The 57,671-nt window shown below is 59.9% G+C and carries 47 protein-coding genes and 1 tRNA gene (1 of these 48 running past the window's edge); 15 read left to right on the forward strand and 33 right to left on the reverse strand.

Going from position 1 to position 57,671, the window contains the following annotated elements; translation table 11 throughout:
• Positions 1 to 10: 10 nt before the first annotated feature.
• Together rbp and QEP12_RS13640 are read right to left on the reverse strand one after the other, a co-directional pair.
• A complete protein-coding gene (gene rbp / locus QEP12_RS13635) occupies positions 11 to 358 on the reverse strand; it encodes an RNA-binding regulator (protein ID WP_284214591.1) in 348 nt (115 codons plus the stop codon).
• A gap of 110 nt (positions 359 to 468) precedes the next feature.
• Entirely contained in the window at positions 469 to 705 is a 237-nt protein-coding gene (locus QEP12_RS13640) for a hypothetical protein (protein WP_284214592.1), read from the reverse strand.
• A gap of 711 nt (positions 706 to 1,416) precedes the next feature.
• Here QEP12_RS13640 and QEP12_RS13645 point away from each other — a divergent pair.
• Positions 1,417 to 1,809 (forward strand): hypothetical protein, encoded by a 393-nt coding sequence (locus QEP12_RS13645; RefSeq protein WP_284214593.1) that lies wholly within the window; start codon positions 1,417 to 1,419, stop codon positions 1,807 to 1,809.
• Positions 1,810 to 1,932: 123 nt separating this feature from the next.
• On the opposite strand, the gene QEP12_RS13650 is transcribed toward QEP12_RS13645, so the two are convergent.
• Positions 1,933 to 4,404, reverse strand: coding sequence for a cation-translocating P-type ATPase (locus tag QEP12_RS13650; protein ID WP_284214594.1), 2,472 nt, complete (start codon positions 4,402 to 4,404; stop codon positions 1,933 to 1,935).
• A gap of 198 nt (positions 4,405 to 4,602) precedes the next feature.
• Here QEP12_RS13650 and QEP12_RS13655 point away from each other — a divergent pair.
• A tRNA-Ser gene (locus QEP12_RS13655) sits at positions 4,603 to 4,702 on the forward strand.
• Between the two features lie 820 nt (positions 4,703 to 5,522).
• On the opposite strand, the gene QEP12_RS13660 is transcribed toward QEP12_RS13655, so the two are convergent.
• From QEP12_RS13660 to QEP12_RS13725, 14 genes are all read right to left on the reverse strand, one after another.
• Positions 5,523 to 5,666: a hypothetical protein gene (locus QEP12_RS13660; RefSeq protein ID WP_174863827.1), complete on the reverse strand. Its 144-nt coding sequence runs from the start codon at positions 5,664 to 5,666 to the stop codon at positions 5,523 to 5,525.
• Between the two features lie 257 nt (positions 5,667 to 5,923).
• The gene (locus QEP12_RS13665) at positions 5,924 to 6,904 is read right to left on the reverse strand and encodes a Bug family tripartite tricarboxylate transporter substrate binding protein (RefSeq protein WP_219164463.1); all 981 of its coding nucleotides are present in this window, start codon (positions 6,902 to 6,904) and stop codon (positions 5,924 to 5,926) included.
• 338 nt (positions 6,905 to 7,242) lie between these two features.
• Positions 7,243 to 8,001, reverse strand: a complete 759-nt coding sequence (locus tag QEP12_RS13670) for an SDR family NAD(P)-dependent oxidoreductase (RefSeq protein ID WP_284214595.1) — start codon at positions 7,999 to 8,001, stop codon at positions 7,243 to 7,245.
• A 254-nt stretch (positions 8,002 to 8,255) separates the two neighbouring features.
• Positions 8,256 to 8,957: an ABC transporter ATP-binding protein gene (locus QEP12_RS13675; protein WP_219164747.1), complete on the reverse strand. Its 702-nt coding sequence runs from the start codon at positions 8,955 to 8,957 to the stop codon at positions 8,256 to 8,258.
• Positions 8,958 to 8,974: 17 nt separating this feature from the next.
• Complete coding sequence (gene livG, locus QEP12_RS13680) at positions 8,975 to 9,745, reverse strand: high-affinity branched-chain amino acid ABC transporter ATP-binding protein LivG (protein ID WP_284214596.1); 771 nt, start codon at positions 9,743 to 9,745, stop codon at positions 8,975 to 8,977.
• A 39-nt stretch (positions 9,746 to 9,784) separates the two neighbouring features.
• Positions 9,785 to 11,032 carry a high-affinity branched-chain amino acid ABC transporter permease LivM gene (locus tag QEP12_RS13685; RefSeq protein ID WP_284214597.1) on the reverse strand — a complete coding sequence of 416 codons (1,248 nt, stop codon included), beginning with the start codon at positions 11,030 to 11,032 and terminating at the stop codon, positions 9,785 to 9,787.
• On the reverse strand, positions 11,032 to 11,958 hold the full coding sequence (gene livH, locus QEP12_RS13690; protein WP_174863390.1) for a high-affinity branched-chain amino acid ABC transporter permease LivH: 927 nt from the start codon (positions 11,956 to 11,958) through the stop codon (positions 11,032 to 11,034). Before livH ends, QEP12_RS13685 begins: the two co-directional genes overlap by 1 nt.
• Before the next feature lie 108 nt (positions 11,959 to 12,066).
• A complete protein-coding gene (locus tag QEP12_RS13695) occupies positions 12,067 to 13,191 on the reverse strand; it encodes a high-affinity branched-chain amino acid ABC transporter substrate-binding protein (RefSeq protein ID WP_174863391.1) in 1,125 nt (374 codons plus the stop codon).
• 254 nt (positions 13,192 to 13,445) lie between these two features.
• Positions 13,446 to 14,045: an RluA family pseudouridine synthase gene (locus QEP12_RS13700; RefSeq protein WP_348521128.1), complete on the reverse strand. Its 600-nt coding sequence runs from the start codon at positions 14,043 to 14,045 to the stop codon at positions 13,446 to 13,448.
• A 56-nt stretch (positions 14,046 to 14,101) separates the two neighbouring features.
• Positions 14,102 to 16,297: a PAS domain-containing hybrid sensor histidine kinase/response regulator gene (locus QEP12_RS13705; protein ID WP_423107366.1), complete on the reverse strand. Its 2,196-nt coding sequence runs from the start codon at positions 16,295 to 16,297 to the stop codon at positions 14,102 to 14,104.
• Between the two features lie 85 nt (positions 16,298 to 16,382).
• On the reverse strand, positions 16,383 to 19,253 hold the full coding sequence (gene gcvP, locus QEP12_RS13710; RefSeq protein ID WP_284214598.1) for an aminomethyl-transferring glycine dehydrogenase: 2,871 nt from the start codon (positions 19,251 to 19,253) through the stop codon (positions 16,383 to 16,385).
• Between the two features lie 175 nt (positions 19,254 to 19,428).
• Positions 19,429 to 19,803, reverse strand: a complete 375-nt coding sequence (gene gcvH / locus QEP12_RS13715) for a glycine cleavage system protein GcvH (RefSeq protein ID WP_174863605.1) — start codon at positions 19,801 to 19,803, stop codon at positions 19,429 to 19,431.
• Between the two features lie 129 nt (positions 19,804 to 19,932).
• A complete protein-coding gene (gene gcvT / locus QEP12_RS13720; protein ID WP_219164470.1) occupies positions 19,933 to 21,072 on the reverse strand; it encodes a glycine cleavage system aminomethyltransferase GcvT in 1,140 nt (379 codons plus the stop codon).
• A 271-nt stretch (positions 21,073 to 21,343) separates the two neighbouring features.
• Positions 21,344 to 21,670, reverse strand: a complete 327-nt coding sequence (locus tag QEP12_RS13725) for a hypothetical protein (RefSeq protein ID WP_257469250.1) — start codon at positions 21,668 to 21,670, stop codon at positions 21,344 to 21,346.
• A gap of 195 nt (positions 21,671 to 21,865) precedes the next feature.
• Between QEP12_RS13725 and QEP12_RS13730 the strand changes: the two genes are divergently transcribed.
• From QEP12_RS13730 to pntB, 10 genes are all read left to right on the forward strand, one after another.
• A complete protein-coding gene (locus tag QEP12_RS13730) occupies positions 21,866 to 22,651 on the forward strand; it encodes an SDR family oxidoreductase (RefSeq protein WP_219164471.1) in 786 nt (261 codons plus the stop codon).
• A 118-nt stretch (positions 22,652 to 22,769) separates the two neighbouring features.
• The gene (locus QEP12_RS13735) at positions 22,770 to 23,210 is read left to right on the forward strand and encodes a PaaI family thioesterase (RefSeq protein ID WP_174863603.1); all 441 of its coding nucleotides are present in this window, start codon (positions 22,770 to 22,772) and stop codon (positions 23,208 to 23,210) included.
• A gap of 102 nt (positions 23,211 to 23,312) precedes the next feature.
• Positions 23,313 to 24,329, forward strand: coding sequence for an NADP-dependent oxidoreductase (locus QEP12_RS13740; protein WP_174863602.1), 1,017 nt, complete (start codon positions 23,313 to 23,315; stop codon positions 24,327 to 24,329).
• Between the two features lie 69 nt (positions 24,330 to 24,398).
• Positions 24,399 to 25,319 (forward strand): SDR family oxidoreductase, encoded by a 921-nt coding sequence (locus tag QEP12_RS13745; RefSeq protein ID WP_174863601.1) that lies wholly within the window; start codon positions 24,399 to 24,401, stop codon positions 25,317 to 25,319.
• 296 nt (positions 25,320 to 25,615) lie between these two features.
• Positions 25,616 to 26,896 (forward strand): efflux RND transporter periplasmic adaptor subunit, encoded by a 1,281-nt coding sequence (locus QEP12_RS13750; RefSeq protein WP_284214599.1) that lies wholly within the window; start codon positions 25,616 to 25,618, stop codon positions 26,894 to 26,896.
• 18 nt (positions 26,897 to 26,914) lie between these two features.
• The gene (locus QEP12_RS13755) at positions 26,915 to 30,082 is read left to right on the forward strand and encodes an efflux RND transporter permease subunit (RefSeq protein ID WP_284214600.1); all 3,168 of its coding nucleotides are present in this window, start codon (positions 26,915 to 26,917) and stop codon (positions 30,080 to 30,082) included.
• On the forward strand, positions 30,079 to 31,551 hold the full coding sequence (locus tag QEP12_RS13760) for an efflux transporter outer membrane subunit (protein ID WP_284214601.1): 1,473 nt from the start codon (positions 30,079 to 30,081) through the stop codon (positions 31,549 to 31,551). The genes QEP12_RS13755 and QEP12_RS13760 overlap by 4 nt, the downstream gene beginning before the upstream one ends.
• Before the next feature lie 324 nt (positions 31,552 to 31,875).
• Positions 31,876 to 32,331: an Lrp/AsnC family transcriptional regulator gene (locus tag QEP12_RS13765; protein WP_219164478.1), complete on the forward strand. Its 456-nt coding sequence runs from the start codon at positions 31,876 to 31,878 to the stop codon at positions 32,329 to 32,331.
• A gap of 545 nt (positions 32,332 to 32,876) precedes the next feature.
• Positions 32,877 to 34,484 (forward strand): Re/Si-specific NAD(P)(+) transhydrogenase subunit alpha, encoded by a 1,608-nt coding sequence (locus QEP12_RS13770; RefSeq protein WP_284214602.1) that lies wholly within the window; start codon positions 32,877 to 32,879, stop codon positions 34,482 to 34,484.
• A gap of 23 nt (positions 34,485 to 34,507) precedes the next feature.
• On the forward strand, positions 34,508 to 35,923 hold the full coding sequence (pntB, locus tag QEP12_RS13775; RefSeq protein ID WP_284214603.1) for a Re/Si-specific NAD(P)(+) transhydrogenase subunit beta: 1,416 nt from the start codon (positions 34,508 to 34,510) through the stop codon (positions 35,921 to 35,923).
• A gap of 455 nt (positions 35,924 to 36,378) precedes the next feature.
• On the opposite strand, the gene QEP12_RS13780 is transcribed toward pntB, so the two are convergent.
• The 6 genes from QEP12_RS13780 to QEP12_RS13805 all read right to left on the reverse strand — a co-directional run bounded on the left by QEP12_RS13780 (position 36,379) and on the right by QEP12_RS13805 (position 45,403).
• A complete protein-coding gene (locus tag QEP12_RS13780) occupies positions 36,379 to 37,791 on the reverse strand; it encodes an amino acid permease (RefSeq protein WP_343034191.1) in 1,413 nt (470 codons plus the stop codon).
• Between the two features lie 253 nt (positions 37,792 to 38,044).
• A complete protein-coding gene (locus QEP12_RS13785; protein ID WP_174863268.1) occupies positions 38,045 to 39,172 on the reverse strand; it encodes an ABC transporter permease in 1,128 nt (375 codons plus the stop codon).
• Between the two features lie 33 nt (positions 39,173 to 39,205).
• Positions 39,206 to 42,022, reverse strand: a complete 2,817-nt coding sequence (gene rbbA, locus QEP12_RS13790) for a ribosome-associated ATPase/putative transporter RbbA (RefSeq protein ID WP_284214604.1) — start codon at positions 42,020 to 42,022, stop codon at positions 39,206 to 39,208.
• 4 nt (positions 42,023 to 42,026) lie between these two features.
• The gene (locus tag QEP12_RS13795) at positions 42,027 to 43,103 is read right to left on the reverse strand and encodes an HlyD family secretion protein (protein ID WP_284214605.1); all 1,077 of its coding nucleotides are present in this window, start codon (positions 43,101 to 43,103) and stop codon (positions 42,027 to 42,029) included.
• Positions 43,104 to 43,117: 14 nt separating this feature from the next.
• Positions 43,118 to 44,527, reverse strand: coding sequence for an efflux transporter outer membrane subunit (locus tag QEP12_RS13800; RefSeq protein ID WP_219164486.1), 1,410 nt, complete (start codon positions 44,525 to 44,527; stop codon positions 43,118 to 43,120).
• Between the two features lie 249 nt (positions 44,528 to 44,776).
• Positions 44,777 to 45,403 carry a TetR/AcrR family transcriptional regulator gene (locus QEP12_RS13805; protein ID WP_284214606.1) on the reverse strand — a complete coding sequence of 209 codons (627 nt, stop codon included), beginning with the start codon at positions 45,401 to 45,403 and terminating at the stop codon, positions 44,777 to 44,779.
• A 209-nt stretch (positions 45,404 to 45,612) separates the two neighbouring features.
• Here QEP12_RS13805 and QEP12_RS13810 point away from each other — a divergent pair, with 209 nt between their 5' ends.
• Positions 45,613 to 46,320: a hypothetical protein gene (locus QEP12_RS13810; protein WP_284214607.1), complete on the forward strand. Its 708-nt coding sequence runs from the start codon at positions 45,613 to 45,615 to the stop codon at positions 46,318 to 46,320.
• A 28-nt stretch (positions 46,321 to 46,348) separates the two neighbouring features.
• Here the strand turns inward: QEP12_RS13810 and QEP12_RS13815 are convergent, their stop codons facing one another.
• The 9 genes from QEP12_RS13815 to QEP12_RS13855 form a co-directional block, all read right to left on the reverse strand.
• Entirely contained in the window at positions 46,349 to 47,416 is a 1,068-nt protein-coding gene (locus tag QEP12_RS13815; protein WP_284214608.1) for an NAD(P)/FAD-dependent oxidoreductase, read from the reverse strand.
• 92 nt (positions 47,417 to 47,508) lie between these two features.
• Entirely contained in the window at positions 47,509 to 47,838 is a 330-nt protein-coding gene (fdxA, locus tag QEP12_RS13820) for a ferredoxin FdxA (protein ID WP_042416602.1), read from the reverse strand.
• Positions 47,839 to 47,953: 115 nt separating this feature from the next.
• Positions 47,954 to 49,333 (reverse strand): sulfate adenylyltransferase subunit 1, encoded by a 1,380-nt coding sequence (locus QEP12_RS13825; RefSeq protein ID WP_284214610.1) that lies wholly within the window; start codon positions 49,331 to 49,333, stop codon positions 47,954 to 47,956.
• 160 nt (positions 49,334 to 49,493) lie between these two features.
• Positions 49,494 to 50,426, reverse strand: coding sequence for a sulfate adenylyltransferase subunit CysD (gene cysD, locus QEP12_RS13830; protein WP_284214611.1), 933 nt, complete (start codon positions 50,424 to 50,426; stop codon positions 49,494 to 49,496).
• A gap of 64 nt (positions 50,427 to 50,490) precedes the next feature.
• Positions 50,491 to 51,126: a phosphoadenosine phosphosulfate reductase domain-containing protein gene (locus QEP12_RS13835; protein WP_174862589.1), complete on the reverse strand. Its 636-nt coding sequence runs from the start codon at positions 51,124 to 51,126 to the stop codon at positions 50,491 to 50,493.
• Complete coding sequence (locus QEP12_RS13840) at positions 51,123 to 51,515, reverse strand: DUF934 domain-containing protein (protein WP_043386892.1); 393 nt, start codon at positions 51,513 to 51,515, stop codon at positions 51,123 to 51,125. The genes QEP12_RS13835 and QEP12_RS13840 overlap by 4 nt, the downstream gene beginning before the upstream one ends.
• Positions 51,516 to 51,541: 26 nt before the next feature.
• The gene (locus tag QEP12_RS13845; RefSeq protein ID WP_284214612.1) at positions 51,542 to 53,335 is read right to left on the reverse strand and encodes a nitrite/sulfite reductase; all 1,794 of its coding nucleotides are present in this window, start codon (positions 53,333 to 53,335) and stop codon (positions 51,542 to 51,544) included.
• 313 nt (positions 53,336 to 53,648) lie between these two features.
• Complete coding sequence (locus QEP12_RS13850; RefSeq protein WP_174862587.1) at positions 53,649 to 54,017, reverse strand: hypothetical protein; 369 nt, start codon at positions 54,015 to 54,017, stop codon at positions 53,649 to 53,651.
• Between the two features lie 112 nt (positions 54,018 to 54,129).
• Positions 54,130 to 54,624, reverse strand: coding sequence for an Lrp/AsnC family transcriptional regulator (locus QEP12_RS13855; RefSeq protein WP_284214634.1), 495 nt, complete (start codon positions 54,622 to 54,624; stop codon positions 54,130 to 54,132).
• A 131-nt stretch (positions 54,625 to 54,755) separates the two neighbouring features.
• Between QEP12_RS13855 and ocd the strand changes: the two genes are divergently transcribed.
• Together ocd and rocF are read left to right on the forward strand one after the other, a co-directional pair.
• The gene (ocd, locus tag QEP12_RS13860) at positions 54,756 to 55,874 is read left to right on the forward strand and encodes an ornithine cyclodeaminase (RefSeq protein ID WP_284214613.1); all 1,119 of its coding nucleotides are present in this window, start codon (positions 54,756 to 54,758) and stop codon (positions 55,872 to 55,874) included.
• Entirely contained in the window at positions 55,875 to 56,867 is a 993-nt protein-coding gene (rocF, locus tag QEP12_RS13865; protein WP_284214614.1) for an arginase, read from the forward strand.
• A gap of 201 nt (positions 56,868 to 57,068) precedes the next feature.
• Here rocF and mnmC1 read toward each other — a convergent pair whose 3' ends face one another.
• A protein-coding gene (gene mnmC1, locus QEP12_RS13870) for an FAD-dependent 5-carboxymethylaminomethyl-2-thiouridine(34) oxidoreductase MnmC1 (RefSeq protein WP_284214615.1) crosses the window boundary here: on the reverse strand, positions 57,069 to 57,671 show its final stretch. Its footprint extends 1,248 nt past the window's final position; 603 of the gene's 1,851 nt are visible here — the last part of the coding sequence; its start codon lies beyond the right edge, outside the window; its stop codon occupies positions 57,069 to 57,071.

The following is a 57,671-nucleotide window of genomic DNA, read 5'->3' on the forward strand; positions in this document are numbered from 1 at the left end:
CCTGTAGGGCTTAGTAGCGGTTACCGCCGTAGCCACCACCGTTGCCGCCGCCGTTATTACCGCGATAGCCTCCACCACCGTTGTTGCTGCGGTAGCTGCCGCCACCTTCTTCGCGAGGACGTGCGACGTTGACGTTCAGGTTACGGCCACCCATGGGTTGCTCGTGCAGACCTTCGATGGCAGCTTGCGCTTCTTCAGCTGTGGACATTTCGACAAAGCCGAAGCCCTTGGAACGGCCTGAGTCACGTTCCATCATGACTTGTGCGGAGACCACATTACCGAATGGAGAAAATTGCTGTTGCAGATCGTTGTCGCGCACAGAATAAGAAAGATTGCCAACGTAAAGTTTGGTTGTCATGGTGTAAATCAGTGAAGTTGAGAGTGATCCCGGTATGTGACCAGGCATCAAAAATATGCAAAGCGCCCGATTGAGGGCTGGCTTTTGGGTATGCGAGGCTGACCTGCTGGTTAAGCAGGTATGACAGGCAGTTGCAGATAGCTTTTACCTTGCTCAATGGCAAAGCAGATGGCTGCAGCAGAGGTAAGAAACAGGGGAATGAAGCGAAAGACTCTGTCGTGGGAAGAAGAGCCTTTGCCGCTGCGAATGGAAAGAGTCGCGGTGTAAGAGCCGCTGGCGGTCATTTCGGCGGTAGGCGTGAGTGCGTAGCGGCCGATGATTTGAGAGGAGGAGAGAGAGTGGTTCAAGCGGAACGCGCTGCGTCAAGCAGTCGCGTAAAAATTTGGCTCAAAAGCAAGCCGCTTATACGTTTTGGGGTGCGTAAAGTCTGAGGCCAGACTATCAATGGCAGTCTGGTTATTTTTAATGACAATCAGAAGTCATTAAATGCAAAAATTGAAAATCGTCTGATGCGATGATGGTTGTGTTTGCATTCACAACGCTTGCGCTAGATTCGCATGCACTGTTGCGTATCAGCAAAGTTCGGCAAGTATAACAGCACTTTCTTAGAAGTGCGCTGCCTATTTTTCTTTTAATCGTAAAAATTCGCAGCATCCTGAGTTTGGGATGTTGAATTTCCGATAGTTTTTAAAGACTACAAATCTTTCGCAAGACCCTAATCCCTTTGCCTTGGCTACTTGCTTGCTGTAGCACCTCAGACGGAACATCTGAAAAAACCGTCAGAAACGGTAGATCTTCGATTGGTTTTTTAGGCTTTTTTAGTGCAAGTGAAGCGATGGGCGAGACTCGTCACCACGGCCACAAATTCTTTCAGATTGCAATCAATTCTTGAATCCACATGAGGCGAAGAACATCTCTAGCGACGCAAGCACTACGAAGAGTAAGATCGTTTTTGCCAAGGCATTAGGAACCCATACCAATCTTTGCCTGGCGCTAGTTAGGCATAGTCCTGGTGTGTGGATGTTGTATCACCTGAATCGTTTTTAATGGGTTTGAAAATGAGCGATGAAATTGATACCGACATGATCGAAGAGGCGTTGATCGTTATCGATCAGGCTTGCGTAGAGTTCAAAAAAACCGTTTTTATGCGTGCCACTAGGGAGATGGACTGGCAGGCGAGGCACAAGGCGGATGATGTCATCGTCTGCTTTGATGCGGTTAAATATTCAGGACACCGACGCACTAAAGATTTGATGCTTGTGGAGCTGGATCAGCTTTGCCAAAAGCTAGATCAGATGATTGGGTGGTCTTGTGTCAACAGGCCCTTCGACACTGCTGCATATGAGCACATTTTCGGCATTGCTCAACTGGCACAGGGTGCGGTGTATTCAGCCCTAGGAATCTACAAACCTGCTCCACAGCTCTTTCCGCGTATTGGTTTAAAGACTTAGAGATACATAGAGAAAAAGCACCCGAAGGTGCTTTTTCTCTATCCCGGAGCGACTTCCTGCCGTTTCCAGATATTTCGTCCCGTCGTTGCCTTGCATGGTAATTTCGACGACAGCCGCGACTTTTTATCTCGTTAGCTGATGCCTCAGCCTTGAAGATACGACCATGCTTAGCAGCATGGACGCCAAAAACGCCAAGGTCACTAGCATCCAGTCTGAAGCATGCAAAGGCTGAAGATTCAGCAAATGGCTGAGTCCAGGTAACTGAATGCCCAGCACGAGTGATAGCAGCGTTCCAAATACCAACCAACGTGCTGCTGCGCGACGCAATCTGGTCAGTCCGCTGGTGATGCCTGCACTGGAAACCAGTAATACAGCGATAGCCATCGCACGTGCATGCTCCACGGTTTTCTCTGTACCGAGTGCATACAGGTAGCTCCACACTATTGCAACACTCGCTAATCCACCTGCCAGAACAATCCACCACCAGACTTCGGTTGAGAAAAAGTGTGTTGCACGCTGGCGCTGTACTGGGGCCAGTGGCCCACTTGAGGGCAGGTCCTGGAAGGCCATCATTGCTGTTGGATGAATCACCAGTTCAAGCCATACGATATGCAGCGGCAAGAAAAGCAAGGGGAGGCCCATGAGTGGAATAGCGGCAGCGCCAATCACAAGCGGTAGATGCACCAGAAGAAGATAGACAAAGGCGAGGCGAAGGTTCTGAAAAAGTTGCCGTCCCTCTGCCACCGCATCGACAATAGTTCTGAAATTGTCATCCAGCAAAACGACAGGTGCGACCTCTCTCGCACTGCGCGTACCGCGCTCTCCCATCGCTACGCCAATATCTGCTTGGCGCAGAGCAGGAACATCGTTGACACCATCACCCGTAACTGCAACCAACTCACCTTGAGCCTGGAACGCTTGCACCAACGCCAACTTCTGTGTCGGCGTTGCTCGCGCAACCACGTCAATTGCACGGCATGAAGCAATGACTGAGGCAGGATCATCTTCTGATGTCAACGTAATCACTTGGGGCGATCCTCCACCCAAGCCAATCGAACGTGCAATAGCAGTAGCTGTTGCAGGATGGTCTCCTGTGACCATGATGACGTGCATCCCAGCGACCATGCAATCAGCAACCGCCTCTCGTACGCCCTCACGAACCGGATCTTCAAAGGCCAATAAACCTGCAAACTGAAAGCCTTGCTCCGGCTCTAGAGTCAATGTGGCCCCTGCGGGCATAGTTTTCCAGGCAAAACCGATGACCTTGCGCCCAGACATGGCGTGTTGATTCACCGCATCCAGCCAATGGCTGCGCTCAAGCTCAGGTAACTCGCAGATCGCAAGTATGGTTTCAGGAGCGCCTTTGGTATACGCAGCAAGGCCAGCAGCATCTTTTGACCAAATCGCCGTCTCACGACGCCGCGCCTCCGTGAATGGAAATTCAGCCACCCTGCCTGACGAGGAGGTGGTGCCAAAAGCTTTAAATAAAGCTTGGTCGAGTGGATCGCCACTGTCTTGTCGTGCAGCAAAGGTTGCTACCTGTAATAGGCCGTGGTTATCGAGCCCTGGCGCAGGCATGTAATGGGACAACACCAGTGCGCCCTCGGTGATGGTGCCTGTCTTGTCCGACAAGATACAGGTGACACGGCCAATATTCTCCACAGCGACTGCGCGGCGCACCAGTGCATTCTTTTTGGCCAGTCGAAAAACCCCGACGCCCAGAAAAAATGTATAGATAACAGGAAACTCCTCGGGAATCGCAGCGATGGCTAAGGTCACAGCACTTAGCAAAGCATCAATCCATCCATGACCTTGCCACAACCTGATCGCTGCTAGCACCACACATCCAACGAGTGCCACAGCAAGCAAGATGGCAACCAGTTGAGCGATAGCTTTTTGCAAGGGTGTCGACTCGTGGCTGCCTTCGGCCACTGTACGAACGATTTCTCCATAGCGCGTATCACCGCCAGTCCAAATAATGCGCAGCCATGCTGTTCCCGTCAGTAAACGGGTCCCCGCAGCTCCCCAGTTTTCCTCTGTGGTTGCTGTTGCTACTGCCTCTGGTGCATCAACGATGTGCTTGGAGACCGGCAAGGACTCTCCGGTCAAAGTCGATTCATCAACTTGAAGCCCGGTGCCCTTCACCAGCAAGCCATCTGCAGGAAAGTATTCCCCAGATACGACCTCCACCAAATCACCGGGAACCAGTTGCTGCGCTGGAATGAGCTGCCACTTGCCATCCCTTAACGCACGTGCAGAACTTGCCAATCGGCTTGCTAAGCCTGCTGATGACGCTGTTGTTCGCAAATGCAGATAGGCATCCATTCCCAGCAGCGGCAGCATGGCTAGCAGCATGGTCAGTGCCTCGGTGAATTGCCCGAGGAGTCCAAACAAACCTGCCGTAAACGCCAAGAACCACAGCATTGGATCGCGCACGGTATCGCGTGCAATGCTCCACCAACTACTGCTCGCCTGAGGAACGATGTCGTTAAAACCCAAAGCATTACGCTGTGCCTCCACCTGCGCCGTGGTAAGCCCAGACGTGGGAGTATCTAAAGGTGGAAGCTGTTCAGCGGAAGGGCGGCGATACATCATCGGGCCATTATTGGCCCCGCTCAGGATTCAAACAACGCTGTTTATGACGCCAAAAGCTACACGTCTCAAAAACAACGCCTCACTGTTGCCGGCGGCAAGGCAGAGAAGGGTGGTCACGAGCATGTGGACCTGTCTAAATAGAAGCCAAAAAGGTGGGAATAAAGCCTGCAGAACCGCATGAGGCAATAACCTCTGGGTGTGCCTTTATTCCCAAAAAGTGCCGGAAAGCCGCATAAATGCTCATTCGTGGGTTGGACTTTTAATCCGTTGGTCGCGAGTTCGAATCTTGCAGGGCCCGCAAAGATTACAGCTCCATGGAGCAATGCCCGGGGCTTTTTTTGGGGGGGTGTTGCGCGGGGTTTTGCCCATCAAAACGGATCTTTACACCGATGCCAAAGCGGTGATGGTGTTGCAGCGCTTTGAACTGCTTTGGGTGCAAGACCAACGCGCGCAATGAGTACAGTCATTGCTCTAAGCTTGAGACAGCGCTTGCTGGTAAGCGTATTCAACATGCGACGCATGCCGCGTGACTGGCAGTCAAGAGCCCTTTAAAAACTAAACCCGCTTTCGCGGGTTTTTTGTTTAGCGACCCCAGGTCTTGGGTTGATACGTCTCGAAGCTCGTACCGTTGCAGATGCGGTAGTTCTCTGGCAAAGACTCCCGCTTATGTACTTGAACTGTCACGCCCTCAGGCATTACGGTTTTAACTTCTGCCTTCACAGGTTGCTTCCACGTTTTTTTCGTAGAGGCGCCGTTACTGGTGGTGGCGCTAGATTTTTGTGGGGGCACGGGGCACTTCTCCATAGTCATGAACAATCGGGGCGTAGCCCAGTGTGCCATTGAAATGGCTTTTAGTGAAATTTGACGTGTTAATTCTGTAAAAAGAAGAATTAAGAGCGTGTTTTTCTAAAAATCCATCTAAAAGTCGGTCACAGTTCTACGCAAAGCACGTATTGCTAGGAGGGCCTCGTCCTTTATGCAGCCAAACGGTAGCCGCTGCGATGTAACTTCAAGGGCGAGGCTCATCTGGCCGCAGGTGATCGCTTAGCCTAGTGGATGGCGGGCCCTCGTAAAAAAACCGCCTTAGCGGCGGTTAGGTTGGTTCCCTTTGAAATGCGTTAGAACGCATCTACGCTGTACTCGCCTTGCGGGGCTTCTTGGGTGAGCAAGCGAATGACCTCTTCAGGGGCGCGAGGCTCGGGTTGTGGAGCGGCTTCATTTTGCGAGGACTTGAGCTCGATAACGGAGTGGAAGAAAGTCATAGTGGTTTCCTTTCAGGGCGTTAAGGGTTCAGCGTCTCTATCTAACGTCTTCTGTCTGCAAATGGTTGACAAATTTTGTGAATTCTGTGTGACAGCGAAAAATTATTGCTAATACTCGGTGTGGCTATGCGCATAGGGTAGCGGTACTAGATAGCTGCGCAGCACGCAAAAAAGCCCAGCTCGTTAGAGCTGGGCTTGGGGTGTTGAATGCGGAATTGGCCGCTAGCGCTTATTTGGTAAGCGTAGCGTGCTATCTATTACTGAATGCTTGCGCCAGAGGCTTCTACCACCGCCTTGGCGTTGGTGAAATCTGCGCGGTACATTTTGTCGAACTCGCCCAAGCTCATGGCCTTGGGTTCTGCACCTTGGGCCAAGATGGCTTCTTGCACTTCTTTGCTTGCCAGCAGTTTGTTGACTTCGGCATTCATCTTAGCGGCGATGTCTGTGGGGGTGCCAGCAGGCATGAACAGGCCATACCACGTGCTGACGTCAAAGCCCTTCATGCCTTGTTCTTGCATGGTGGGTACGTCGGGCAAAGAGGTGGAGCGTTTGGCCGAGGTGACCGCCAAGGGGCGCAATTTGCCGGCTTTGATCTGGCCAATCGCCGAAGGAATGGATGACACCAGCAGATCCACGTTGCCTGCGATGGCGTCCATCAATGCGGGGTTGGAGCCTTTGTAAGGCACGTGGGTCAGCTCAATACCGGCGGCTTTTTCAAACATGTGACCAGCAATGTGAATGCTGGTGCCATTGCCGGGGGAGCCGTAGGTCACTCGTGTGGGATTGGCTTTGGCGGCTGCCACCACGTCTGCAATGCTCTTGTAAGGAGAGTTCACGCTGGTGGCGATGATGACTGGGGTGTAGGCCACGTGCGCCACAGGGGTCAAATCTTTGACAGGGTTCCAGGGCAGGTTTTTGTAGAGGTAGGGGCCCAGGATCAGGTTGTCTTTTTGGCCCATCACCATGTCGTAACCGGTAGCGGGGGCTTTGACTGCTTCGGTGATGCCAATGGTGCCGCCTGCGCCGGCTTTGTTCTCAGGAACGATCGTCCATTTGGTGGCTTCTGTGAGTTTGTTGGCCACGACGCGCGACAAGATGTCAGTACCGCCACCAGGAGGAAATGGAATCACCAAGCGGATGGGTTTGCTGGGATAGTCGCTGGCAGCTTGTGCCCAAGCGGGGGCTGCAACACCTGCTGCCAAAGCCAATGTGGTGCAGGTGATCAGTTTGCGGTACATGAAGGTCTCCAAAAACACAGACATCTAAAACGGCGGAAGGGTTCTGCCATCGCCATGCAGAACGTGCAACCGCTATCGAGCAAATTTGTGGGCCCATCGATGGTGCAAGGGTGCGCACCACCAGGCTGGAGTACCTGTATGAACCACGTTTGCGCACAGCCCGCAGGGGTTGCCTGCGGGTTGATCACGGGCTGCAGTTACCGATCGGGTAGCGCAGCGCTGTGTGGCCCACGCGGCACAAACAGGTTCTTGATATGGGCTGATATTAGCGCTGGAATGCTTGGCAGGAGGGCAAACTCCGCAAAAAAACATTCCGTTTGGGCATTAGCTCAGCGCGTTCAGGCTTGGCGCGCATCGGCCAGCACAGGGTTGCCAAAATCTGCGCGCTCTAGCCAGGCGAGGACGCGTGCAGCGGCCTCCTGCGGTGAGGTGAGGTTGCCTTCACGCTTGAGGTTGGCAAAGCGGTTGACATCGGGGAAGGCCGCTTCACTGGCGCTGCGCAGTTGCAGCTGCATATCGGTGTCGATGACGCCAGGTGCGAGGGAGCAGATTTGGGCGCCGTTGGGCTTGGCGGCTTCATCCAGTGCCACCGAAACGGAGAAGTTGTCCATGCCGGCTTTGGCTGCGCAATACGTGGCCTGTGAGGCAATGGCACGGCGGCCCAAGCCTGACGAGACGTTGAGCACCTGGCGTGGAATGTTCCAGCCTTCGGTGGCTTGCAAGAAGGCAGAAGTCAGCAGCATGGGCGCTTCCAGGCCCACACGCAGGGCCTGGCTGATGGCGTTCCAGTCGCTGTGCGACAACGGTGCAATCGGCGGGATCACGCCGGCGTTGTTGATCAGCACGACGCGGCTATAACTTTCAGCGTGGAGCACGCCCAGCCATTGCAGCAGTTGCTGGGCAGCAAGTTGGGGCTGGGCCAGGTCTTGCTGCCACTGGGTGAGGGTGGCGCCGTGGGCCTGCGCTGTGGTGTCTAAATCAGTATTGCGCTGGCGGGCGATGGTGAGCAGGTGGTGGCCTTGTTTCAGAATCTGGCGCGCCATGGCCAGACCCATGCCCCGCGAGCCGCCGGTGAGGATGTAGAGCTGAGGTTTCATACGTCTTATGTTACTGGCGGCGCGTACCCTTGTGCAGGGGGGAGAAGCGGGGGCAATGCATAAAAAAAGAGCTAGTAGCGCTTGCCAAATCTAGGTTTCAGTGCGTTTTATGCCTGAAGCCCAATCCGATCAAGCGCTAGTAGCTCCTTTTTTGATGGCGTGAACTGCGTCTACAACGCTGCCCCAGCGATCTGGCTGAGGCGGAGGCGCTGCTTGACGCCGCTTGAGATTGCAGCCAGCCCCCGCCTTTGGCATCAACCGCCGAGGTAAGCTTTGCGCACCGCGTCGTTCTTGAGCAAATTGGCCCCCGTGTCTTCCAGCACCAGTTTGCCGGTTTCCAGCACGTAGCCGCGGTCTGCAATTTGCAGGGCGCGGTTGGCATTTTGTTCAACCAGGAACACCGTCACGCCTTCGCTGCGGATGGTCTGGATGATCTCAAAAATCTGCGCAATGATCAGCGGCGCCAAGCCCAGCGTGGGCTCATCCATCAGCAACAAACGGGGTTTGGACATCAGGGCACGGCCAATGGCCAGCATTTGCTGCTCGCCGCCCGACATGGTGCCCGCGCGCTGGTGGGCGCGCTCTTTGAGGCGGGGGAACAGGTGAAACACGTGTTCAATGCCCGCTTCAATGGCTGGCTTGTTCAGAAAGAAACCGCCCATTTGCAGGTTCTCCACAACGGTGAGGTCGGGGAAAATGCGGCGCCCTTCGGGTGATATGGCAATCCCGCGCTGCATGATGTGGTGCGTGGACAGGTTGGTGATGTCCTCGCCCTCAAAATGGATGGAGCCGCTGGTGGCGCGAGGGTTGCCGCAGACAGTCATCAGCAATGAGGTTTTGCCCGCGCCGTTGGAGCCAATCAGGCTGACGATTTCGCCTTGGTTAACGTGCAAAGACACCTGATTGACCGCGCAGATAGAGCCGTAATGGGTGCTGATATGCGCCAGCTGTAGCATAGGGGTGGAGGTGGTCATCAAGCTTCTCCCAGGTAGGCCTTGATGACCCGCTCATTGTTTCTGACTTCTTCGGGGGTGCCATGGGCAATCGGCTTGCCGTATTCCATGACGGTGATGCGCTCAGACACGCCCATCACCAGACCCATATCGTGCTCAATCAGCAAAATGGCCACGCCATACTGGTCGCGCAATTGGCGAATCAGGTTTTGCAGATCGATTTTTTCCTGCGGGTTCAAGCCGGCCGCAGGCTCATCGAGCATCAGCACCTTGGGGTCGGTGATCATGCAGCGCGCAATTTCCAGCCGGCGCTGGTGGCCATAGGCCAAGTTGCCCGCCTCGCGGTTGGCAAATTCGCGCAGTCCCATGTAGTCCAGCCAGTGCAGGCTGCGCTCAATGGCTTCGGCCTCTTGGCGGCGAAAGCTGGCGGTGTTGAACAAACCAGCCAGCACGTTGACGCGTGCTTTCTGGTGCTGCGCGACCAGCAGGTTCTCCAGCACCGTCATGCGCTTGAACAGGCGCACGTTCTGGAAGGTGCGCACCACGCCTTTGCGTGCCACGGCGTGGCTGCCCAGCCCGGCAATGCTTTCACCTTGCAGCACGACGCTGCCGTTGGTGGGGGTGTAAAAACCGCTGATGCAGTTAAACACGGTGGTTTTGCCGGCCCCGTTGGGACCGATGATGGCAAGAATTTGCTTCTCGCCCAATTCAAGGTTGACGCCATCGACCGCGAGCAAACCGCCAAAGCGCATGCTCAGGTCTTTCACGTCCAACAAATGGCTGCTATGCATGCTGGAATATCTTCTTCAATGTGATCGGTGAACGGCGGCTTAAGCGGCTCGCTTTTGCGGCACTGCCACATGGGAGCGGGTGACCGGGAACAGGCCCTGAGGGCGCCAGACCATCATCAAAATCATGACCAAACCGAAAATCAGCATGCGGTATTCAGAAAACTCGCGTGCCAGCTCTGGCAGTACCGTGATCAAAATAGCCGCCACGATAACGCCCAGTTGAGAGCCCATGCCCCCGAGCACCACAATCGCCAAGATCAAGGCCGACTCAATGAAGGTGAAGGACTCGGGGTTCACAATGCCTTGGCGGGCCGCAAAAAATGCGCCACCAAAGCCGGCAAACATGGCACCCAAGGTGAAGGCGGAGAGCTTGATGTGCATGGGGTTCAGCCCCAGTGAGCGGCAAGCGATCTCGTCCTCACGCAGCGCCTCCCACGCGCGGCCAATCGGCATGCGGATCAAACGGTTGGAAATCCACAGGGTGACCACGGCCAGCATCAAAGCCATCAGGTACAAGAAGATGACCATGTGTACGGAGCTGAACTCCAGGCCCATGAGCTGGTGGAAGGTGGTGCCACCTTCTACGCTGGGGTTGCGGGTCATCTCCATGCCCAGCACCGTGGGTTTAGGGATGCCGGAGATGCCATCCGGGCCGCCGGTCCAGTCATTCAGGTTAATCAGCAGCAGGCGAATGATTTCGCCAAAGCCCAGCGTCACGATGGCGAGGTAGTCGCCGCGCAAACGCAGCACGGGAAAGCCCAGCACAAAGCCAAACAATGCCGCTGCAGCACCTGCCAAGGGCAATGCCTCCCAGAAAGACCAGCCAGCCCAGTGGAACAGTAAGGCGTAGGTATAGGCGCCCACGGCATAAAAACCGACAAAGCCCAAGTCCAGCAGACCAGCAAAGCCCACCACGATGTTCAGGCCCAGGCCCAGCATGACGTAAATCATGGCGAGGGTGGCGATGTCGACGGCATTGCGGCCTGCAAAGAAGGGCCAAGATACGGCCATGAGCAAGGTGGCAAAAATCAACGCATTGCGCAGCTTGGGTGACAAGTCAGGCACGCGTGGCAGGCTAATGCCTTTGGTGACGCCTTTTAGGGCTGGTTTGAGCAGTTGCACGGCAAATACGATCAGCGATGCCCAAAGGACGTAGTGCCATTGGGGCTCTAGGCTCATTTGCCCGCCCACACGCTGCAGTTGCAAGCCGAAGATGGGGGTGACGACCAAAGCAGTAATCACGGCCGCCATCAAAGCCGGGCCGAGGTTATGGAGAATGCGTTGCATCAGACTTTCTCCACTTCTGGTTTGCCCAACAAGCCTGTGGGGCGGAACAGCAAAATCAGCACCAGCAGGCTGAAGGCCACGATGTCCTTGTATTCCGAAGAAATGTAGGCGGCGGCCAAGGTTTCGGCCACCCCCAAAATCACGCCGCCCAGCATGGCGCCGGGAATGCTGCCAATCCCGCCCAACACAGCTGCGGTAAAGGCTTTGATGCCCGCAATAAAGCCAATAAAGGGGTTGAGTTTGCCCACAGCCAGTGCAATCAGCACCCCACCGACGGCAGCCAGCATGGCGCCCAGAATGAAGGTGAAAGAGATCACGCGGTTGGTGTTAATGCCCAGCAGGCTGGCCATGTGCATATCTTGCGAACAGGCGCGTGAGGCGCGGCCCATGCGAGAGTGCTTGATGTAGATCGTGAGCAAGATCATCAGCACAACGGCCACGGCGATGATCAAGATACGGGTGTAGGGCACAAAGACTTCAAAGCCACCCCCCATTTCAAACTGAAACGCGCCTGGCAGCAGCGAAGGCACGGCCATGTCACGCGCACCTTGGCCCAAGGCGACCCAGTTCTGCAAAAAGATAGACATACCGATTGCCGAGATCAAAGCCACCAAACGTGGGCTGTTGCGCACGGGTTTGTAGGCCACTTGTTCAACGGCAAAACCATAAATGCCGGTGATGATGACGGCCACGATCAGCATCAAACCAATCACCATCCAAATCGGGACGGCCCCTTGAATACCGACGGCTGACAGTGTGACCAGACCGACATAGGCGCCAATCATGTAGATATCGCCGTGCGCAAAATTGATCATGCCGATGATGCCGTAGACCATGGTATAGCCGATAGCGATCAAGGCGTAGATGGCCCCGAGGGAGAGGCCATTGAATAGCTGTTGTATCAGCTGAGGGAGAAATTCGTTCATGTGCGCGATGACCTAGCGAAATGAGAGAGCGCAGCACAAAGCAAGCTTTGAACTGAAAAGCCCACAGGCTTAAGCGTTAAGCGCTGTGGGCTTGGGACATGCCGCGACTTACTTCGCAGCAGGAGTCTTGCTGCCGTCTTTATGCCATTGGAAGATTTGGAAGTCGAAAGAGGTCAGGTCGCCTTGCTTGTTCCAAGACACTGGGCCAATGACGGTGTCAATCTTGGCTTTGTGCAAGTGGTCTGCCACCTTCTTGGGGTCATCGCCCACAGCTTTGATGCTTTCTGCAATCGCCTGTGTGGCAGCATAGGCGGTCAACTGAAAAGCGCCCGAGGGATTGCGCTTTTTGTCTTGAAAGGCCTTAACGATGGCGGCATTCTTGGGGTTGGTCGAAAAGTCTGCAGGCAAGGTCACCAGCATGCCTTCGACAGCATTGCCAGCAATTGCGTTGACCTCAGGGTTGCCCACGCCTTCAGGGCCCATCATGCGCACTTTCAGGCCCTGTTCAGAGGCTTGGCGCAACAGCAAACCCATTTCAGGGTGGTAGCCGCCGTAGTACACAAAGTCCACGCCTGCGCTCTTGAGCTTGGTGATGATGGCGGAGTAGTCGCTGTCACCGGCGTTGATACCTTCAAACAATGCAACGTTGACCTTGGCTTTTTGCAGTTCGTCACGCACCGAAGAGGCAATGCCCTGGCCGTACGACTGCTTGTCGTGCAGTACGGCAACCTTGCTGGGTTTGGCTTTTTCGATGATGAACTTGGCTGCAGAGGGGCCTTGCTGGTCATCGCGACCAATCGTGCGGAAGATGTAGTGGAAGTTCTTGCCTTCTGTCAATGCAGGCGATGTGGCAGAAGGTGTGACCACGACAACACCTTCGTTGTCGTAAATGGGGGCTGCAGCAATAGCTGCGCCAGAACACACTGGGCCAATCATGTAGCCAATCTTGGCATTGACCACGCGGTTGGCAGCCACAGGCCCTTGCTTGGGCTCGCAAGCGTCGTCCACGGTGGTGACTTCGATTTTCTTGCCATTGATGCCGCCAGCAGCATTGATTTGCTCCACAGCTGTGGATACGCCTTCTTTGACCATGTCGCCATATTGGGTCAGTGGTCCTGTGGTGGGGATCACCATGGCGAACTTGATGTTCTGAGCCTGAGCTTGGCCGGCCACTGCGGCACCCAGCAGGCCCAAAGTAGCTACTACAGTTTTCAAACGGAACGAAGCACGCATTGTGGAATGTCCTCTCGGTTAGTTTTGCATCAAGCACTTGCTTTAGAGAAGGTTTGCAAATTGCATGCCTGATGCTCAGGGAGCAAGCTTAAAAATGAGCTCCTAGAGGGCGCAATCGGGTTTGTCTCTATAGCGTTGAGAGGTGCAGGAAATTTCTTTAATCGCTGCGAAAAATCAAAATTAATGCGTGGATGACTTCGCAATACGACGGCTTTGATGCATACGACCAGCTATTGCGGATGGTTGAGCCTGTTTCAAAATGGTGCAGGGCTATCTATGTGCACCAGCTGATTGCGCTGGGGGTGCTGAAACTTCAGCGTGGTGGCGTGCAGGCACAGCCTTTCACTCAAATCGATCACGCAGGCGGGTGCATACAGTGCATCGCCCAGCATTGGGTGGCCAATGTGCGCCATGTGAACACGCAGCTGGTGCGAGCGGCCCGTAATAGGCTCCAGCCACAATTTGGTGCATCCCGGTGGAACCTGCTGCTGATCAGGAGCGCGCAGATAGCGCGTTTGGCTGGGTTTGCCTTTGTGCAGAGCAACAATTTGTAGGGGTCTGTTTTCCCAGTCGCACACCAAAGGGGCGTCAACAAGTTGCCAGGTTTCGGCGGCGACATCGCCGTGCACGATGGCCGTATAGCGTTTGTGAACTTCACGGGCGGCAAAAGCATCGCCCAGCTTGCGCTGCACTTCTTTGCTGCGCGCAAACAGCAACAAACCTGAAGTGGCCATATCTAAACGGTGTACCACCAGTGCATCGGGCCAGTGCTGCACCGTGCGATGGATTAGGCAATCTTGCTTGTCAGGGCCACGTCCGGGAACGGACAACAGGCCTGCAGGTTTGTCGAGCACCAGCAAATGTTCGTCTTCATAAAGACAAGTCGGTCGGGGAGCGGTCTGCAAAATTCTTAGAACTGCTGGGGTTGAATAAGGCGATCTACGGTCTCACACAGCTCATTGACATCGTTGGGTTTGTAGATCAAGGCAAGGGCACCCGCAGCAATCGCTTGGGCTTCAATTTCTGCTGTGACATAACCTGATGCCAAAGCCACGGGTAAATCGGGGCGAATGGCTTTGGAGTCGCGTACCAAATCCACGCCGCAGTAGCCGGGCATGTTGTAGTCCGTCACGAGCAAGTCGTAGGCGAATGGATTTTGGCGCAGCGCTTGCGTCGCCTCGCGCGGGTCCAGAAAACCCGTTACCTGATAGCCCCTGCGGCGCAGCAGTCGCTGTACCAGTGACACCAAGGCTTGGTCATCATCCACATACATCACGTGCTTGTGCCCACTGGGCGCAGGCACAGCGCTGGCAGCAGGCACTGCGCACGCCCTGCTGCTGGCGGGTGGCGCTGGAGGTTGAAAGCCCACAATCTCAGGGCTCATCACAGGGAAGTACAGCGCGAAGACGCTGCCTTGACCGATCTGGCTGCTGACATCTACCGCACCGCCGTGGGTGCGCATCACCCCGTGTACCACGGCCAACCCCAGCCCCGTGCCTTGCCCCACGGGTTTGGTGGTGAAGAAGGGCTCAAAGATGCGCTGCAAGGTTGTGGGGGCAATACCGGGGCCGTTGTCTTGTACGGTGATGACTAGGTAGTCGCCCAGTGTAAGGCCCAAGCGGTCACACAAGCGCTGCTCAGACAGGCTCAGCGCTGCTTCCATGCGGATCAATCCACGCGATTCGCCCAGCGCATGCACGGCGTTGGTGGTGAGATTAAACAGCGCCTGCTCAACTTGTGTGGGGTCGGCCAGCATGCAAGGCAGATCGTGGGAGACATTCACTTGCAGCTCAATTGCAGGCGGCAGCGTCACGCGCAGTAAACGTTCTGTATCGCGCATGACTTCATGGGCATGCACGGCGTAGCGTTTGGGGGGCTCATTGCGGCTGAAGGTCAGAATCTGGCGTACCAAGTCTCTGGCGCGGCGGCCTGCTTTTTCAATTTCGAGCAGGCTCTCTAGGGCTTGAGGGTTGTGGCTGCAATCGGCTTTGGCCAACTCCACATTCCCCAAAATGGCCCCCACGATGTTGTTGAAGTCGTGGGCAATGCCGCCAGCCATGGTGCCCAAAGCCTGCATTTTGTGGGATTCACGCAGCTGCATCTCCAGCTCACTGCGTTGTGCTTCAGCACGTTTGTGGCTGGTGAGGTCGCGCGCAAAGACGGTGGTCACTTCACCGTCTGACAAGCGCTCGAAGGACATGGAGACTTCCACCGGCAAGGTTTTGCCGGTGGCCGTACGGGCCGTCATTTCGCCCAGCATGGCTTGCGTAGTCAGCGGTGCTAAATCCAGTGCGTGCACCGCATCCGGCAAAAAACGCTCCAGCTTGGAGCCCAGCGCATCTGCAACCGGGCACAGTAGCAAAGCGGCGGCAGTGGGGTTGAAGACGGTGATGCGCTGGTCACGGTCAACGCAAATGATGGCATCCAGCGAAGAATTAATCACCGATTCCAGCCGTCGCTCACTGGCGTGCAGTTGGTCGTTGCGTTCTTGGAGCTGGTGGCGCTCTGCCAGCAGGGGGCCTTGGTCAACGATGGCGCACATGAACTGTGCAATCGCAGGGCCTTCACGCTGGGGGATTTGAATGCAGGCGATGTGCAAATCGGCCTGAATTTGCTGACCGCTGCCCAGCGTAAAAATGACTTCGTGGGCCTCGCTGTGGCCGGCAGTGCGAGAGGCTTCAAATGCCTGAGCGACACGCTGTGTGTCTGTGGGGCAGACATACGGCATAAAAGACACCAGCAGCCGGTCATGCCCTTCCGCCTGGAACGCATTGTGTGCCATGGCATTCGCTTGGATGACCATGTCATGCTCATCCAACACCAGCAACGGCAGTGGCACGCTGGAGAACAGCGCCTCGAATCGCTCGGATGCGCTTTCTGCCACCGCCTGGCTGTAGTCCAGAACTTTGTTTTGGATCTCCAGTTCGTTTTGGTAGTTGCGCAGCTCGGCAATCAAGGCCGCCAGGGGGTCATCGTCCGGCAAATCCTCGGGAAGCTCGAACACAGGCAGGGCCTCCAATGGCATGGAGTCCAGGTCATGCAACGAGTTGGGTGCTGCAGGTGCGTCTTCGCGGTGGAGGAGGAAAGAGAGGTCAGGACGACTCATAGACACGAGCAGTGCGGGGGCAAGAGCTGGGCAGTGTAAGTGCTGCACGCCCAAGCCAACAAGCACGGTGGTGATGAACGCTGGCTCAACTCAGGTAAGCCTCAATAGGAGGGCAGGTGCACACCAGATTGCGATCCCCGTGTACGTTGTCAATGCGCGCCACGGGCGGCCAGTACTTGGTAGCCAGCTGTTTATGCCCGGCCGCTGCTGCGCGGCTGTAGGGGTGAGGCCACGCATCTTGCAGCAGCTGCGCTGCAGTATGTGGTGCGTTTTTGAGGGGGTTGTCCTCACGGGGCCAATCGCCATCTTGAATGCGCTGAATTTCTGTGCGGATAGCTAGCATGGCATCGATGAAGCGATCCAATTCTTCCAGAGGCTCGCTTTCGGTGGGCTCCACCATCAAGGTGCCGGGCACCGGAAAAGACAGGGTGGGTGCATGAAAACCGTAGTCAATCAGGCGCTTGGCCACATCTTCGGCGGTGATGCCACTGGATTCTTTGAGCGGGCGTAGATCCAAAATACATTCGTGTGCCACGAAGCCGCCGGGGCCTGCATACAGCGTGGGGTAAGCATCTTGCAGGCGGATACGGATGTAGTTGGCATTCAAAATGGCCGTTTCCGTGGCGTGGCGCAGCCCGCTGGCGCCCATCATGCGGATATACATCCAGCTGATTGGCAGTACCGCTGCATTGCCATACGGTGCAGCAGACACCGCACCCACCACTGCGGCCTTGCCCGCTGCCGCATGGCCGGGCAGAAAAGGCACCAGGTCTTGCGCAACGCACACAGGGCCCACACCGGGGCCGCCGCCGCCATGGGGAATGCAGAAAGTTTTGTGCAGGTTCAGGTGACTGACGTCACCGCCAAAAGCGCCGGGCGCTGCCAAACCGACCAAAGCATTCATATTGGCGCCGTCTACATACACCCGGCCACCGTGCTGGTGTACCAGCTCACACAGAGGGCGCACCGCATCTTCAAACACGCCGTGGGTGCTGGGGTAAGTGATCATGATGCAGGCCAGCTTGTCGCTGTGGGCCTCGCATTTGGCTTGCAGATCGGCCATGTCGATATTGCCTTGCGCGTCGCATGCTACCACCACCACTTGCATGCCGCACATCTGGGCGCTGGCAGGGTTGGTGCCGTGGGCACTGGAGGGAATCAAGCAGATGGTGCGCTGCGCCTGGCCGCGCGATGCGTGCCAGGCACGGATGGCGAGCAGCCCCGCATATTCACCTTGAGAACCTGCATTGGGTTGCAGGCTTACGCCTGCGTAACCGGTGATGGTGCACAGCCAGTCACGCAACTGCTGGTCCAGCTGGGCATAGCCTTGCTGCTGGTCTGCGGGGGCAAAAGGGTGGATGTGCGCAAACTCGGGCCAGGTGATGGGAATCATCTCGCTGGTGGCGTTGAGTTTCATGGTGCACGAGCCCAGCGGAATCATGCAGCGATCCAGTGCCAAGTCTTTGTCGCTGAGGCTGCGGATGTAGCGCAGCATGGCGGTTTCGCTATGGTGGCTGTGAAAGACGGGGTGGCTGAGAAAGTGCGAGCTGCGTTGCAAACCGGCCGGAATACGTGAGGGCGTTGTGGCGTCAATGATGGGTGGCTGCTCGGCACCAAACAGGCGCAGCAGCAAAGCGATGTCTGCCGTTGTGCTGGTTTCATCCAGCGAGATGCCCAATTCGCTTTCAGATACTTTTCGCAGGTTAACGCCCGCCAGTAAAGCGCGGGTAGCTATATTTAATGCACTGTCTGGGGCATGCACAGTGACCGTGTCAAACGCCGTGCTGTGGCGCAGCGCAAAGCCGAGGTTTTCCAACCCTTGTGCCAGCGCGGCAGTGAGCTGCGCAATACGCTGGGCGATGTCGCGCAGCCCTTTGGGGCCGTGGTAGACCGCATACATACTGGCCATGACTGCGGGCAACACCTGTGCAGTACAGATGTTGGAGGTGGCTTTTTCGCGGCGGATGTGTTGCTCGCGGGTTTGTAGCGCAAGGCGCAAGGCTGGTGCGCCTTGTGCATCGATACTCACGCCCACCAAACGACCGGGCAGAGAGCGCTTGAGGCCATCTTGGCAAGCCATGAATGCAGCGTGCGGGCCGCCTGCACCCATGGGCATGCCCAGGCGCTGGCTGTTGCCCACCACGATGTCTGCGCCCCATTCGCCAGGGGGGGTAAGCAGGGTCAGCGCCAGCAAATCTGTGGCTGCAATCAGCAAGGCTTGGTGTGCGTGGCTCTGCGCAGCCGCTTCGCGCCAGTCATAGATGGCGCCGGTGCTGCTGGGGTATTGCACCAGGGCGCCAAAGTGGGGCTGGGCCAGCGCGGTCAAAAAGGTGGCGTGGTCGCTGGGCGTTGCCACACACCAGCCCATGGGCTCGGCGCGGGTGCGCAGCACTTCCAGCGTCTGGGGGTGCACATCCGGGTGCACCAAAAATACGTCGCTGCGGGCGCCTGCACTGCGCCGCGCCAAAGCCATGGCTTCGGCGGCGGCGGTGGCTTCGTCCAGCATGGAGGCGTTGGCCACCGGCATGGCCGTGAGGTCGCAGACCAGGGTCTGAAAATTGAGCAGGGCTTCCAGACGGCCTTGGGAAATTTCTGCCTGATAGGGCGTGTAGGCGGTGTACCACGCGGGGTTTTCCAAAATATTGCGCTGGATAACGCCGGGGGTGTGCGTGCCGTAATAGCCCTGGCCGATAAAGCTTTTGAAAACCCGGTTGCGGCTGGCAATGGCTTTGAGCTCTTGCAGGGCGTCCTGCTCCGTGGCAGCTGGCGGAAGGTCCATGGGGGTCTGTCGCACGATGTTGCCCGGCACAACCGCCTCTATCAAGGCCTGGCGTGAGGCCAGGCCAATGACACGCAGCATATGTGTTTCATCGGGCGTGCTGGGCCCGATGTGGCGGCGCGCAAAAGCATCGCTTTCGTGCAGTTGAGACAAGGGCGCTTGCAGTCGCTGATTCATCATCCCACTCCCTCATTCGTCACATGGCGCAGCCCCCAGTGCGAACGCCGCACCTTGCAAGCCGCATCAACCTGTTCAATGCCACAGCCTCTGCACCAGATTGCGCAGGACTTGCGCGGCGGTGAGGCCCTGATAGAAAAAACGCACCAGCCAGAAGGCGTGGTGCGTGGTGCGCTTAGTGGCTGGCGGTGAAGTCGCCGTAGGCGGTTTCGTCCATCAGACCATCGAGTTGGCTGGGGTCTGCCAGCTTCACTTTGAAGAACCAGCCGGTATGCAGCGGGTCGGTATTGGCCAGTGAAGGGTCTGCGCGCAGGGCTTCGTTGACTTCCACAATCTCGCCTGTGACAGGCATATACACATCGGCTGCCGCCTTGACCGACTCCACCACGCCGGTGACATCGCCTTGCTGAAAGCTGGTGCCCACGGCAGGCAGATCGACAAACACAACATCGCCCAGGGCGTCTTGGGCGTGTACGGTGATACCCACCACGGCTGCTTCAGGATTGGCAGCGTTGATCCATTCGTGTTCTTTGGAAAACTTGATGCTCATGGGGTTGAACTCCGGTACTCAATATATCTGGCTAATCGGTGCGCACGCGCTGCAAACCGCTGCGTGCGCCGTGGTTGACACTGTAGCGGTTTGCCGCTGGCCAGCGCATAAAAAAGGTGTGAATCTCGCCTAGCTTTTGCGGTAGCGGGTGCCTATAAAAGGAAGGGGTACGACCTCCATGGGCACTGGCTTGCCGCGCACCATCGCATCAATGCGTGTGCAGTGGGCTGTGTATTGGGGCGGTACGTAGCCCATGGCAATCGGGCGATCCAAGCTGGGCGCCAAGGATCCGCTGGTGACCACCCCCAAGGCATCCCCGCCGGGAATGTGCAGCACGGTGCCGTCGCGCACAGGCACGGGCTCCAAAGCCTGCAAGCCTACGCGCACGCTGTCGACGGGGGTGCGGCCTTCAATTTGCGCCAAAACGATATCAGCCCCCGTAAAGCCACCAGCGCGCTGGCCGCTGCTGCGGCGCACTTTGGGAATGCTCCAGTTCAAGCCTGCTTGTGACGGGGTGGTGGTGCTGTCCATGTCGGTGCCGTACAGGCACAGGCCTGCTTCCAGACGCAAGGTGTTGCGCGCCCCCAGGCCGGCGGGCAACACATCGGGCTGCTTGAGCACCCAGCGCGCAAACGCTTCAATGTGGGTGGCGGGCAAAGAGATTTCAAAGCCATCTTCACCGGTGTAGCCGCTGCGGGTGATGTAACCCCGTGCATCTTTGAAATCAAACGGCGTGCCCTGCATGAAGTTGAGCAAACTGGTCGCGGGCACCGGGCGTTGCAGCACGGCACCGGCCAATGGGCCTTGCAGGGCCACCAGCGCCATATCGGGCAAGGCGGTGACGGTGCATTCACTGCCGATGCGCGCCTGTATCCATGCCAGGTCTTCGTGTTTGCGGCTGGCGTTGACGATCAGCAGGTAGTCTTCGCCCCGGTTGATGACCATCAAGTCATCCAAGATGCCGCCGTTTTCTGCCAGCAACAGGGCATAGCGCTGGCGGTGCAGGCCCAGATCCAGCACATCAATCGGCAGGATTTGCTCCAGCGCTGCGGCGGCCGAGGGGCCGCTGACGCTGATGTGCCCCATGTGCGAGACATCAAACAAGCTGGCTTTCTCGCGGGTATGGCGGTGTTCCGCCACCAGGCCTTGCGGGTATTGCACCGGCATGCGGTAGCCGGCAAAACGCACCATGCGCGCGCCCAGCTCTTCGTGCAAGGCGTTCAGGGGCGTGGGGATGGCGTCGGGTTCGGCCAGTGGCACACTGCTCATAAGCTCGTCCTCTTACTCTGTGGTTCGAACGATTCTAGGGGCGGAATGTGGCTGCTTGCGCACGCTGGTGGCTTGTGGTGTGAAAGCCGCGAGCCTGTGACCTGGGGCTGCAGCGCTGTGGTGCGCCACTGGGCTGTGGAATGCAAAGAAAAAAGAGCAGCCAGCGCTGGCGTTTTCTACACTTCAGGATGAAAAACATCAGAAGTGCTTGAAAAGCAAGCGCTGGTTGCTCTTTTAAGAGGAGTGTTTGCTCAACTCTTCTTTGGCGCACTCAGTGGCGGCGCACCTCAAAGTAGCAGCCTTCTTCCCCGCCCAGGCCTTGCATGCCCGCTTCTGCGGCGGCGCGGGCGGCCTTCATCCAGCGCTGGTAGATGGATTTGGCTTCTTCGGTGATCTCTTCCGGCGGCGCATCTTCGAGTTGCTCGATGGTGCGCAAGGCGTTGGCCACCTCGGGCTCGCCGCCCAATTGGCGGGCCAGGGTGCGGGCATAGCGCGCTTCGGCACGTTGGCGCTCGGTGTCGGGCAGGCCGGGATAGTCGCACAGGGCGACGGTAAAGCAGGGCTGGTCTTGGGTGAATTCGGTTGTAAACATAAGCATGTATAAAACAACAGTGACTGTATGAATGTACAGCTTTTTTGGGGCGCTGTGCAATATTTTTCTTGGTGCATTCACTAGGGCTTGGCTTCGCCATGGCGACAGCGGGGTGCCCGTGCTTGCTCGCACAATGAATTGAAGCACCGTATCGAGCGGGGCCATCTCTTCCAACCTATGCCAACCAAGGAGCGCTTTTTCATGACACGCACCGTGCAACAACTGTTTGATCTCACCGGCAAAACTGCATTGGTGACGGGGGGCTCGCGCGGGCTGGGGCTGCAAATGGCCCAGGCGCTGGGCGAGGCAGGTGCACGGGTGGTGCTGACATCGCGCAAGGCCGCAGATTTGGAGCAGGCGGCGGCCACGCTGCAGGCGCAGGGCATTGATGCGCAATGGATTGCAGCGGACTGCGCCGATGAAGCAGACATTCAGCGTTTGGTGTCGCAGACCATGCAGCGTGTGGGTGCCATCGATATCTTGGTGAACAACGCAGGCGCTAGCTGGGGCGCGCCTGCAGAGTCGCACCCCACGGCAGCGTGGGACAAGGTGATGAACCTGAACATCCGAGGTTACTTCTTGCTCAGCCAGGCCGTGGCCAAGGCGGGCATGCTGGAGCGTGGTGGCCGCATCATCAATCTGGCCTCGATTGCCGGGTTGGGCGGCAACCCTGTGGAGATGAAGACCATCGCCTACAACACCTCCAAGGGCGCTGTGCTGAACTTCACGCGCGCGCTGGCTGGTGAATGGGGGCCGCACAACATCAATGTGAATGCAATTTGCCCGGGGTTCTTTCGCACCAAGATGGCCGAGGTGCTGATCGACACCATGGGCGAGGACAACATGACCCGCCGCGCGCCGCTGCGCCGACTGGGCGATGACGAAGGCCTGAAGGGGCTGACCGTGCTGCTGGCCAGCGATGCGGGCAAGCACATCACGGGCCAGTGGGTGGCGGTGGACGGTGGTGTCAGCGCCATTTTGGGCTGATGCCAGCGTGCTTGAGATTGTCGCTCTTGCTCGTATGTGACAGCTTTTTGTGCGGGCGCAGGGGATGGCGCCGCTATGCTTGCGGCCATTTCCCCATGAACCATTTCGGAGACAACACATGCTGAGCTTTGGCGAACACCCCATCCCCTTTGTCGAACACCTGGGCTTTACGCTGCACAAGTTTGAAAACGGCGAGTCTGAGCTGCGCTACACCGCCAAGCCCGAGCATCTGAACACTTTCGAAGTCACGCACGGCGGCGCCAGCATGACGCTGCTGGATGTGACCATGGCCGTGGCTGCCCGTTCGCTGGAGAGCGATGACTTTGGCTGTGTCACCATTGAGATGAAGACCAGCTTTATGCAGGCTGCACGTGGCCCTTTGGTCGCGAAAGGTTTTGTGCTGCACCGCACCAAGAGCATGGCGTACTGCGAGGGCAAGGTCTATGACAGCGCGGGCAAGTTGTGCACGCACGCCACAGGCACCTTCAAGTACATGCCGCGCACCATCAAGCCCGGCCAACAACCCGGTGGCACACAAACCGTGATTGCCACGGACTAAGCGCGCAAGCCAGTGGTGGTGCTGGCTTGGGATTTTTAAGTCAAATTAACCGCTAGCGCTTATCTATCAAGCGCTGGTAGCTATAAAAAGGAGATAAATCACATGCCCAACAATCCCCAAATTCTGCTGGATAACCGCCCCGTGGGCGAAGCCGTGGCCAGTAATTTCAAGTTGGTCGAGGCGCCTACGCCAGCGCTGCAAGACGGGCAGGTGCTGGTGCGGCACCACTACCTGAGCTTGGATCCGTACATGCGCGGGCGCATGAACGACAGCAAGAGCTATGCGGCCAGCCAGCCGCTGGGCGAAGTCATGCTGGGCGGCACGGTGGGCGTGGTGGAGGAAAGCCGTCACCCCAAATTCCAGCCGGGCGATCAGGTGGTGGGCATGGGGGGCTGGCAACACTACAGCGTGGTGGATGGCAATGCGCCCGGCATGCTGCGCAAGGTAGACACCACGCACGTGCCGCTGTCGTACTACCTGGGCGCCGTGGGCATGCCCGGTGTGACCGCCTGGTATGGCCTGGTAAAAATCATCAACCCCAAGGCAGGTGAAACCGTGGTTGTTAGCGCGGCGACCGGTGCGGTGGGCAGCGCTTTTGCCGCGCTGGCCAAGGCGCGGGGTTGCCGGGTGGTGGGCATTGCCGGGGGCCCCGAGAAATGTGCCTATGCCACCAATGAACTGGGCTTTGACGCGTGCATTGACTACAAGGTGCACAGCGATCTGAAGTCCATGAGCAAGGCCTTGAAAGAGGCGTGCCCCGACGGCATTGACGGCTATTTTGAAAATGTGGGCGGCTATTTGCTGGATGCTTTGCTGCTGCGCGCCAACGCCTTCGCGCGCGTGGCTGTGTGCGGCATGATCGCGGGCTATGACGGCCAGCCACTGCCCCTGCAAAACCCGGCGCTCATCCTCATCAACCGCATGAAGGTCGAAGGCTTCATCGTCAGTGAGCACATGGAAGTATGGCCCGAGGCACTGGCCGAACTGGGTGGCTTGGTGGCCCAAGGCAAGCTGCGCCCCCGTGAGTCCATCGCCCAAGGGCTGGCCAGCGCGCCCGAGGCTTTCTTGGGACTGCTCAAAGGCAAGAACTTTGGCAAGCAACTGGTCAAGCTGATCTAAACCTCGGCGCAAGGCAGCCATGGGCTGCCTTTTTCTGGATGGCAGGGAACAACGACAGAGGAGACGAGCATGTTGAATGGTCTTTCAGGAAAAACCGCCGTATTGACAGGCGCTGGCTCAGGCTTTGGGCTGGAATGCATGCGCATTGCGGCCAAGGCGGGCATGCAGTTGGTACTGGTGGATGTGCAGGCAGATGCACTGGCCCAATCCGCAGAGCATGCGCGCAGCCTGGGTGCCAAGCAGGTGATGGCGCGCCAGGTGGATGTCGGCAATGCAGAGGCGATGGATGCGCTGGCCCAAGAAGTGTTGGCCACTGTGGGGGCCCCCCACTTTGTGTTTAACAACGCGGGCGTGGGTGGCTCGGGCGGGCTGCTGTGGGAACAGTCGGTCAAAGACTGGGAGTGGGTGCTGAACGTGAACCTGTGGGGTGTGATTCACGGCGTGCGCGTGTTTACACCGATGATGCTCCAAGCTGCGGCGCAAGACCCGAGCTGGCAAGGCCACATCGTCAACACTGCCAGCATGGCGGGGCTGCTGACGCCTCCCAATATGGGGGTGTACAACGTGAGCAAACATGCCGTGGTCAGCCTGACCGAGACGCTGTACCAAGACCTGCGGCTGGTGACTGAGCAGCTGCATTGCAGCGTGCTGTGCCCGTATTTTGTGCCCACAGGCATTGCCACCAGCGAGCGCAACCGCCCCGATGCAGTGGATACCGCTGCGCTGACCACCAGCCAGAAAGTGGCGCGTGCGATGACGCAAAAAGCCGTGAACTCCGGCAAAGTGTCGGCACAGGACATTGCCAGCAAGGTGTTCGCCGCGATGGCGGACAACCAGTTCTACATTTTTAGTCACCCCCATGCCTTGGGCAATGTACGCACCCGCATGGAAGACATCTTGCAACTGCAAAACCCCACCGATGCGTTTGCCGACCGGCCAGAGCTGGGAGCGCAACTGCGCGAAGCGCTGCGCCAAACTTCGCTGGCCTAGAGCGCGCTTGCAAGCGCTGTGGGATGGCCCCGCTTGGCGGGGCTTTTTTTGTGGCGCAAGCTGTAGTTTGCTGACAGGTGGGGAACTTGTCGCTGCCAAGCGGCTCGCTCAGAGTTACAAATCAATGCTTGGCCAATCGGCGTGCAAACGCTGTTTTGTGCTTTGAAAAACAGCGCTGTAGCTGCTTGGCGGCAGTGCGCTTTGTGCGAAATTTACCCATTTTTGGCCCTGCGCTTTACACAAGCGCAACATTCGAGCCTGAGAATGGCAACGTTTTCGAAATTTAGATTGCCCCCATGACCCTCTCTTTTGCTGCCCCACGCGCCGACGATTGCTTGCCCGATACCACTTCTACCGCGCAGCATTTACAACGCAAAGGCAGCCGGGCCGCCATGACACTGCTGGCGCTGGTGTTGAGCGGCTGTGGCAAGCCCTCGAATGCGCCAGTCACGCAGCCAGAGCCAGCCAAAGTGGGGGTGGTGGTGTTGCAAAAGCAAAGCCAGACACTGGACAGCTTGTTGCCGGGTCTGACGGCTGCTTTTTTGCGTGCTGAGGTGCGCCCCCAGGTCAGCGGTATCGTGCAAAAGCGGCTTTTTACCGAAGGTGGCATGGTCAAGCAAGGTCAACCGCTGTACCAACTGGATGCTGCCAGCTTGCGTGCCGCTGAAGCCAGTGCCGCAGCGGCTTTGGCCAAAGCCCAGGCCAGCCAAAAAACCTGGGAGGCTACCGCGCGCCGCAACGCCGAGCTGGTGAAGATTGCCGCCATCAGCCAGCAAGCTTTTGAAGAAAGCCAGGCGGCGGCGCAGCAGGCGCAGGCCGATGTGGCGGTGGCCAAGGCAAGCCTAGAGAACGCACGCATCAACCTGAAGTACAGCCGTATTGAGGCGCCCATCAGTGGCCGCATCAGCCTTTCTGCGGTCACCCCTGGTGCTTTGGTGACGGCCAACCAGACGGCGCCGCTGACCGATATCGTGCAACTGGACCCCATGTATGTGGATTTCACCCAGTCTTCCGCCGAGTTGCTGCAACTGCGCAACGACTGGGCGGCTGGGCGCTATCAAAAAATTGAAGGTCAGCAGATGCCCGTTCGCCTGCAACTGGAAGATGGCAGCGCCTATCCGCATGAAGGCAAGCTGCAGTTTGCGGGGCTGATTGTGAACAGCACGATGGGCACAGTGACTTTGCGTGCGGTGGTACCCAACCCCGATGGGGTGCTGATGCCAGGCATGTTTGTGCAGGCCAAATTGCCCACGGGCTTGGCGCCCGAGGCGATTTTGGTGCCCCAGCGCTCGGTCTCACGCGATTTGACAGGCCGCGCCAGTGTGCTGGTGGTCAATGCCGACGACACCGTGGAAAAGCGCACCGTAGAGCTGGGCCGTGCCATCGGCAACCACTGGTTGCTAGACAAGGGCTTGGAAGCGGGTGAACGTGTGGTGATTGACGGATTTCAGCGCATCAAACCCGGTGACAAAGTGACGGCGGTGGAGACACCCGCCAATGCCAAGTCGCAGGCCCAGCCCGTAGACCCTCAAGCAGCGGCGGCGCGACTGCGTGCGGCTGTGGCAAACGGTAAGTAAGCGGGAAGCGATCGCACCATGGCGCAGTTTTTTATCAATCGACCCATTTTTGCGTGGGTCATCTCCATCGTCATCATGCTGGCGGGGGCCTTGTCCATTTTTACCCTGCCGCTGGAGCAATACCCCGACATTGCACCGCCGCGCGTGACCATTGGCGCCCAGTACACGGGCGCTTCCGCCGAAACGGTGGAAAACTCCGTTACCCAGATCATTGAGCAGCAGCTCAAGGGCATCGACAACATGCTCTACATGAGCTCGACGTCCGATGCCTCGGGGCGCTCGCGCACCACCTTGACATTTGCACCCGGCACCGACATCGACGTGGCCCAGGTGCAGGTACAAAACAAGCTGCAGGCAGCGATGAACCGCCTGCCCGATGCAGTCAAAAGCCGCGGTGTGTTTGTGACCAAGGGCGGCCAAGACTTTTTGGTGACGTACAGCTTTTACTCCACCGACCCGTCCATGACGCAGGTGGACATTGGCGACTACCTGAACTCCAACTTGGTGGACGTGCTGGGCCGTCTGGACGGGGTAGGCGACATCAACGTGTTTGGTACCTTCTATGCCATGCGCATCTGGATGGATCCGGCGCTGATGCAAAAGTACGCGCTCATGCCGTCTGACCTGATCTCCGCGCTGAACGCCCAAAACGCCCAAGTTTCCGCAGGGCAGCTGGGTGCGTTACCTGCGGTGAGCAACCAGCAGCTCAATGCCACCATCACGGCCCGCACCAAGCTGCAGACGGTGGAAGAGTTTGAAAACATTGTGCTCAAGACATCGCCCGATGGCTCGGTAGTCACCATCAAAGATGTGGCGTGGGTAGAGCTGGGTGCAGACAACCTCACCGTCAAGGCCAAGCTCAACGGCATGCTGGGGGCGGGCATGGGCATTGTCCTGGCCGATGGGGCCAATGCGATGGAAGTGTCCGACGCCGTGGCGGCCAAGCTGGCGGAGATGAAAGAGTTTTTCCCCAACGAGATTGACTATTTTGTCAGCTCGGACTCCACGCCGTTCGTGCGCGCGTCGATCCAGGAAGTGGTCAAGGCTTTGGCCGAAGCGATGGTGCTGGTGGTGATCGTGATGTTCATCTTCTTGCAGAACTTTCGTGCCACTTTGATTCCGGCCATTGCCGTGCCCGTGGTGCTGCTTGGCACGTTTGGGGTCTTGTCGGTGGCCGGTTACTCCATCAACACACTGACCATGTTTGCCATGGTGCTGGCGATTGGCTTGCTGGTGGACGATGCGATTGTGGTGGTCGAGAACGTCGAGCGCGTGATGCACGAGACGGGGCTGTCCGCCAAGGAGGCGACGCGCCAGTCCATGGGGGAAATTACCTCAGCGCTGGTGGGCATTGGGGTCACGCTGTCTGCCGTGTTTGTGCCCATGGCCTTCTTTGGCGGCTCTACCGGGGTGATTTACCGCCAGTTCTCCATCACCATTGTGGCGGCCATGGCGTTCTCTGTGTTTGTGGCGCTCACGCTCACGCCCGCGCTGTGCGCCACCATTTTGAAAGCGCCCTCCAACCACGGCCAAGAAAAGCATATGCGCCGTGGCTTGCTGGGGCTGAACGACCGCTTTTTCCGCTGGTTCAACCACCACTTTGATGCCACAGCGCTGCGTTACCAAAGCACGGTGGCGTGGACGCTGGGCCGTGCCAAACGCATGATGCTGATCTTCTTGGTGATTTTGGCGGGCGTGTGGTGGCTGATGAGCAAGCTGCCCACCTCCTTCCTGCCAGATGAAGACCAAGGCTTTGTCTACGTGAACGTGAACTTGCCCGCAGGTGCCTCGGATGCGCGTTTGCAGGCGGTGCTCGATGAGGTGAGGGAGTATTTCCTCAAGCAGCCCGATGTGGTCAGTTTCAACCAGGTCTCGGGCTTGAGTGGCGACCAAAGCTCTGCACGTGGTTTTGTGCGCTTGAAGACGTGGGCAGAACGCCCGCTGCCCAGCCAGTCAGCAGGCACTTTTGCGCACCGTGCCACGCAGGAGTTGGCCTATATCCGCGACGCCCGCATCTTTGTGATGCAGCCGCCTGCCGTGCGTGGCTTGGGCTCCAACGCAGGCTTTAACTTCATGCTCAAGGACTTGAACGGTTTGGGGCACGACGCTTTGCTGGCGGCCAAAGACCAGTTTCTGGCCCAGGCGCGCAAGCACCCTGAACTGACGGGGTTGCGCGCCACCAATTTGGACGATGCTACTGAGCTGCGTCTGGACATTGATGACCGCAAGGCGGCTGCGCTGAACCTGTCGTACAGCGACATCAACAGCGTGCTCTCCAGCGCCATGGGCGGCACCTATGTCAACGACTTTTTGAACAACGGCCGCGTCAAGCGCGTCTACATCCAGGGCGACGCGCCGCACCGCATGCTGCCGCAAGATATTGCCAAATGGTCGGTGCGCAACAAAAACGGTGAGATGGTGCCTTTCAGCGCCTTCTCTACCACGCACTGGGCTTACGGCTCGCCGCAGCTGCTGCGCTACAACGGCTCGCCCGCCTATGAAATTGTGGGCAATGCAGCGCCGGGCGTAAGCTCGGGTGTGGCCATGAAGGTGGTGGAGGAGATTCTCAAAACCATGCCCAATGGCATTGGCTATGAGTGGACGGGGGCTTCGCTGCAAGAGCGCCAGTCTGGCGCACAAGCGCCGCTGCTGTATGCCATCTCTATTTTGTTTGTGTTCCTGTGCTTGGCCGCGCTGTATGAAAGCTGGACGGTGCCACTGTCGGTCATGCTGGCGGTGCCGCTGGGGGTGGTCGGTGCGCTGCTGGCAACCTATACGCGAGGCTTGACCAACGACGTGTATTTCCAGGTGGGCTTGCTCACCACGGTGGGTCTGGCGTCGAAGAACGCTATCTTGATTGTGGAGTTTGCAGTGCAGTTGCAAGAGCAGGGAAAGAGCCTGTTCAACGCCACAGTGGAAGCCGTGCGCATGCGCTTGCGCCCCATCTTGATGACGTCGCTGGCGTTTGGTTTTGGCGTGATTCCGCTGGCCCTGGGCACGGGCGCGGGCGCCGGGGGGCGCAACGCGATTGGTACCGCAGTGCTGGGTGGCACGGTGGCCTCAACCGTGCTGGGTTTGTTCATGGTGCCCGTGTTCTTCTTGCTGGTGCGCTCTTGGTTCAAGAGCCGCAGCCGCACAGATGACACCCCTCACACGCCCACCACGACACAGGAAACCCGCGCATGAAACAGCAGACTTTGACGATGCGGCCCGTGGTGGCTGCCGCCGTGGCCGCAGCCTTGCTGACGGCCTGCAATTTGGCGCCGACATACCAGCAACCTGCGGGCATGGTGCCAGACACCGTGGTGGCCCAGGCGGGCGTGCCCGTGCAAGCCAGCGAGGCGGCATTGAGCTACGCGCAAGCGCAGGCATGGATCCAAAGCCCGCAGCTGCGCGAGGTGGTGGCGCTGGCGCTGAGCCACAACCGCGACCTGCGTGTGGCGCTGGACAACATGGAAAAAGCACGGGCGCAGTACGGCATTACGCGTGCCGATTTGCTGCCCAGCATTACGGCGCAAGGGCAGGGCACACGCAGCCGCACCAGCGCAGAGCTAAACCCTGCGGGCCAATCCTCTGTCAACGAGCAATACACCGCGCAGCTGGGCTTTACCAGCTATGAAATCGACTTTTGGGGCCGGCTACGCAATTTGAGCGAAGCAGGCTTGCAGGCGTTCTTGCAGTCCGAGGGCAACCAGCGCAATGTGCAGATTGGCCTGGTGGCTGATGTCAGCAACGCCTGGCTGACCTTGGCGGCCGACATGGCCCGCTTGCAGCTGGCCCAAGACACCTTGGCGAGCCGCGAAAAAGCGTATGCGCTGACCAAGCGCATGTTTGAGATTGGCTCCACCTCGGGGCTGGTGTTGGCGCAAAACCTGTCCACGGTCGAAACCGCGCGCGTGGATGTGGCGGCCTACACCTCGCAAGTGGCGCGTGACCGCAACGCGCTGCACTTGCTGGTGGGTGGTGCGGTGCCTGCCGAGTTGCTCCCCAGCGTGCAGACGCTGGCCGTGAACGATGCCAACAACTTGGCGCTGTTGCCCGTGCCGCAAGCCTTGCCTTCCAGCGTATTGCTGCAACGCCCCGATGTGCAGGCAGCAGAACACAATCTGCGGGCCATGAATGCCAATATTGGCGCGGCGCGTGCGGCGCTGTTCCCCAGCATCACGCTGACCGGCAGTGTGGGTTCAGGCAGCCGGGAGCTGGACGCACTGTTTGGCGGTGGCACCAGCACCTGGAGCTTTATGCCGCAAATCAGGCTGCCAATTTTTGAGGGCGGGCGTTTGCGGGCCGGCGTGCAGGTGGCCGAGGCCAACCAGCGCATTGCCCTGTCGCAGTACGAAAAAGCCGTGCAAACCGCTTTCAAGGAAGTGGCAGATGCGCTGGCAGACCGTGCCCAGTGGGGCGAGCGCCTGGGCGCCCAAACCGGCATGGTACTGGCCACGCAAAAAGCGTTTGATTTGTCGGAGGCACGTTTTCAGGCGGGGGTCGACAACTACCTCACGGTGCTGGATGCGCAGCGCAGCCTGTACGCGGCGCAGCAAACCCTCATCAGCCTGCGCCTGTCGGAGCAAATCAACCGCGTCACGCTGTGGAAGGCGCTGGGTGGGCAAGAGGCGCTGGCCCTGGTGTCGGGTGCACAAGAAATTGCAAAATAGATAGCTGCTAGCGCTTATGAGGTAAGCGTTAGCGCCTTGTTTTTATGTAAACAAGGTGCTGCTGCCGCCAACAAAAAGGCCGATCTGCGAGGGGTATTGCAGATCGGCCTTTTTGCGTAGTGCATAGCGCGTGGGTCACATAGCAGCGGGCAAACGGTAAATTGCCGTGGCGATGAAATGGCGTTGAACATCGCCGGTAGGCGTTGCTTCCATGCCTTGAAGTGTGCGTGTTGCAGTGCAAAAAATGTTGCTGTCATGCTATGAAATTAGGATAAATACAGAAAAAACACATGTGTATTTAATATTTACAGCAAAATTTGCTGCATGGATAAAATTGACAGAAAAATCATTGCGCAATTGCAGTGCAATGCACGAGCCAGCCTGCAAGAAATAGGGCAGGCCGTGGGCCTGAGCCCATCGCCGTGCTGGACGCGCATCAAACGCATGGAAGACGAAGGCGTGATTGAGGGTTACACCGTGCGCCTGAACCCCCAAGCCCTGGGTTTGAACGATACGGTGCTGTTGATGGTTACGCTCAACAGCCACAGCGACAACACGCTGGAAAAATTTGGTGAGCAGCTGGCCACCATTCCCGAGGTCGTGGAGGCGCATTTGGTGTCTGGCACTTACGACTATCTGCTGCGCGTCATGGTCAAAGACACGCGGGACTACGAGCGCTTGCTGCGTGAAAAACTCTACAAAATCAAAGGCATTCAGCACAGTCAATCGATGTTTGTGCTGCGCACCCTCAAGCGTGCCGAGATGCCTTTGGGGGTGTAGTGCTTCGGTAAAAAGAGCAGGTAGCGTTGGCTAATGCTTGCTTTTCGATGTAAATCAATCCGTACCTATTGCATATCAAGCGCCTCAAGCTCCTCTTTTTGAAGAGGCTGGCAACGAGCGGCATTCCACAGCACCGCATGCAGCGTGCTTAAATCCGAGTGCGTTATGTGTGATTTGCATGAGCTAATGCCGAAGAGTAGGGGCATGCCGATCTGCGTTGGCTCATGCAGCGCTGCGCTAGAAAAGCGCTTGACGCACTCTGCATGCACCTTAAAAGTGCAGCACGAATGCAGCGTGCGCGGCAGCCTTTTTGTGCACCGCTGTGGTGCGCATACAGCAAGCGAATGGATTCTTGCCGTTACCATTTAGCGAACGCTTCCCAGCGGTTGCCCTATCTGTGGCAACCTGTCTGTGAACCTGTCTCTATCCATGCCGCTGTATTCCACAAGTACCCAGCGGCGCTCACGCGGTGGCGCACGCGCAATACGGGCGCAGTTGAACATCGCGGCAACGCATACCAAACTTGTCTTCAGGAGATTTCTTATATGCAAGATCCTCTCGCACACCCGCCCCAGTGCATTGGCGTGCCAAAGGAAACTTTTCCTCTGGAAAAGCGCGTGGCCACGGTGCCCGATGTGGTGGAAAAGCTGATCAAACTGGGCTTTACCGTGGCGGTGGAGTCTGGCGCCGGTGATGCGGCCAACTTCAGCGACGACGCTTACCGTGCGGCGGGCGCGCAGATTGTCGACAACGCTGCGGCCCTGTGGGCTGCGGCAGACATTGTCTTCAAGGTGCGCCCACCCAGCAGCGAAGAAGTGGCGCTGATGCGCGAAGGCACCACGCTGGTGGACTTCATCTGGCCTGCACAAAACCCTGAATTGATGCAGCAGCTGGTCGCCAAGCAAGCCACCGTACTGGCGATTGACTGCCTGCCGCGCACGCTCAGCCGTGCGCAGAAGATGGATGCACTGACCTCCACCGCCGGTGTCTCAGGCTACCGTGCAGTGATTGAGGCGGCCAACGCCTTTGGCCGCTACTTCAACGGCCAGATCACGGCGGCAGGCAAGGTGCCACCGGCCAAGGTGTTTATTGCGGGCGCTGGCGTGGCCGGTTTGGCCGCGATTGGCACGGCGGCCAACTTGGGCGCCATCGTGCGTGCCAACGACACCCGTGCCGAGGTGGCCGACCAGGTCAAGTCGCTGGGCGGCGAATTTGTGAAGGTGGACTACGAGGAAGACGGCGCGGGCGGCGGCGGTTACGCCAAGGTCATGAGCGAGGGCTTTCAGGCCGCGCAGCGCGCCATGTATGCCGAGCAGGCCAAGGATGCCGACATCATCATCACCACGGCGCTGATTCCCGGCAAGCCCGCGCCCAAGCTGATTACGGCGGAGATGGTGCAAAGCATGAAGCCCGGCAGCGTGATTGTGGACATGGCCGCCGAGCAAGGCGGCAACTGCGAGCTGACGGTGCGCGATGCAGCCGTGGTGCGCCATGGCGTGACCATCATTGGTTACACCGATCTGGCTTCGCGCCTGGCCAAGCAGTCGTCTACGCTGTATGCCACCAACTTGCTGCGCCTGACGGAAGAGCTGTGCAAGGCCAAGGATGGTGTGGCCGTGGTCAATATGGACGACGATGCCATCCGCGGCCTCACCGTGATCAAGCACGGCGAAGTGACCTGGCCTGCGCCGCCCCTCAAAGCGGCCCCTGCACCGGCTCCCAAGCCTGCGGCGGCGCCCGTGGAGCAGAAAAAGGGCGGGCATGGGCATGGTGCTTCTGGCCCCTTGCCTGCCAAGACACTGGCCATCATTTTTGCGATTGCGGCGGTGGCTTTCTGGTTCATCGGTGCGTACGCGCCTGCGGCCTTCCTGGGTCACTTCACCGTGTTTGTGCTGGCCTGCTTTATTGGCTACATGGTGGTCTGGAACGTGACGCCCGCGCTGCACACGCCGCTGATGAGTGTGACCAACGCAATCTCCAGCATCATCGCCATCGGCGCGCTGGTGCAAATTGCCTCGCCCGCTGCGGGCAGCGAAGGGCGGCCTGACAGCCTGATCACGTGGCTGGCGTTTGCCGCGCTGGTGCTCACGGCCATCAATATGTTTGGTGGCTTTGCGGTGACACGCCGCATGCTTGCCATGTTCCGCAAGTAAGAACGACAAGAGGAAACATTTCAATGTCCCAAAGCCTTGCAACGGTGGCCTATCTGGGCGCCGCTATTTTGTTTATCTTGAGTCTGGGGGGGCTGTCCAACCCGGAAACTTCGCGCCGCGGCAATCTGTTTGGCATGCTGGGTATGACACTGGCCATTGTGGCTACCGTGTTTGGCCCCAGCGTGACTGCCAACGGTATTGCGTGGATTGTGGGGGCCCTGGTCATCGGTGGCGGTATTGGCTTGTACGCCGCCAAGGTGGTGAAGATGACCCAGATGCCCGAGCTGGTGGCGCTGATGCACAGCCTGGTGGGCCTGGCGGCCTGCTTGGTGGGTTTTGCCAGCTATGTGGACACGTCCATCCAGCTGGCAGGTGCAGAAAAGGCCATCCACGAAGTGGAAATCTACGTGGGCATCTTGATTGGTGCGGTCACGTTCTCGGGTTCGCTGATTGCCTTTGGCAAGCTCAACGGCAAGATCGGCGGCAAGCCGCTGCTGCTGCCCGCGCGCCACTGGCTGAACTTGGTGGCGCTGCTGGTGGTGGTCTGGTTTGGCCGCGAGTTTCTGCGTGCTGAAACCGTGGCCGATGGCATGCTCCCCTTGGTCGTCATGACGGTGATTGCGCTGCTGTTTGGCGTGCACATGGTGATGGCGATTGGCGGTGCGGACATGCCCGTGGTGGTGTCCATGCTCAACAGCTACTCGGGCTGGGCCGCTGCGGCCACGGGCTTCATGCTGGGCAACGACTTGCTGATCGTGACCGGCGCGCTGGTAGGCTCTTCGGGCGCCATCCTCAGCTACATCATGTGCCAGGCCATGAACCGCAACTTCATCAGCGTGATTGCCGGTGGCTTTGGCTCCGGTGCACCCGCCAAAAAGAGCGGTGATGCGGCAGCTGCCGAGCCCCAGGGCGAGGTGACGCCTGTCAGCGCCAGCGAAACGGCCGAGATGCTGCGCGATGCCAAGCGCGTCATCATCGTGCCTGGCTACGGCATGGCCGTGGCCCAGGCTCAGCACACCGTCAACGAAATCACCAAAACCTTGCGTGACAAGGGCGTGGAAGTGCGCTTTGCCATTCACCCCGTGGCAGGTCGTATGCCTGGGCACATGAACGTGCTGCTGGCCGAGGCCAAGGTGCCGTACGACATCGTCATGGAGATGGATGAGATCAACGAAGACTTCCCCGAGACCGATGTGGCCATCGTCATTGGCGCCAACGACATCGTGAACCCTGCTGCCCAAGATGACCCAGACAGCCCCATCGCTGGCATGCCGGTGCTGGAAGTGTGGAAGGCCAAAACCTCCATCGTGATGAAGCGCTCCATGGCCTCGGGCTATGCGGGTGTCGACAATCCGCTGTTCTACAAGGACAACAACCGCATGCTGTTCGGTGATGCCAAGAAGATGCTCGATGAGGTGCTGGCTGCATTGAAGGCCTAAGCAATCACGCGCTGAGCCCTGCCTGCCCTGGCAGGGCTCAGCAGCTGATGCGAAACCAAGCCCGTGGTGAATGCCACGGGCTTTTTTGTTTTGGGGCGCAGAGGCAAGTCATTGCGCGATCACTTGCATGGGCTGCTGCCAGTCCATCGGCATCGAAAGAGGATGGGTTTGGCAGAACCTGGAAAGAAAAGGCGCCGCTTGCCAGAAAAAACCTGATGTGACGCAATCGCACACTGCCATGTGCTGCGATTAATGAAGAGCGGCTTGCGCTGATGCAGCAATGGTTTGCACATATAAAGCATGTGAAAACAAGCAATAACAGGCGCTGGCAGCTTAGTTTTTCATAGCGTGGTTGCGCATGGCTGCGCACCACAAAGCTGAACAGCACAAAGGCCCGCCACAAACAACAAGGCCATCTGCTGGCAGATGGCCTTGGGGGATGGTCACGCGGGCGCTTAATGGCTGCCGCTGATGTCCATCTCTTCCAGCTTCACCAAGCGGCTGCCTTTGCTGAATTTGTAACCCAGCCAGATCAGCAAGAACAGGGGAATGCCAATGTAGGTGGCAACCACGCCGGTCCAGTCAATGGTGTCGGCCAGGAAGGCTTCGTAGTTTTGGCCCAAGGTAATGACCAGGCACAGCACAAATGCAAAGATGGGGCCCACCGGGAAAGCCGCAGCGCGGTAAGGCAGCTGGTGCGTATCAAAGCCTTGCACCACACCGGCGCGGCGGAAGCGGTAGTGGCTGACCGCAATGCCCAGCCAGGCAATAAAGCCGCACATGCCCGACAGGTTCAGCAGCCAGATGTAGACCGACTCTGGGCTGAACACATTGGTGAAAAAGCACAGGGCGGCAATCACGGTGGTGGCAATCAACGCCATGATGGGCACACCGCGGCTGTTGACGTAGGCAAACACCTTGGGCGCCATGCCTTGCTTGGCCAGCGCATACAGCATGCGGGTGGAGGCATACATGCCCGAGTTACCGGCCGACAGCACCGACGTGAGTACCACCGCGTTCATCACGGCAGCGGCGCCCAGTAGGCCCGCGCGCTCAAACACCAGGGTGAAGGGGCTGACGCTGATGTCGCCCAGATCGTTGCGCAGCAGCTTGGGGTCGGTATAGGGCACCAGCAGGCCAATGATCAAAATGGCAAACACATAGAACAGCAAAATGCGCCAAAACACCTTACGCACCGCACGGGGCACGTTTTTGGCCGGGTCTTCCGACTCGCCCGCGGCAATGCCGATCAGCTCGGTGCCCTGGAACGAGAAGCCCACAATCATAGCCACACCGATCAGCGCGGCAAAGCCACCGGCAAACGGTGCATCCCCCGCGGTGAAGTTGGCGACATTGCCCCAGATGCCATCGGGCGCGCCGCCGGTCATGATGCCAAACACCATCAGCAGGCCAATGCCAATAAAGACCAGCACGGTGACCACCTTGATGGCGGCAAACCAGAACTCCGACTCGCCGAACCCCTTGGAGGACAGCGAGTTCAGGCCAAACATCAGGGCCAGAAACAGCGCGCTCCACAGCAAACCATTGACGTCGGGAAACCAGTAAGCCATCACCAACTGGGCGGCCACCAAATCCACGGCAATGGTCACGGCCCAGTTGTACCAATAGTTCCAGCCCAGCGCGAAGCCAAAACCCTCGTCCACATACTTGGCGCCGTAGGTGGCAAACGAGCCCGAGACGGGCAGGTGCGAGGCCATCTCGCCCAAGCTGGTCATCAGGAAGTAAACCATCAGGCCAATAACGCAGTACGCCAGCAGTGCGCCGCCGGGGCCCGCTTGCGAGATGGTGGCGCCAGAGGCCACAAACAGGCCGGTGCCGATGGAGCCGCCAATGGCGATCATCGACATGTGTCGGGCCTTGAGGCCGCGGCGCAAAGAGGACACGGGGGAGTCAGCAGACATAAACGCGGGTTGCAAAACAAAGAAAGCATCCGACCGGCGCGCAAGCCGTGGGGGATGGGTAAACAAAACGGCCGCATTGCTGCGGCCGCTCAATTCCGTACGGGCCCGAATTTTGGGTGATGCCACTCATCTTGTGCAGCGATGGCATTAATGACCCTACAGCCAGTTAAGGCGCGCTAAATGGGTCGGCAGGCAGCCCTCAGGCCATGGAGCTGATGGTTTTGCGAAAGCGCGACAGCGCCAGTGCAAACAGCACGCAGCCAATGGCAAACAGCGCCAAAAACTGCGGCCACACCACATCCAGCCCAGCGCCACGGTACAAAATGCCTTGGGCCAGACTCACGAAATGGGTGGTGGGGGCGGCCAGCATGACGTCTTGCACCAGCTGCGGCATGGACTCGCGCGGCGTGGTGCCCCCCGACAGCAGCTGCAGCGGCAGCAGCGTCAGCACCATCAGCAGGCCAAACTGCGGCATGGAGCGCGCCACGGTGGCCATGAAGATGCCCATGGCCGTGGTGGCAAACAGGCACAGCGCCGCACCGGCCATGAACAGCGCAATGCTGCCCTCGATCGGCACTTGCAAAAAGCCGCGCACCACCAGGTTCAGCGACACACCGGCCGCCACCAGCACCACGGCGCCCATGGACCATACTTTGGCCAGCATGATTTCGGTGGGTGTGACGGGCATGACCAGCAAGTGCTCAATCGTGCCGTGCTCACGCTCGCGGATCAGGGCCGCACCCGTGAGGATGATGGAGAGCATGGTCACGTTGTTGATGATTTGCATCACCCCGCCAAACCACATTTTGTTGAGCGAGGGGTTAAACCGCGCGCGCACTTCCAGCGCCACGGGGGTGCTGGCCGCCGCGCGGTGGCGTTGCACAAATTCATTGACCTCGGCCATCACGATCTGCTGGATATAGCCGTTGCCAGAGAAGGCCTGGCTCATGCGCGTGGCATCCACATTCAATTGCAGCTCAACTTTTTTGCCCGCCAGCACATCGCGCTGAAAGCCGGGGGGAATGGTCAGCGCAAAGGTGAACTTGCCCGCGTCCATGCCCGGGTCCACCGCTTGCACGCCTGAGAGCTGCAAGGGCATGAAATGGGGCGGGTAAAAGGCCGAGGTGATGCGCGCCGACAGCGGTGACTGGTCTTCGTCCACGATGGCAATCGGGGCGTGGTGCAGCGTCTCGGGCATGGCCGATGCGGCGGTGTACACCGACAGGGTGAAGGTGTAGACAATCAGCACCAGCATGACGGGGTCGCGCCACAGGCTCCACAGCTCTTTGACGCCCAGACGCCAGATATTTTTCAAGCTATGCCGCATGGCAAAGCCTCCTGTCAAACATAGGGGCCATGGCTATTTGTCCTGCTTGGGCAGCGCCCACACGGCAATCCCCATGATGACGGGGATTGCCGCCAGCAGCGGCCAGAAAGAGGCGGCCAGATCGTGCAGGTCCAGCGCCTTGCTAAATACGCCACGGCTGATGGTGAACATGTGCGTGGCCGGGTAGTACTCACCAATGATGCGGCCCGCGCCTTCCAGGGATGAGACGGGGTCGGTCAGCCCCGAAAACTGGGTGGCCGGAATCAGCGTGCCCAGCATGGCAAAAAACATGGCAGCAATCTGGCTGCGTGTGACGGCTGACGCCAGCAGGCCCATGCCGGTGGTGATGATGCTGAAGATCAACGCCGCCAGCGTGAGTGTGAACACGCTGCCGGTGATGGGCACATCAAACACCAGCACAGCCATCAGGCACATGAGCACATAGTTCAGCATGGCCAGTGCCACATAAGGCAGTTGCTTGCCCAGCAAAAACTCCATGCGCGTGACCGGGGTGACGTACAGGTTCACGATGGAGCCCAGCTCTTTCTCGCGCACCACCGCCAGCGCGGTGAGCATGGCGGGCAGCATCATCAGCAGCAGCGGAATGACGGCCGGCACCATGGCGGGCAGGCTTTTTACGTCTGGGTTGTAGCGAAAACGGGTTTCCATGCTGACCTGGCTGCTCAGCCGCTGACCGGTGCGCTCGCGCACCTGCTCGGCCAGCCAATACTGGTGAATGCCTTGCACATAGCCCTTGACGGTTTCTGCGCGGGTGGGCATGGCGCCGTCGAACCAGGCGCCCACGGCCGTGGGGGTGCCGCGCAGAATGTCGCGCCCAAAACCCGGGGGGATTTCAATAGCCACCACAATCTTGCCGGCCCGCATGCGTTGATCCAGATCTTCGTAGGACGTCAGCGGCGGTTGCTCCAGAAAATAGCGCGAGCCCGACAAGCTTTGCGTGTAGCTCTGGCTCAGCGTGCTTTGGTCGCGGTCCAGCACGGCAAATGTCAGATCTTCCACATCAAAGCTGATGCCAAAGCCAATCACCACCATCAGCACCAGCGAGCCCACCAGCGCCAGCGTGGCGCGTACCGGGTCGCGCTGCAGCTCCAGCGACTCGCGCCACAGATAGCTCCACATGCGCTGCAGGCTAAAGCGGGGGAGTGCGCTAGCGCTATTAGAAACCATAGCGCCTTGCGCTGGTGATTGCTCGGGTTCAGATGGTTTTTGTACTGAAGTGCTTGTTTTATCAGCGCTGGCAGCTATTTTTTTGGTGTTGAGGTCGGGGGCTGGCTCGCCCGATGCTTCCACCAGATAGCCAATAAAGGCTTCTTCCAGCGTCGCCGCGCCGCGCTTTTCAACCAGCTTGGCGGGTACGTCGGAGTCGAGCACTTTGCCCGCGTGCATCATGGACATGCGGTCGCAGCGCTCGGCCTCGTTCATGAAGTGGGTGGAGATGAAAATCGTCACCTTGTCGCGGCGCGACAGCTCCACCAGCAAACGCCAGAACTGGTCACGCGCCACCGGGTCTACGCCCGAGGTGGGCTCATCCAAAATCAGCAACTCCGGGCTGTGCACCATGGCCACGGCCAGTGACAGGCGCTGGCGCAGACCCAGCGGCAGTCGCTCGGGCAGCTCGTAGCGCTCTTGCTGCAGGCCAAAGCGCTGCAGCATGGCTTCTACGCGGGCGTTGATTTGCTCTGGCGGTACATGAAACAGCTGCGCGTGCAGCACCAGGTTTTGCAGCACGGTCAGCTCGCCGTACAGCGAGAACGCTTGCGACATGTAGCCCACGCGACGGCGCGTGGCAATGTCGTGCGGATCGACCTCATGGCCAAACAGCCAGGCTTTGCCTTCGCTGGCAGGCATCAGGCCGGTCAGCATTTTCATGGTGGTGGATTTGCCGCAGCCGTTGGAGCCCAGAAAGCCAAAAATCTCGCCCCGGCGGATGCGAAAGTTCACGTGATCCACGGCCACAAAGTCACCAAAGCGCATGGTGAGGTCTTGGGCCTCAATCGCGATGTCATCGTCGCTGGCCTGCAGCGGCGGAATCAGCACCTCGCTGTGCCCGTGCTTTTTGGCCTGCGGCAGCAGGGCGATGAAAGCCGCCTCCAGCGATGCGGTGTGCGTGCGCTGCAGCAGCTCATCGGGCGTGCCAGTGGCCAGAATCTGGCCGTCGTCCATGGCCACCAGCCAGTCAAACCGCTGGGCTTCGTCCATATAGGCCGTGGCCACCAGCACACTCATGTGGGGGCGTGTGGTGCGGATGCGGTTGATCAAATCCCAGAACTGCGCCCGGGCCAGCGGGTCTACGCCGGTGGTGGGCTCGTCCAGAATCAGCAAGTCCGGGTCGTGGATCAGTGCGCAGCACAACCCCAGCTTTTGCTTCATGCCGCCCGACAGCTTGCCTGCGGGGCGCGAGAGAAACTTCTTTAGCCCCGTGCTTTGCGTCAAATCGTCAATGCGTGCGCGGCGTTCGGCCTGGTTGTGGCCAAACAAGCGGGCAAAAAACTGCAGGTTTTCTTCGACCGACAAGGTCGGGTAGAGGTTTTTGCCCAAGCCTTGCGGCATATAGGCGATGCGCGGACACACAGCATCACGGTGCGCCTTGCTGCGCATGTCGCCACCCAGCACGTGAACTTCGCCTTCTTGCAACTGGCGTGCCCCAGACAGCAAAGACAGCAGGCTGGATTTGCCCACACCATCAGGCCCAATCAGGCCCACCATGACGCCGGCAGGAATGTCCAGCGACAGGCCCCGCAGTGCCGCGGCGCTGCCATAGCGCAGGTGTACGTTCTGAAGGTGGGCGACCGGCGCAGGGGCAGCACCTGGTACCAAGGTAGCGGCCATGCGCTTACTCCGGCAGCTTCACCTGCAAATGTGCAGGCCACTGTGCGCCAGGTTCGGCCAATACCCAGGCCTGGCCTGGCAGGCCGGTCTTGACCTGGGTGAGGTGTTTTTGCAGCAGTTGCGGATCCAGCTGCGCCTTCACCCGGAACATGAGTTTTTGCCGTTCGCTGGCCGTTTCCACGGTTTTGGGCGTGAACTGCGCGGTGGCGGACACAAACGACACCTTGGCCGGAATCACAAATTGCGGCGCCGCATCCAGCACGATGCGCACTTCGGAGCCCAAGGCAACCCGGCCTGCCACGGTTTCAGGCAAGAAAAAGCTCATGTAGACATCGGCCAAGTCCACCAGATTCAGCACTTTGCCGCCTGCGCCCAGGACTTCACCGGGCTGTGCCAGGCGAAACTGCACGCGGCCATCACGAGGGGCAAGCAAAGTGCTGTCGTCCAGCTCTGCCGCAACGCGCTGCACAGTAGCTTGTGCAGCCACCACGGCAGAGTCTGCGCCTGTGACCTGTGCCTGGGCGGCGGTAATGGCGGCCTGCGCGGCAGCAGCCTGCGCCAGTGCGGCTTTCAGCGCCGCTTGTGCGCCGCGCACACGGGCACGGTCATCGTCCAGCTCTTGGGCAGAGCTGGCGCCTTCGCGGGTCAGGGTTTCAGAGCGTGCCAGACGGCGCTGGGCCGCGTCCAAATCGGCTTCACGCTGGGCTACGACGGCAAGGGCCGCAGCGTGGTCACTTTGGCGCAGCGCCACCTGTGCCTTGGAGGCCGCCACGTTGTGGACAGCGCGGTCTTTGCCGGCGACGGCCTCTTCGTACTGTGCCTGCAAGCTGGTAATTTGCATACGGGCCAGCGGCTCGCCCGCTTTCACGAAGTCCCCTTCACCCACCAAAATTTCCTCAACACGCCCGCCCAGTTTGGTGGCGATGTCCACTTCGGTGGCTTCGATACGGCCATTGCCGCCAGCCAGACCTTCATTGACGTGGCTGGCTTGCCATTGTTTCCATGCATAACCACCGGCGAGCACCAAAGCAGTGGCTAAGGCCAGGAGGGTCAGGGTTTTCTTTTTGCTGTTGTTGGACATGGTGTGTGCGGTATTCAGGAGTGAGGCGTTGGGGTGGTGGCGCTGGCTGCGGGCGCGGCGGTGCCCAAGCTGGTGCCTCCGCCCAATGCGGTGTACAGGCTGACGTGGACGCTTTGCAGGGCGTAGCGCGCTTGCACCAGCTGCTGGGCTGCGCTGAGGAGCTCGCGCTGTGCATCCAGAACGTCCAGATAGGGCGATGCGCCGTTGTCGTAGCGCAGCTGTGCCAGCCGGGCGCGCTCTTGCAGCGATTGCAGATTGCTTTGCTGAATGTCCACTTGCTGGGCCATGCTCTGGCGCATTGCCAGCGCATCGGCCACTTCACGGAATGCCGTCTGGATGGTGCGCTCGTACGTCACCACGGCGGCGTTTTGGCGCACGGCAGCCAAGTCCAGATTGGCTTGGCGCCTGCCACCATCAAAGATGGGCAAGGCAATGCTGGGCATGAACGTCCATGCTTGGCTGCCGGATTCAAACAAGCCGCTGAGCTCGGCACTGCCACTGCCCCAACTGCCGGTCAAGGCAATGCGGGGAAAGAAGGCCGCACGCGCGGCACCCACTTGTGCGCGTGATGCTTGCAGCTGGTGCTCTGCGGCGATGATGTCGGGGCGCGCCGTCAGCAGGCTTGAGGGCAGGCCCACAGGCACGGGTGCAAATATCTGGGTGTCGCGCTCTAGCGGCGGTAGCTGCGCAACGTCGGCCCCTGTGAGCAAATGCAGCGCATGGGCAAGCTGTGCGCGTTCTTGCTCCAGCTGTACAGCGATGACCAGCGCTTGGTGGTGCAGGCTTTGTACCTGCGTGAGTGCATATTTGCTGGTGGCGCCCACTTCATGGCGGCGCGTGAAGATGCGCAGCGTTTCTGCACGGCTTTGCACGGTGCTGCGCGTCAGCGCCAAACGGTCGTCGGCTTCGCGCAGTGCCAGATAGGTGCGTGCCACTTGCGCCAACAACGCTTGGCGCGCGGCTTGCGCGCCGGCTTCAGAGGCGAGGTATTGCTGCAGGGCTGCTTCACTGAGTTGGCGCACACGCCCCCACAAATCAAGCTCCCAGCTGTTGAGGCCCACAAAAACCTCGTGATCGCTCCCCACAACCGATTGGCGGGAGGCATTCAAATCCCCCGGCACACGGGCACGGGCGTGGCTGCTGCCAAGGCCGATGCTGGGCAGGCGGTCTGCACGCTGAATTCCATACGCTGCGCGTGCTTCTTGTGCGCGCAGCAAGGCAAGGCGCAAGTCATGGTTGTGGGTGCTGGCTTGCTCAAGCAACTGCTGCAAAGTGCGGTCTTGCACCATGGCTTGCCACGCAGGCAAGCCAGTAGTGGCACTGGCTGTGGCAGCGAAATCGCCTGCCGGGTAGTGGGCTGGAAGCGTCGTTTCAGGCTCTGTCAGTGCCTGGCTGGGCGCACAGCCTGTGGCAAGTATCGCCATGCAAAGACCGAAGGCCGCATAAGCGCTGGCGCGTGGGAGGGACGGGAAGGCTGAATGCATGTCTGTACGTATGGAGCGCATGGCCTGTTATACCGACCTTGTGCGTCAATCAGCAAATACTGATGCAGTGCAGTTTGAAAGTTTTTGCTGGATGGGCTCTTGAGCCAAGTCAAGCTGATACCGACTGGTCGGTTTTTAACGGTATCAAACACCTTCCTGGGAGCCCTCATGCCCCAGGGCGATGGGGCATCAAGGGCGCAACAAGCGCAGCAACAACAGCCTGTGCTGTGGTCGCAAGGCTTGGATGGCTTGCGGTGTGGGCGCTTCGCCGCTGGCCAACATCATGAAGAGACTCTGGGTCATGGGAAGCATCAGGATGGAGCAATCCATCAGCCCCTCTGGCGCAGTCACAAAACCTTCGGCAATGGCACGCTGCATCAGCCGCTCATGGTTTTGGGCGTGCATGCGCATCATGTTCTGGTGCCAATCCTGCATGCCTTGGGGAAGGCGTGGAGCCTCAGCCAAGAGCAGGCGAATGGTCGGCAAAACAGACGGGGCGGCCAAACGCTGCAGCGTGTGATCGACAAAGGCATCCACCAAATCTTCCAGAGTGCGTGCCTCGCAGGGCCACCAATGCAGGTTCTCCAGCAGTGGAGCCTCCAGCACGCGCGCTAGCAGTTGTTGTAGCAACGACTCTTTGCTGGGAAAGTGCGCATACAAACCGCCTTTGGAAAGACCTGCTGACCGGGCAATGTCTTCCATGCGCGCGGCGTTATAGCCTTGGCGTGAAAACTCAGCCAAGGCCGCATCCAGGATGTGCTGCACGCGCACTTCGGCAGGAAGGCGCTGGCGGCGCCGGTGAGATTCATGAAGCATGGGTGGGTGAGTGCAAAAAAAGCCCGAATTATCTGGCACGCCGCGCATTGACACGCGGGTGTCAACGGCCGCTAAGGGGCTGTGCGGTCTTCGGGCGGGCACAACTCAAAACGGCGCGCAAGATGGGACTGTGGATTGGCAGGGGTGGTGGCATTGGCTATGCTGCGGGCATGGTAGCTGCAAATTGCACGGGAACACGCCGATGTCTCATGCGCTGTGCATGGGGCTTGGCTTTGCTCATGGCGGGTTGCGCCAGCGCGCCCACGCCGCATGGCAAAGTACAAGGCGATGCCTTTTCCATGCAACAGATGCTGCAGTCAGACAGCAACCGGATTGCTAGCCTTGCCATGCAAGAAAACCTGGACAGCCTGATGCGGCTGATGGACAAGCTCTACCAGCGCAACCCCGCCGAATGGCGCAAAACGGCAGCTTCGCGCGAGGCAGCCATGGCCCATGTTCGCAGTGCCATGCTGGGCAAGCAGGTGTGGCCAGCGCTGCAAGCGCACCGTGATGTCATGGCACTGAGCAAAGCGCTCAGCCCCGATTTTGCGGGAGACCGGGTGGGTGCTTTTATCTATGCCATGGGCGACATGCTTTTGACGTCGCATGGCGGAAAAACCAGCTTCACCTTGGTAGACAGCCTGAACCCTCAGCATGTCTACAACGCGGCCCGCAATGTGGAGATTGCCAATTGGGTGCTGAACCACCGCAAAAACGCCCAAGGCCAGCCCTTGCTGCTGTCCAACCACATCTCTGCGCAAGAACGTAATCTGAGCTTTGAGCGCGAAATGGGCAAAGTGATTGCACGGCTGGACTTGGTGGCCAGTTTTGGGACAGAGCGCGTGCGGCGCTCGGCGATTGGGTTGGGGCAGAGCCTGGTGGGCGGCCCTTTGCTACAGTTTTTACCTGTGCGTTAGGCGTGGTTCCTGCGCTGCGGGCCAGTTTTTATGTCGAGATCGTTCCAGTTACGCCCAGCAGTTCGTGCAAGCGCGTGCTGGTGGTGGTGTATTGCAGCAGCACGGGTTTGTCGGTCAGATACTCGGCAATCGAAAAACCCGCCAGTGTCGCTTCGTGAAAACCGCACAGCAGCAGCTTGCGCTTGCCGGGGTAGGTATTGATATCACCCACGGCATAGATGCCCGGCGCTTCAGTGACAAAGGTGCCGGTGTCTACCGGTAGCTGCTTTTTGACCAGCTCCAACCCCCAGTCTGCCACCGGCCCGAGCTTGGGTGAGATGCCTTGGAACACCAGCCATTGCTGCACATCCAGGTCATGGCTGCTGCCATCGGGCAGGGTGACTGTCACAGCGCTCAAGGCAATGCCCTCGGCTTGCAGCGCTTGGGGCTGCGCAGCCAGCACGCGGATATGGCCTGCGTCCTGGTGCATGCGCAGTTGGGTCAGCAAAGCCTCAGGGGCGGTAAAGACATCGCGGCGGTGCATCAAAGTGACGCTGGCAGCCTGGTGGTGCACAGCGTCTAGGGCCGCTTGCACGGCCAGCTCATCGCCGCCGTGCACCAGTACACGCTGGCCTTGGAGTGCCAGCGAACCTAAATCGGCGGGGTGGTAATGCACGCTGTGGCCCACCAAGGCTTCTATTCCCTCAAGCTTGACGGTCTTGGGCACAAAAGCGCCCACGCCGGCGGCAATCACCACGGCTTTGGCAAGCAGTGCGGTGCCTTGATCGGTGCCCAGCAGCCAGCGCCCATCGTCTTGTTGCACCAGTGTTTGTACCTGCTGTGCCAAGTGCAGCGTGGGGGCAAATGGGGCCATTTGCTCGCGCAGGCGCTCTACCAACTCGGCGCCGCTGCAGGCCTTGATACCGGGAATGTCGTAGATGGGTTTGTGGGGGTACAGCTGCGCGCATTGACCCCCCAGGTGGGGCAGGGCGTCGATCAAGTGGCAGTGCAGGCCTTGCAAGCCCAGTTGAAAGACTTGAAACATGCCTACGGCGCCTGCACCGATCACAGCCACGTCGGTTTCAACAGGTGGTTTTGAAGGGATGGCCGTGGTCATGGTTGGGTCTTTCTCAAAAGCAAACAGCCCCAATGCAGGGGCTGTTGAGGGGGCACGCACCACAGAGGTGGCGTGTGGCACAGGAAAACGGTTTAGCGCTCCAGCAAGCTGAGCTTACCTTCCTTGCCATTCCATTCATCGGCATCGGGCAGAGAAGCCTTGCGCTTGGTGATGCTCTTCCAGCCCTTGGCCACGGCCAGCTCCGCGTTGAGCTTGATGAAGTGCAACTGGTCGGCCGGCGTATCTTCTTCCGCAAAGATGGCGTTGGCAGGGCACTCGGGGATGCAAACCGCGCAGTCGATGCACTCATCGGGGTCAATCACGAGGAAGTTTGGGCCTTCGCGGAAGCAGTCCACGGGGCAAACGTCCACGCAGTCGGTGTATTTGCACTTGATGCAGTTTTCGGTGACGACGTGTGTCATGAGAGATTCTTCTTATGCAGTGGGTTCAGGTGTAACCCGTAATTCTAGGTTTTTTCTGCCGCAATGCCACGGGCCGCGGCAGATTCATACGCGGCAAGCTCTGGTTTGGGTCAAATCATTGCACCAAAACCGCGCCCGCCGTGGCGTTGCTGGCGGTGTCGACCAGAATCAAAGACCCCAGAGCACGGCTGTGGGCAAAGGCAGCGGCAGGAATGGCTTCTTGCAGCGCAAACTCCACCACGCCGATGGCGTTGGGCTCCAGCTGGGCGGCGTCTTCCTCGGCCAGGGTGTTGACGTTCAGGCGGTGCACCACGCGCTGGGCCTTGGCCTTGACCCAGCGGTGGCCGTGCAGCGCCCAGTAAACGCGGCCGGGCACCAGGGGCTCGTTGTCCATCCAGGCCACGGTGGCGCTCAGGCTGCGGCTGCTGGGCCAGGCGGGCTGGGCGGTGGGGGTGTCGAAATCATCGTCGGCCACGGCGGCCTGCACGGGGGCGGCCACGATCCAGTCGCCGCGCGAGACATCCACCTCGCGGTCCAGCGTGATGCCGGCGGACAGGCCTGCCGTCACGCCCTGGGGCGCGCGGGCATGGTCGATCACCTGGGCGATGGTGGCCAGTTGGCCGCTGGGCAGGATCTGCACCTGCGCACCCACCTGGGCGCTGCCGGCGGCCACACGGCCCCAGAACACGCGGCGGCCCTGGGTGGTGACGGCGCTGTCGTGGAACTTCTCCACCCACTGCACGGGGAAGGCCAGGGGCAGATCGCTGTCGGCCGGGGTGTTGGGCAGCTGCTCCAGCAGTTGCAGCAGGCTGGGGCCGTCATAGCCGGCCCAGCCATGGTGGGCGTTGACCACGTTGTAGCCCTTGAGGGCGGACACGGGCACGGTGGCCGCCACGGCAATGCCGGCGTCCTGGGCGAAGCGCTCCAGGGCGGCGCGGATGTGGGCAAAGGCCTGGGCCGGGTCGGCCACGGCGTCCAGCTTGTTGACGGCAAACACCAGCGAGTGCACGCGCAGCAGGTGGGCCAGCAGGCTGTGGCGGCGCGTCTGCGGCAGCAGTTGCAGGCCGGGGTTCTGCCAGTCCAGCTTGGTGGCGTCCACCAGCACCACGGCGGCGTCGGCGCTGCTGACGGCCGTGACCATGTTGCGCGTGTACTGCTCATGGCCGGGCGCGTCGCCGATGATGAACTTGCGCGCGTCGGTGTTGAAGTAGCGGTAGGCCACGTCGATGGTGATGCCTTGCTCGCGCTCGGCCGACAGACCGTCGGTCAGCAGGGCCAGGTCGGTCTCGCCGCTCTTGGTCACGCCGGCTAGCTGGTCCTGCAGCACGGCGCGGGTGTCCACCAGCAGGCGGCCGATCAGGGTCGACTTGCCATCGTCCACCGAGCCGCAGGTGATGAAGCGCAGGGCGGAGACGTGGTCGGAATCAGAGTCAAATTGGCCGTTAGCGCTTGCTGTGCTTGCGCTAGTAGCTACGGAATTAAGAGTTTCTGTCATTGCATTCTTTCTCTGAGCAAGGGCATGGCCCTTGCACTGGCATGGCCCAATCCAGAGACACCGCGCAAGGGCCGCCCCGCCGCGCTGGTGTCGTCCCCCTTCCCGAAGGCGAAGCCTGAAAGAGAAGGGGGAAGGCGCGTGAGCGCCTCAGGGGGAAGTGTCAGAAATACCCGTCTTTCTTGCGCTTTTCCATGGAGGCCTCGCTGGTCTTGTCGTCCATGCGCGTGGCGCCGCGTTCGCTGACCTCGGCGGCCAGGGTCTCGATCACGATCTCGGCCGCCGTGGCCGCCGTGCTTTCCACGGGGCAGGTGCAGGTGATGTCGCCCAAGGTACGGAAGCGCACGTTGCGCACCACGACGGTTTCGCCGTCTTTGGGCGGGGTCAGCTCCGTCACGGGCACCAGCAGGCCCTTGCGTTCGACGATGTGGCGCGGGTGGCTGTAGTACAGGCTGGGCAGGGCGATCTGCTCACGCTCGATGTATTGCCACACGTCCAGCTCGGTCCAGTTGCTGATGGGGAACACGCGGAAGTGCTCGCTGGGGGCAATGCGGGTGTTGAACAGCGTCCACAGCTCGGGGCGCTGGGCCTTGGGCTGCCATTGGCCAAAGCTGTCGCGGTGGCTGAAGATGCGTTCCTTGGCGCGGGCCTTTTCCTCGTCGCGGCGGGCGCCGCCAATCAGCGCATCAAAGCGGAACTCTTCAATCGCTTCCAGCAGCGTGACCGACTGGTGCGCATTGCGGGGTTCTTCGGGGTGGGCCAGGCGCACCGTGCCGCGCGCCATGGAGTCTTCCACGCTGCGCACGATCAGCTCGGCCCCCAGCTCCTGCGCCCGGAAGTCGCGGAAATCGGTCACTTCGGGGAAGTTGTGGCCGGTGTCGATCATCAGCAGCGGGTAGGGGATGCGGCCCGCGCCAAAGGCCTTCTCGGCGCAGCGCAGCATGACCAGCGAGTCCTTGCCGCCCGAGAACAGCAGGGCGGGACGTTCAAAGGCGGCGGCCACTTCGCGCAGGATGAAGATGGTTTCCTCTTCCAGCGCATCCAGGTGGCGGTTGCTGAGCTGGCTCAGCACGGGGGTGTCCACACGGGCGTTCATACAGATACTTTCAAACGAAATCGGGCTCTAGCGCTTATCCAGTAAGGGCTGGAAGCTATGGTTCTTAGTGGGATATGTGCAGGCCGCATTCGCGGTTGTCTTCACCCTTGGTGGGGTCCACGTAGTCGAAGTTGTTGGGCAGGCGGTGCTGCTCGCAGTATTCGTACAGGTCCTTGGACGACCAGTGCAGCAGGGGCGCCACCTTGATCAGGCCATCGGGGTTGATGCTGACCGGGTCCATGGCGGCGCGCACGGCGGTGTCGGTGGCGCGCAGGGCGGTGAACCAGACCTTAGGCGCAGTCTCGCGCAGGGCGCGGGCAAAGGGCTCCAGCTTCACCTCGGCGGTGAAGGCTGCGTGGCGCGGGTCGTCCAGCGCGGGCGTGGGGCCTTCCACGGCCTCGCGGTGGGCGCGCGAGCGCAGGGGCAGGTAGATCTTGAGGTTGAGCCCAAGCTGCTTGGTCACCGCATCGGCAAACCGATAGGTGGCTTCGGTGTTGTAGCCGTTGTCCATCCAGACCACGGACACGTCGGGGCGGGCGCGCGTCACCATGTGCAGGATCACCGCCTCGAAGGGGCGGAAATTGGTGGTGACGATGGTGGGCAGGTCCAGGCCGACGGCCCAGTTCACCAGGGCCTGGGCGTCGCGGCCCAGTTCGGCATTCACCTGGGCCAGATCAAGGGTGGGGGCAAGTGCGCTCATGCGGTGGCCTGACGTGCGTGGAAGTGGGGCAGCGGGTTCACGGCGTCGGCCTGGTAGTAGCCGCCGAAACGCTCGAACTGGCGCTGGGCATCGGCCGCGTCCACGCCTTCGCGCAGCACGGCGCTGCTGAAGCCTGTGCGCTGCATCTGCACCAGCTGGTCGATCAGCACATCGCCCGTGGCGCGGATGTCGCCGGCAAACTTCAGGCGACGGCGCAGCAGGTAGGCCTGGCTGAAGGCGCGGCCGTCGGTGAAGGCGGGGAAGTGCAGGTCGATCTGCGTGATGCCGTCCAGGTTCACGTCCAGCACGTTGGTGTCGTTGGCCAGCACCAGCACGGTGGCCGTGCTGGCGGTCGGGGCCTGGTAGTCGTTGTGGGCCAGAATTTGCATGGTGGTTTCCTTGGGGTTCTGGGGGCTCAGACGGCTTCGGCTTCCGCCTCGGCAGGCGCGGGGTGGCGCGCGGCCTTGCCGGCTTCCTTGAACGGGTCCAGGCCGATGCGGCGCACGGCGTCGATGAAACGCTCGCCGGGCTGGCGCAGGTCGCGGTAGGTGGTCAGCACGGCTTCGAGCACGTCGGGCACTTCGGCGGCCGAGAACGAGGGGCCGATCACCTTGCCGGCACCGGCTTCGCCGGACAGCGTGGAGCCGTCCGAGCCGCCCAGCGTGACCTGGTACCACTCCTTGCCGTCCTTGTCCACCCCCAGAATGCCGATGTGACCGCTGTGGTGGTGGCCGCAGCTGTTGATGCAGCCGCTGATGTGCAGGTCGATGTCACCAATGTCATCCAGCTCGTCCAGATCCTGGTAGCGCTGGGTGATGGCTTCGGCAATCGGCAGGCTGCGGGCGTTGGCCAGGGCGCAGAAGTCCCCGCCGGGGCAGGCGATCATGTCGGTCAGCAGGGCCACGTTGGTGGAGGCCAGGCCCAGGGCCTTGGCGGCTTCAAACAAGTTCACCAGCTGGCTCACCGGTACCCAGGGCAGCAGCACGTTTTGGTCGTGGGTGATGCGCGCTTCGCCGGCGGAGTAGGTGTCCATCAGCTGGGCCAAGGCATCCAGCTGGTCACCTGTGGCATCGCCCGGTGCTTGGCCCGCACGCTTGAATGACAGTGTCACGGCGCGCAGCGCCGGGTTGCGGTGCGGGTGCACGTTGCGGCTGAGCCAGCGGGCAAATGCAGGGGTGCGCGCAGCGTGTTCGACGATGGCTTGCTCGGCCTGGGCCGTATCGATATCTGCCACCTGCGGCAGTACGGGGTCGACAAAGCAGGCGGCCACGCGGTCAAACTCGGCCTGTGAAATGGTGTGCGGGCCGCCGTCCACTTCGACGATCTGGCGGAATTCCTCTTCCACCGCGTCGATGTAGGCCTGCCCTTCGGCCTTGACCAAAATCTTGATGCGCGCCTTGTACTTGTTGTCGCGGCGGCCCAGTTCGTTATAGACCCGAACAATCGCCTCGATGTAATTCATGATCTGGTTCCAGGGCAGGAACTCACGCATCAGCGGCGCCACCACGGGGGTGCGGCCCATGCCTCCACCCACGTACACCTTAAAGCCAATCTCACCGGCTTCGTTTTTGACCAGTTTCAGGCCCACATCGTGCCAGCCGCTGGCAGCGCGGTCTTCTTGGGCGCCCACGATGGCGATCTTGAACTTGCGCGGCAGGAAGGCGAACTCGGGGTGCAGCGTGGTCCACTGGCGCAAAATTTCTGCGTAGGGGCGGGGGTCTACCACTTCATCCACTGCAATCCCGGCCAGGGCGTCGGTGGTGGTGTTGCGGATGCAGTTGCCGCTGGTCTGAATGCCGTGCAGGTTGGCCGTAGCCAGCAAATCCATCACGTCGGCGGCCTTGGACAGCGGGATCCAGTTGAACTGCACGTTGGTGCGTGTGGTGAAGTGGGCGCAGTGCGTGGGCAAAAAGGTGGTACCCAGCTTGCCCTGGCCGTCCATCGCAGCCTGGAATACTTCGGTTTCGGGCGCGTCATATTCGCGCGCCACCTTGGCCAGCACGCGGATTTGCTGGCTGTTCACCTCGCCGTAAGGAATGGCCACACGCAGCATGGGCGCGTAGCGCTGCACATACCAGCCGTTTTGCAGGCGCAGGGGGCGAAAGTCATCTTCGGAGAGCTTGTCACTTTCCCAGCGCTGCAGCTGGTCACGGAACTGGGCAGCACGTTGCTGCACGAAGGTGGCGTCGAATTCTGTGTATTGGTACATGGCGCAGTCGTCATCGTGGGCGGTTGGGCATCGGGGGAATGCTTTTCCGCTACTGGCTGCGCACTGTAAGCAAGCGCCTTATAAAAACAAACGATTGTTTTGTTTCGCAAATATTATTTTTGGATATATAGGGTGGTCCATTCCTGCGAGGATGGGGCATGCGGGGCAAAGAGCGGGCTTACACGGTGGGCCGGTCAGCCAGCGCGGGTGCCACGCTCGCATGCGGGTCACCCCCGGCATGCGAGGGCGCATAAAAAAAGTCTGTGCACTGCACAGGCTTGGGGGCTGAGTGGCTGCAGCAGTAGGCGTGCGCTTAGAAGGGCTTGGCGCCCATCAGGCCCGTTAGCGCCAGCAGCATGGCTAGTTGCAGCACCAGCAGCACGCGGCGGCTGCCTGCCTTGGCGGGGTCGGTATTGCGTTTGGCAAAGCCAATGCACAGGCCATGCACCACGTACAGCATCAAGCCGATGTAGGGGTACAGCATGTGCTGCCAGGGGCCGACAAAAGTGACGACCAAGCCGGTCAGGGCTGCAATGCCGCCAAAGATGCGCGTTAGCACATAGACCAGCGTGGACTTGCCCGCTGGTGTGGTTTTCCAGGCCATGCCCAGGTAGGCGATGGAGAGCAGCAGCGTAAACACTGCAAACAGCGTGTGAGCGTGCTTGAAAGCGGTATACATCATGGGTGGTGAAATCCGTGGGCAGAGGGTGAAAGCAAAACCAGTAGCTGCTGGCGCTCTAGTTATTTGGTTTTGGGCACGATTGTGCTGGCAAATGCCTGAAATATCTACGCAATCAGCTATCTTTTTGACAGATGGCGTGGGCGCTACGACGGCCTTCCACTGCCCCGCCACTGCTGCTTGCATGGCCCGCACGCAGTGTTTCCAGGTGGATGCTGGTTTCAGAGTGACTGATGCCCTTGATCAGCCGGATGCGCTCCAGTGCCCGCGCCAGCTCGGGCAGGGTGGGCACCTGCAACTCGGCCAGCAAATCCCATTGGCCGTTGGTGGCGTGCAGGGCCTGTACGGCGGGCTCGCCCAGCAAGCTGGCCGTTACACGGCGGGCATCGTTGCCTTCAATCGCAATGCTCATCCACGCTTGAAGGCCACCGGTTTCGGCCTCGGGCTTGAGGCGCAGCGTGTAGCCCACGATCACGCCGTCATCTTCCAGCCTGCGCAGGCGGTTGGTGACCGTGCCGCGCGACACGCCCAGCCGCGCCGCCAGCGTGGCCACGCTTTCGCGGGCGTTGTGGCGCAGCAGGGCAATCAGGCGTTGGTCAATTTGATCCAGATTGGACATAGTGGCAATTTCTTCTGTCGAAATGCTAGGTATTTGACTATTTCAAGCCATATTTGGCAATTTGAATTGCTGTCAGCCTGTGCCACGCTCTGGGTATAACCGATGACATGGCCGGAGGCTATATGAGCCACTTACACAGCAACCCGCTTTCCACCCCATCCACCCCCGTGCAAGTGCACACCGAATTTTTGAGCGCCACGGATGCCGCCCGGCTGGTGGCCCGCGTGGGTGTAGAGGCCTGTTTGCGCCAGATGGTGCAGGCACTGGAAGCCGACTTTGCCCGCTGGAGCGACTTTGACAAAACCGCACGCACGGCGGCGCATTCCGCCCACGGTGTGATCGAACTGATGCCCGTGGCCGACGCGCACGACTACGCCTTCAAATACGTCAACGGCCACCCCATCAACACCCAGCACGGCCTGCCCACGGTGATGGCCTTTGGTGCCCTGGCCGATGTGGCCACCGGCGCGCCGCGCTTTGTGAGCGAGTTGACGCTGACCACCGCCTTGCGCACCGCCGCCACCTCGGCCATGGTGGCGCGCCAGCTGGCGCGGCCGGACAGCCGCTGCATGGCGCTGATTGGCAATGGCGCGCAAAGCGAATTTCAGGCGCTGGCCTTTATCACGCTGCTGGGCGTGCGCCGCCTGCAACTGTTTGATGTGGATGCCGTGGCCACCGCCAAGTTGCAGCGCAATCTCGCACCGTTTGCGGCGCACTGGGGGGTAGACGTGGTGGTCGCGCCCAGCGTGGCTGCGGCAGTGCAGGGAGGCGACATCATCACCACCGTCACCGCCGACAAGCGCAACGCCACCATCCTCACCGCTGACATGCTGGCACCCGGCATGCACCTGAATGCCGTGGGCGGTGATTGCCCCGGCAAAACCGAACTGGCGGCCGAGGTGCTGCGCCGCAGCAGCGTGTTTGTGGAGTACGAGCCCCAGACCCGCATGGAAGGCGAGTTGCAGCAAATGCCTGCAAACTTTGCCGTCACCGAGTTTTGGCGCGTGCTGGTTGGGCAAGCGCCCGGCCGCGTGTCTGATGCGCAGATCACCCTGTTTGACTCGGTAGGTTTTGCGCTGGAGGATTACTCCGCGCTGCGTACCATGCAGGCGCTGGGGCGCGAGGCAGGGCTGCTCTCGCAGATTGAACTGGTGCCCGCATTAACAGACCCCAAGGATGTGTTTGGCTTGTTGCGCCAGGCTGCAGACGGGGAGCAACGTATATTGAAAAAGGTGGCCTGAATGAACGCACCCTCTCCAATTCAAAAAGAAGAGCTGCTTGCGCAATACCCACAAGCGCTAGCGGCACAAAAGGCTGTTACCCTGATTGGTGTGCCCACCGATGTGGGTGCGGGCCGGCTGGGCGCGGCCATGGGCCCTGATGCCCTGCGGGTGGCCCAGCTGGGCCGGGCCTTGGCCCGCTTTGGTGTGGACGTGCAAGACATTGGCAATCTGGCCGGCCCGCCCAATCCGCGCGGGCCACGCGATGCCCAGGGGCTGCGCAACTACGCCGAATGCCTGGCCTGGAACCAGGCCGCGCACGATGCCGTGTACGCCCAGCTGCAGGCCGGGCGCATGCCCATCATGCTGGGGGGCGATCACACCCTGGCCACCGGCTCCATCAGCGCCGTCGCGCGCCACTGCCGCGTCACCGGCCAGCGCCTGCGCGTGCTATGGCTGGACGCGCATGCCGACTGCAACCTGCCCGAGATCAGCCCCACCGGCAACCTGCATGGCATGCCCGTGGCCAGCCTGTGTGGCCACGGCCCCGAGCCGCTGGCGGCCCTGTCGGGCACCATCCCCGCCGTGCAAGGCGCGCAAATCTGCCAGATCGGCCTGCGCAGCGTGGATGCTGTGGAGAAACGCATCATCCAGCGCCTGGGGCTGGAGGTGTTTGACATGCGCGCCATCGACGAACAGGGCATGCGGGCCGTCATGCAGCAAGCGCTGGCCGGGCTGAGCGGCCCCGAAGGCACCGATGTGCACCTGCACCTGAGCTTTGACGTGGATTTCCTGGACCCCGAGATCGCCCCCGGCACCGGCACCACCGTGCGCGGCGGCCCCAACTACCGCGAGGCACAACTGTGCATGGAAATGATTGCCGACACGGGACGGCTGGCCTCGCTGGACATCGTGGAGCTGAACCCGGCGCTGGACATTCGCAACCAGACGGCCGAACTGGTGGTGGATTTGGTAGAGAGTTTGTTTGGCAAGAGTACGCTGGTGCGGGCGTGATGCGTGGCTTGGGACTTGGCGGTCAGCATGCGGGGGGGGGGGTAAATGCAGAGGTCGGGACAAGTGCGCGGCCTCTGCGCCCCCATAGAGCATGGCGCGTCCAACGATGTGATGTTGAAGTATGAAAAGCGCCTCTAACGCTTGCTGCATAAGCGCTGGCAGCTCTTATTTCTTATCTGCCTGGTGCAATAAAAACCAATGTCACTGGGCAGGCAGCGGCGCCACTTCTGCGGCCTTGGCCCCTTGCCGGGCCAAACGCTCGGTGCCTAAATGCTGGGCCAGCTTGGCATCCAGCGGCAGAGGCTCGCCGTGCAATTGGGCGGCGATCAGCTCGCCGCACAGCACCGACAGCGTCAGCCCGCGTGCGCCCATGGCGGTGCAGGCCCACAGGCCGGGTGTGGCATTGCCCACCGGGCCGGCAATCGGCAGGCGGTCGTGGCTGGCCACGCGCACGCGGCCCCAGGTGGGCTGGCAGCGCTCGTCGCCGGGGGTAAACCACGGTGCCAGGGGCGCAGCGCTGGCGGGCAACAGGGTCGCCAGCTTGTTCAAGTTCACGGTGTGGGCGGCGATTTGGTCTTCCGGCGAAATGGGCATGCTGTCCACATCCCGCTCAAAGGTGGAGCCCATGACCCACATCTGCCCATCGTGGTAAGGCACATGGGGTACGAGGTTGCCGTTGCCGTTGACGGGAAAGGGCGGTAGTGCCGCTGCATTGTTGGGCGTGTGCCAGCCCCAGGTGATTTGACCGCGCAGCGCTTGAAACTGCCACGGTGTGCCAGCAGGCAGCAGCGCAGGGGTCGCGGG

This window comes from Comamonas jiangduensis, from assembly GCF_030162955.1.
GTDB lineage: Bacteria > Pseudomonadota > Gammaproteobacteria > Burkholderiales > Burkholderiaceae_C > Comamonas > Comamonas jiangduensis.

Excerpts from the sequence above, each read along its gene's own strand:
- rbp (WP_284214591.1), bottom strand. The coding sequence starts at position 358 with ATGACAACCAAACTTTACGTTGGCAATCTTTCTTATTCTGTGCGCGAC.
- QEP12_RS13645 (WP_284214593.1), top strand. The coding sequence starts at position 1,417 with ATGAGCGATGAAATTGATACCGACATGATCGAAGAGGCGTTGATCGTT.
- QEP12_RS13650 (WP_284214594.1), bottom strand. The coding sequence starts at position 4,404 with ATGATGTATCGCCGCCCTTCCGCTGAACAGCTTCCACCTTTAGATACT.
- QEP12_RS13660 (WP_174863827.1), bottom strand. The coding sequence starts at position 5,666 with ATGACTTTCTTCCACTCCGTTATCGAGCTCAAGTCCTCGCAAAATGAA.
- QEP12_RS13665 (WP_219164463.1), bottom strand. The coding sequence starts at position 6,904 with ATGTACCGCAAACTGATCACCTGCACCACATTGGCTTTGGCAGCAGGT.
- QEP12_RS13670 (WP_284214595.1), bottom strand. The coding sequence starts at position 8,001 with ATGAAACCTCAGCTCTACATCCTCACCGGCGGCTCGCGGGGCATGGGT.
- QEP12_RS13675 (WP_219164747.1), bottom strand. The coding sequence starts at position 8,957 with ATGCTACAGCTGGCGCATATCAGCACCCATTACGGCTCTATCTGCGCG.
- livG (WP_284214596.1), bottom strand. The coding sequence starts at position 9,745 with ATGCATAGCAGCCATTTGTTGGACGTGAAAGACCTGAGCATGCGCTTT.
- QEP12_RS13685 (WP_284214597.1), bottom strand. The coding sequence starts at position 11,032 with ATGCAACGCATTCTCCATAACCTCGGCCCGGCTTTGATGGCGGCCGTG.
- livH (WP_174863390.1), bottom strand. The coding sequence starts at position 11,958 with ATGAACGAATTTCTCCCTCAGCTGATACAACAGCTATTCAATGGCCTC.
- QEP12_RS13695 (WP_174863391.1), bottom strand. The coding sequence starts at position 13,191 with ATGCGTGCTTCGTTCCGTTTGAAAACTGTAGTAGCTACTTTGGGCCTG.
- QEP12_RS13705 (WP_423107366.1), bottom strand. The coding sequence starts at position 16,297 with ATGAGTCGTCCTGACCTCTCTTTCCTCCTCCACCGCGAAGACGCACCT.
- gcvP (WP_284214598.1), bottom strand. The coding sequence starts at position 19,253 with ATGAATCAGCGACTGCAAGCGCCCTTGTCTCAACTGCACGAAAGCGAT.
- gcvH (WP_174863605.1), bottom strand. The coding sequence starts at position 19,803 with ATGAGCATCAAGTTTTCCAAAGAACACGAATGGATCAACGCTGCCAAT.
- gcvT (WP_219164470.1), bottom strand. The coding sequence starts at position 21,072 with ATGAGCAGTGTGCCACTGGCCGAACCCGACGCCATCCCCACGCCCCTG.
- QEP12_RS13725 (WP_257469250.1), bottom strand. The coding sequence starts at position 21,670 with ATGCTTATGTTTACAACCGAATTCACCCAAGACCAGCCCTGCTTTACC.
- QEP12_RS13730 (WP_219164471.1), top strand. The coding sequence starts at position 21,866 with ATGACACGCACCGTGCAACAACTGTTTGATCTCACCGGCAAAACTGCA.
- QEP12_RS13735 (WP_174863603.1), top strand. The coding sequence starts at position 22,770 with ATGCTGAGCTTTGGCGAACACCCCATCCCCTTTGTCGAACACCTGGGC.
- QEP12_RS13740 (WP_174863602.1), top strand. The coding sequence starts at position 23,313 with ATGCCCAACAATCCCCAAATTCTGCTGGATAACCGCCCCGTGGGCGAA.
- QEP12_RS13745 (WP_174863601.1), top strand. The coding sequence starts at position 24,399 with ATGTTGAATGGTCTTTCAGGAAAAACCGCCGTATTGACAGGCGCTGGC.
- QEP12_RS13750 (WP_284214599.1), top strand. The coding sequence starts at position 25,616 with ATGACCCTCTCTTTTGCTGCCCCACGCGCCGACGATTGCTTGCCCGAT.
- QEP12_RS13755 (WP_284214600.1), top strand. The coding sequence starts at position 26,915 with ATGGCGCAGTTTTTTATCAATCGACCCATTTTTGCGTGGGTCATCTCC.
- QEP12_RS13760 (WP_284214601.1), top strand. The coding sequence starts at position 30,079 with ATGAAACAGCAGACTTTGACGATGCGGCCCGTGGTGGCTGCCGCCGTG.
- QEP12_RS13765 (WP_219164478.1), top strand. The coding sequence starts at position 31,876 with ATGGATAAAATTGACAGAAAAATCATTGCGCAATTGCAGTGCAATGCA.
- QEP12_RS13770 (WP_284214602.1), top strand. The coding sequence starts at position 32,877 with ATGCAAGATCCTCTCGCACACCCGCCCCAGTGCATTGGCGTGCCAAAG.
- pntB (WP_284214603.1), top strand. The coding sequence starts at position 34,508 with ATGTCCCAAAGCCTTGCAACGGTGGCCTATCTGGGCGCCGCTATTTTG.
- QEP12_RS13780 (WP_343034191.1), bottom strand. The coding sequence starts at position 37,791 with ATGTCGATGATCGCCATTGGCGGCTCCATCGGCACCGGCCTGTTTGTG.
- QEP12_RS13785 (WP_174863268.1), bottom strand. The coding sequence starts at position 39,172 with ATGCGGCATAGCTTGAAAAATATCTGGCGTCTGGGCGTCAAAGAGCTG.
- rbbA (WP_284214604.1), bottom strand. The coding sequence starts at position 42,022 with ATGGCCGCTACCTTGGTACCAGGTGCTGCCCCTGCGCCGGTCGCCCAC.
- QEP12_RS13795 (WP_284214605.1), bottom strand. The coding sequence starts at position 43,103 with ATGTCCAACAACAGCAAAAAGAAAACCCTGACCCTCCTGGCCTTAGCC.
- QEP12_RS13800 (WP_219164486.1), bottom strand. The coding sequence starts at position 44,527 with ATGGCGATACTTGCCACAGGCTGTGCGCCCAGCCAGGCACTGACAGAG.
- QEP12_RS13805 (WP_284214606.1), bottom strand. The coding sequence starts at position 45,403 with ATGCTTCATGAATCTCACCGGCGCCGCCAGCGCCTTCCTGCCGAAGTG.
- QEP12_RS13810 (WP_284214607.1), top strand. The coding sequence starts at position 45,613 with ATGCGCTGTGCATGGGGCTTGGCTTTGCTCATGGCGGGTTGCGCCAGC.
- QEP12_RS13815 (WP_284214608.1), bottom strand. The coding sequence starts at position 47,416 with ATGACCACGGCCATCCCTTCAAAACCACCTGTTGAAACCGACGTGGCT.
- fdxA (WP_042416602.1), bottom strand. The coding sequence starts at position 47,838 with ATGACACACGTCGTCACCGAAAACTGCATCAAGTGCAAATACACCGAC.
- QEP12_RS13825 (WP_284214610.1), bottom strand. The coding sequence starts at position 49,333 with ATGACAGAAACTCTTAATTCCGTAGCTACTAGCGCAAGCACAGCAAGC.
- cysD (WP_284214611.1), bottom strand. The coding sequence starts at position 50,426 with ATGAACGCCCGTGTGGACACCCCCGTGCTGAGCCAGCTCAGCAACCGC.
- QEP12_RS13835 (WP_174862589.1), bottom strand. The coding sequence starts at position 51,126 with ATGAGCGCACTTGCCCCCACCCTTGATCTGGCCCAGGTGAATGCCGAA.
- QEP12_RS13840 (WP_043386892.1), bottom strand. The coding sequence starts at position 51,515 with ATGCAAATTCTGGCCCACAACGACTACCAGGCCCCGACCGCCAGCACG.
- QEP12_RS13845 (WP_284214612.1), bottom strand. The coding sequence starts at position 53,335 with ATGTACCAATACACAGAATTCGACGCCACCTTCGTGCAGCAACGTGCT.
- QEP12_RS13850 (WP_174862587.1), bottom strand. The coding sequence starts at position 54,017 with ATGATGTATACCGCTTTCAAGCACGCTCACACGCTGTTTGCAGTGTTT.
- ocd (WP_284214613.1), top strand. The coding sequence starts at position 54,756 with ATGAGCCACTTACACAGCAACCCGCTTTCCACCCCATCCACCCCCGTG.
- rocF (WP_284214614.1), top strand. The coding sequence starts at position 55,875 with ATGAACGCACCCTCTCCAATTCAAAAAGAAGAGCTGCTTGCGCAATAC.